Origin of the sequence: Actinoplanes sp. NPDC000266, from assembly GCF_042899005.1 — a bacterium.
Lineage (GTDB): Bacteria > Actinomycetota > Actinomycetes > Mycobacteriales > Micromonosporaceae > Actinoplanes.
Genome location: NZ_JBIAZI010000003.1, coordinates 404549 through 459785, shown reverse-complemented (window position 1 = coordinate 459785; position 55237 = coordinate 404549). Strand labels below are relative to the sequence as shown.

General features: G+C 72.1%; 55 protein-coding genes (2 of these 55 cut by a window edge). 33 read left to right on the top strand and 22 right to left on the bottom strand.

Annotated elements, in window-relative coordinates:
• Positions 1-583 carry the 3' portion of an SDR family oxidoreductase gene (locus ACFY36_RS13660; RefSeq protein WP_499746262.1) on the top strand. The gene continues 215 nt to the left of window position 1, outside the view, so 583 of the gene's 798 nt are visible here — the last part of the coding sequence; its start codon lies off the left edge, out of view; its stop codon occupies positions 581-583.
• Between the two features lie 27 nt (positions 584-610).
• Here ACFY36_RS13660 and ACFY36_RS13655 read toward each other — a convergent pair whose 3' ends face one another.
• Genes ACFY36_RS13655 through ACFY36_RS13645 form a run of 3 tightly spaced genes read right to left on the bottom strand, consistent with a single transcriptional unit; the run spans position 611 to position 4441 of the window.
• Positions 611-1063, bottom strand: coding sequence for a hypothetical protein (locus ACFY36_RS13655; protein WP_499746261.1), 453 nt, complete (start codon positions 1061-1063; stop codon positions 611-613).
• 33 nt (positions 1064-1096) lie between these two features.
• Positions 1097-3511 (bottom strand): glycogen/starch/alpha-glucan phosphorylase, encoded by a 2415-nt coding sequence (locus tag ACFY36_RS13650; RefSeq protein ID WP_499746260.1) that lies wholly within the window; start codon positions 3509-3511, stop codon positions 1097-1099.
• Between the two features lie 18 nt (positions 3512-3529).
• The gene (locus tag ACFY36_RS13645; protein WP_499746259.1) at positions 3530-4441 is read right to left on the bottom strand and encodes a LysR family transcriptional regulator; all 912 of its coding nucleotides are present in this window, start codon (positions 4439-4441) and stop codon (positions 3530-3532) included.
• 67 nt (positions 4442-4508) lie between these two features.
• Here ACFY36_RS13645 and ACFY36_RS13640 point away from each other — a divergent pair, with 67 nt between their 5' ends.
• Together ACFY36_RS13640 and ACFY36_RS13635 are read left to right on the top strand one after the other, a co-directional pair.
• Entirely contained in the window at positions 4509-5336 is an 828-nt protein-coding gene (locus tag ACFY36_RS13640) for an inositol monophosphatase family protein (RefSeq protein WP_499746258.1), read from the top strand.
• Entirely contained in the window at positions 5333-5977 is a 645-nt protein-coding gene (locus ACFY36_RS13635; RefSeq protein WP_499746257.1) for an NAD(P)-dependent oxidoreductase, read from the top strand. The genes ACFY36_RS13640 and ACFY36_RS13635 overlap by 4 nt, the downstream gene beginning before the upstream one ends.
• Before the next feature lie 4 nt (positions 5978-5981).
• Here the strand turns inward: ACFY36_RS13635 and ACFY36_RS13630 are convergent, their stop codons facing one another.
• From ACFY36_RS13630 to ACFY36_RS13620, 3 genes are all read right to left on the bottom strand, one after another.
• On the bottom strand, positions 5982-7454 hold the full coding sequence (locus ACFY36_RS13630) for a GGDEF domain-containing protein (RefSeq protein WP_499746256.1): 1473 nt from the start codon (positions 7452-7454) through the stop codon (positions 5982-5984).
• Positions 7455-7540: 86 nt separating this feature from the next.
• The gene (locus ACFY36_RS13625; protein ID WP_499746255.1) at positions 7541-9118 is read right to left on the bottom strand and encodes a DHA2 family efflux MFS transporter permease subunit; all 1578 of its coding nucleotides are present in this window, start codon (positions 9116-9118) and stop codon (positions 7541-7543) included.
• Complete coding sequence (locus ACFY36_RS13620) at positions 9119-9559, bottom strand: MarR family winged helix-turn-helix transcriptional regulator (RefSeq protein WP_499746254.1); 441 nt, start codon at positions 9557-9559, stop codon at positions 9119-9121.
• A 141-nt stretch (positions 9560-9700) separates the two neighbouring features.
• Here ACFY36_RS13620 and ACFY36_RS13615 point away from each other — a divergent pair, with 141 nt between their 5' ends.
• A complete protein-coding gene (locus tag ACFY36_RS13615) occupies positions 9701-10156 on the top strand; it encodes a hypothetical protein (protein ID WP_499746253.1) in 456 nt (151 codons plus the stop codon).
• On the opposite strand, the gene ACFY36_RS13610 is transcribed toward ACFY36_RS13615, so the two are convergent.
• Entirely contained in the window at positions 10135-10428 is a 294-nt protein-coding gene (locus tag ACFY36_RS13610; protein WP_499746252.1) for a hypothetical protein, read from the bottom strand. The two genes, ACFY36_RS13615 and ACFY36_RS13610, sit on opposite strands and share 22 nt — an antisense overlap.
• Before the next feature lie 126 nt (positions 10429-10554).
• Between ACFY36_RS13610 and ACFY36_RS13605 the strand changes: the two genes are divergently transcribed.
• From ACFY36_RS13605 to ACFY36_RS13595, 3 genes are all read left to right on the top strand, one after another.
• Complete coding sequence (locus tag ACFY36_RS13605; RefSeq protein WP_498686330.1) at positions 10555-11040, top strand: DUF6069 family protein; 486 nt, start codon at positions 10555-10557, stop codon at positions 11038-11040.
• A gap of 132 nt (positions 11041-11172) precedes the next feature.
• Positions 11173-12066 (top strand): hypothetical protein, encoded by an 894-nt coding sequence (locus ACFY36_RS13600; protein ID WP_499746251.1) that lies wholly within the window; start codon positions 11173-11175, stop codon positions 12064-12066.
• Positions 12067-12228: 162 nt separating this feature from the next.
• Positions 12229-12522, top strand: coding sequence for a hypothetical protein (locus tag ACFY36_RS13595; protein ID WP_499746250.1), 294 nt, complete (start codon positions 12229-12231; stop codon positions 12520-12522).
• A gap of 76 nt (positions 12523-12598) precedes the next feature.
• Here ACFY36_RS13595 and ACFY36_RS13590 read toward each other — a convergent pair whose 3' ends face one another.
• The 3 genes from ACFY36_RS13590 to ACFY36_RS13580 are packed head-to-tail and all read right to left on the bottom strand — an operon-like array spanning position 12599 to position 13791.
• Positions 12599-12925: an SHOCT domain-containing protein gene (locus ACFY36_RS13590; RefSeq protein ID WP_499746249.1), complete on the bottom strand. Its 327-nt coding sequence runs from the start codon at positions 12923-12925 to the stop codon at positions 12599-12601.
• 4 nt (positions 12926-12929) lie between these two features.
• Positions 12930-13376 carry a DUF6325 family protein gene (locus tag ACFY36_RS13585; protein WP_499746248.1) on the bottom strand — a complete coding sequence of 149 codons (447 nt, stop codon included), beginning with the start codon at positions 13374-13376 and terminating at the stop codon, positions 12930-12932.
• Between the two features lie 10 nt (positions 13377-13386).
• Complete coding sequence (locus tag ACFY36_RS13580) at positions 13387-13791, bottom strand: DUF6325 family protein (RefSeq protein ID WP_499746247.1); 405 nt, start codon at positions 13789-13791, stop codon at positions 13387-13389.
• Between the two features lie 87 nt (positions 13792-13878).
• Between ACFY36_RS13580 and ACFY36_RS13575 the strand changes: the two genes are divergently transcribed.
• Positions 13879-15369, top strand: a complete 1491-nt coding sequence (locus ACFY36_RS13575) for a hypothetical protein (RefSeq protein WP_499746246.1) — start codon at positions 13879-13881, stop codon at positions 15367-15369.
• On the opposite strand, the gene ACFY36_RS13570 is transcribed toward ACFY36_RS13575, so the two are convergent.
• Genes ACFY36_RS13570 through ACFY36_RS13555 form a run of 4 tightly spaced genes read right to left on the bottom strand, consistent with a single transcriptional unit; the run spans position 15342 to position 18469 of the window.
• The gene (locus ACFY36_RS13570) at positions 15342-16655 is read right to left on the bottom strand and encodes a DUF2252 domain-containing protein (protein ID WP_499746245.1); all 1314 of its coding nucleotides are present in this window, start codon (positions 16653-16655) and stop codon (positions 15342-15344) included. The two genes, ACFY36_RS13575 and ACFY36_RS13570, sit on opposite strands and share 28 nt — an antisense overlap.
• Before the next feature lies 1 nt (position 16656).
• Entirely contained in the window at positions 16657-17151 is a 495-nt protein-coding gene (locus tag ACFY36_RS13565; protein WP_499746244.1) for a DUF1269 domain-containing protein, read from the bottom strand.
• On the bottom strand, positions 17148-18296 hold the full coding sequence (locus tag ACFY36_RS13560; RefSeq protein ID WP_499746243.1) for an AI-2E family transporter: 1149 nt from the start codon (positions 18294-18296) through the stop codon (positions 17148-17150). The genes ACFY36_RS13565 and ACFY36_RS13560 overlap by 4 nt, the downstream gene beginning before the upstream one ends.
• Entirely contained in the window at positions 18272-18469 is a 198-nt protein-coding gene (locus tag ACFY36_RS13555) for a DUF8691 family protein (RefSeq protein WP_499746242.1), read from the bottom strand. Before ACFY36_RS13555 ends, ACFY36_RS13560 begins: the two co-directional genes overlap by 25 nt.
• 177 nt (positions 18470-18646) lie before the next feature.
• On the opposite strand from ACFY36_RS13555, the gene ACFY36_RS13550 reads away from it, so the two are divergent.
• From ACFY36_RS13550 to ACFY36_RS13530, 5 genes are all read left to right on the top strand, one after another.
• Positions 18647-19141, top strand: a complete 495-nt coding sequence (locus tag ACFY36_RS13550) for a DUF1269 domain-containing protein (RefSeq protein WP_498686315.1) — start codon at positions 18647-18649, stop codon at positions 19139-19141.
• A 66-nt stretch (positions 19142-19207) separates the two neighbouring features.
• Positions 19208-20923 carry a SulP family inorganic anion transporter gene (locus ACFY36_RS13545; RefSeq protein WP_499746241.1) on the top strand — a complete coding sequence of 572 codons (1716 nt, stop codon included), beginning with the start codon at positions 19208-19210 and terminating at the stop codon, positions 20921-20923.
• Positions 20924-20952: 29 nt separating this feature from the next.
• Positions 20953-23634 carry an MGH1-like glycoside hydrolase domain-containing protein gene (locus tag ACFY36_RS13540; RefSeq protein WP_499746240.1) on the top strand — a complete coding sequence of 894 codons (2682 nt, stop codon included), beginning with the start codon at positions 20953-20955 and terminating at the stop codon, positions 23632-23634.
• Entirely contained in the window at positions 23631-25079 is a 1449-nt protein-coding gene (locus ACFY36_RS13535) for an alpha-amylase (protein WP_499746239.1), read from the top strand. The genes ACFY36_RS13540 and ACFY36_RS13535 overlap by 4 nt, the downstream gene beginning before the upstream one ends.
• A gap of 76 nt (positions 25080-25155) precedes the next feature.
• Entirely contained in the window at positions 25156-27750 is a 2595-nt protein-coding gene (locus ACFY36_RS13530; protein ID WP_499746238.1) for a winged helix-turn-helix domain-containing protein, read from the top strand.
• Here the strand turns inward: ACFY36_RS13530 and ACFY36_RS13525 are convergent.
• Positions 27737-28171, bottom strand: a complete 435-nt coding sequence (locus tag ACFY36_RS13525) for a DUF7144 family membrane protein (protein WP_499746237.1) — start codon at positions 28169-28171, stop codon at positions 27737-27739. The genes ACFY36_RS13530 and ACFY36_RS13525 overlap by 14 nt on opposite strands.
• 172 nt (positions 28172-28343) lie before the next feature.
• Here ACFY36_RS13525 and ACFY36_RS13520 point away from each other — a divergent pair, with 172 nt between their 5' ends.
• From ACFY36_RS13520 to ACFY36_RS13500, 5 genes are all read left to right on the top strand, one after another.
• The gene (locus ACFY36_RS13520; protein WP_499746236.1) at positions 28344-30971 is read left to right on the top strand and encodes a winged helix-turn-helix domain-containing protein; all 2628 of its coding nucleotides are present in this window, start codon (positions 28344-28346) and stop codon (positions 30969-30971) included.
• Between the two features lie 73 nt (positions 30972-31044).
• Positions 31045-31626 (top strand): HdeD family acid-resistance protein, encoded by a 582-nt coding sequence (locus tag ACFY36_RS13515; protein ID WP_499746235.1) that lies wholly within the window; start codon positions 31045-31047, stop codon positions 31624-31626.
• Between the two features lie 15 nt (positions 31627-31641).
• Entirely contained in the window at positions 31642-33612 is a 1971-nt protein-coding gene (locus ACFY36_RS13510) for a phage holin family protein (RefSeq protein WP_499746234.1), read from the top strand.
• Positions 33537-34373, top strand: coding sequence for a class II glutamine amidotransferase (locus ACFY36_RS13505; protein ID WP_499746233.1), 837 nt, complete (start codon positions 33537-33539; stop codon positions 34371-34373). Before ACFY36_RS13510 ends, ACFY36_RS13505 begins: the two co-directional genes overlap by 76 nt.
• 37 nt (positions 34374-34410) lie before the next feature.
• Positions 34411-35154 carry a metallophosphoesterase family protein gene (locus ACFY36_RS13500; protein ID WP_499746232.1) on the top strand — a complete coding sequence of 248 codons (744 nt, stop codon included), beginning with the start codon at positions 34411-34413 and terminating at the stop codon, positions 35152-35154.
• Here ACFY36_RS13500 and ACFY36_RS13495 read toward each other — a convergent pair.
• A complete protein-coding gene (locus ACFY36_RS13495; protein WP_499746231.1) occupies positions 35135-35638 on the bottom strand; it encodes a hypothetical protein in 504 nt (167 codons plus the stop codon). The two genes, ACFY36_RS13500 and ACFY36_RS13495, sit on opposite strands and share 20 nt — an antisense overlap.
• A gap of 87 nt (positions 35639-35725) precedes the next feature.
• Here ACFY36_RS13495 and ACFY36_RS13490 point away from each other — a divergent pair, with 87 nt between their 5' ends.
• Together ACFY36_RS13490 and ACFY36_RS13485 are read left to right on the top strand one after the other, a co-directional pair.
• A complete protein-coding gene (locus ACFY36_RS13490) occupies positions 35726-36268 on the top strand; it encodes an Rv1733c family protein (protein WP_499746230.1) in 543 nt (180 codons plus the stop codon).
• A 53-nt stretch (positions 36269-36321) separates the two neighbouring features.
• Positions 36322-37704: an MFS transporter gene (locus ACFY36_RS13485; RefSeq protein ID WP_499746229.1), complete on the top strand. Its 1383-nt coding sequence runs from the start codon at positions 36322-36324 to the stop codon at positions 37702-37704.
• Here the strand turns inward: ACFY36_RS13485 and ACFY36_RS13480 are convergent.
• Positions 37652-38491, bottom strand: coding sequence for a YhjD/YihY/BrkB family envelope integrity protein (locus ACFY36_RS13480; protein WP_499746805.1), 840 nt, complete (start codon positions 38489-38491; stop codon positions 37652-37654). The genes ACFY36_RS13485 and ACFY36_RS13480 overlap by 53 nt on opposite strands.
• Positions 38492-38577: 86 nt before the next feature.
• Positions 38578-38967 carry a hypothetical protein gene (locus tag ACFY36_RS13475; protein WP_499746228.1) on the bottom strand — a complete coding sequence of 130 codons (390 nt, stop codon included), beginning with the start codon at positions 38965-38967 and terminating at the stop codon, positions 38578-38580.
• Between the two features lie 86 nt (positions 38968-39053).
• On the opposite strand from ACFY36_RS13475, the gene ACFY36_RS13470 reads away from it, so the two are divergent.
• Positions 39054-39614, top strand: coding sequence for a hypothetical protein (locus tag ACFY36_RS13470; protein ID WP_499746227.1), 561 nt, complete (start codon positions 39054-39056; stop codon positions 39612-39614).
• Here the strand turns inward: ACFY36_RS13470 and ACFY36_RS13465 are convergent.
• Entirely contained in the window at positions 39586-40866 is a 1281-nt protein-coding gene (locus ACFY36_RS13465) for a diacylglycerol/lipid kinase family protein (RefSeq protein WP_499746226.1), read from the bottom strand. The genes ACFY36_RS13470 and ACFY36_RS13465 overlap by 29 nt on opposite strands.
• Before the next feature lie 114 nt (positions 40867-40980).
• Between ACFY36_RS13465 and ACFY36_RS13460 the strand changes: the two genes are divergently transcribed.
• The 12 genes from ACFY36_RS13460 to ACFY36_RS13405 are packed head-to-tail and all read left to right on the top strand — an operon-like array spanning position 40981 to position 52549.
• Complete coding sequence (locus ACFY36_RS13460; RefSeq protein ID WP_499746225.1) at positions 40981-41829, top strand: M48 family metallopeptidase; 849 nt, start codon at positions 40981-40983, stop codon at positions 41827-41829.
• A 5-nt stretch (positions 41830-41834) separates the two neighbouring features.
• The gene (gene ppk2 / locus ACFY36_RS13455) at positions 41835-42617 is read left to right on the top strand and encodes a polyphosphate kinase 2 (RefSeq protein WP_499746224.1); all 783 of its coding nucleotides are present in this window, start codon (positions 41835-41837) and stop codon (positions 42615-42617) included.
• Entirely contained in the window at positions 42614-42832 is a 219-nt protein-coding gene (locus ACFY36_RS13450) for a DUF8691 family protein (RefSeq protein ID WP_499746223.1), read from the top strand. The genes ppk2 and ACFY36_RS13450 overlap by 4 nt, the downstream gene beginning before the upstream one ends.
• A gap of 12 nt (positions 42833-42844) precedes the next feature.
• Positions 42845-43297: a DUF7144 family membrane protein gene (locus tag ACFY36_RS13445; RefSeq protein ID WP_499746222.1), complete on the top strand. Its 453-nt coding sequence runs from the start codon at positions 42845-42847 to the stop codon at positions 43295-43297.
• Entirely contained in the window at positions 43294-43833 is a 540-nt protein-coding gene (locus tag ACFY36_RS13440; RefSeq protein WP_499746221.1) for an HdeD family acid-resistance protein, read from the top strand. The genes ACFY36_RS13445 and ACFY36_RS13440 overlap by 4 nt, the downstream gene beginning before the upstream one ends.
• 8 nt (positions 43834-43841) lie before the next feature.
• The gene (locus ACFY36_RS13435; RefSeq protein WP_499746220.1) at positions 43842-44999 is read left to right on the top strand and encodes an MFS transporter; all 1158 of its coding nucleotides are present in this window, start codon (positions 43842-43844) and stop codon (positions 44997-44999) included.
• Complete coding sequence (locus ACFY36_RS13430; RefSeq protein ID WP_499746219.1) at positions 44996-47614, top strand: winged helix-turn-helix domain-containing protein; 2619 nt, start codon at positions 44996-44998, stop codon at positions 47612-47614. Before ACFY36_RS13435 ends, ACFY36_RS13430 begins: the two co-directional genes overlap by 4 nt.
• 55 nt (positions 47615-47669) lie before the next feature.
• On the top strand, positions 47670-48206 hold the full coding sequence (locus ACFY36_RS13425) for a hypothetical protein (RefSeq protein ID WP_499746218.1): 537 nt from the start codon (positions 47670-47672) through the stop codon (positions 48204-48206).
• Positions 48207-48214: 8 nt separating this feature from the next.
• Complete coding sequence (locus tag ACFY36_RS13420) at positions 48215-49300, top strand: DUF4331 family protein (RefSeq protein ID WP_499746217.1); 1086 nt, start codon at positions 48215-48217, stop codon at positions 49298-49300.
• 7 nt (positions 49301-49307) lie between these two features.
• A complete protein-coding gene (locus ACFY36_RS13415; RefSeq protein WP_499746216.1) occupies positions 49308-50621 on the top strand; it encodes a Dyp-type peroxidase in 1314 nt (437 codons plus the stop codon).
• Positions 50618-51472 (top strand): enoyl-CoA hydratase/isomerase family protein, encoded by an 855-nt coding sequence (locus tag ACFY36_RS13410; protein ID WP_499746215.1) that lies wholly within the window; start codon positions 50618-50620, stop codon positions 51470-51472. Before ACFY36_RS13415 ends, ACFY36_RS13410 begins: the two co-directional genes overlap by 4 nt.
• A gap of 15 nt (positions 51473-51487) precedes the next feature.
• Positions 51488-52549 carry a sulfite oxidase gene (locus ACFY36_RS13405; protein ID WP_499746214.1) on the top strand — a complete coding sequence of 354 codons (1062 nt, stop codon included), beginning with the start codon at positions 51488-51490 and terminating at the stop codon, positions 52547-52549.
• A 9-nt stretch (positions 52550-52558) separates the two neighbouring features.
• On the opposite strand, the gene ACFY36_RS13400 is transcribed toward ACFY36_RS13405, so the two are convergent.
• The 3 genes from ACFY36_RS13400 to ACFY36_RS13390 form a co-directional block, all read right to left on the bottom strand.
• A complete protein-coding gene (locus ACFY36_RS13400) occupies positions 52559-53374 on the bottom strand; it encodes a DUF427 domain-containing protein (protein ID WP_499746213.1) in 816 nt (271 codons plus the stop codon).
• A 63-nt stretch (positions 53375-53437) separates the two neighbouring features.
• The gene (locus ACFY36_RS13395) at positions 53438-54568 is read right to left on the bottom strand and encodes a hypothetical protein (protein ID WP_499746212.1); all 1131 of its coding nucleotides are present in this window, start codon (positions 54566-54568) and stop codon (positions 53438-53440) included.
• A 17-nt stretch (positions 54569-54585) separates the two neighbouring features.
• A protein-coding gene (locus ACFY36_RS13390) for a M24 family metallopeptidase (RefSeq protein ID WP_499746211.1) crosses the window boundary here: on the bottom strand, positions 54586-55237 show its 3' portion. The gene runs 452 nt beyond the window's last position; only the last 652 of its 1104 coding nucleotides appear in the window; the start codon falls outside the window, past its right edge; it ends in the stop codon at positions 54586-54588.

Here is a 55237-nt window from a genome sequence, read left to right as displayed (position 1 = left end):
GGTGAACAACGCGGGCGAGAGCCAGTCGGGCCCGTTCGAGGAGCTGCCGGACGAGGCGCTGCGCCGGGTCTTCCAGATCAACGTCTTCGGCCCGGTACGCCTCGCGCAGCTCGCCCTGCCGGGCATGCGCTCGCGCGGTCACGGGCGGGTGGTGATGGTCGGCTCGATGCTGGCCTCCTTCCCGTTGGCCTATCGTTCGTCCTACGTCGCTTCCAAAGCCGCGATCAAAGGATTCAGCAACGGGGCCAGGCATGAGTTCTCCCCGTACGGCGTCTGGCTGACCACCGTCGAACCGGGCTCCATCGCCACCGGCATCAGCGAGCGCCGCACGGTCTACGTGCAGCCCGACTCGCCGCACCGCGGCCGTTTCGACACCATGCTGGCCGCCCTCGACCGCAACGAGCGCGCCGGCACCCCACCCGAGCGCGTCGCGGCCACCATCCTCAAGGCGATCGCGGCCGGCCGCCCACGCCCGCGGTACGCGGTGGGCAGCAACGCTCCACTGGTCTTCGCGCTGCGCCGCGCGGTGCCGGCGTCCCTGGCCGAGCGCCTGACGCACCGCAAGCACAACCTGCCGATCTAGGGCCTGTGGCCCGGACGGCGCGGCGGCTCACCGGCGGCCAGCTCCCACCGGTGTGGCGCGCGGCGCGCGGGGCCTGAGCACGGTCATCGCCCGCCGCAGCAGGGGATCGGCGACCGAGGCTCGCCAGGCCTGCGAGCCGGCGGGAGTGGCCAGGTAGCGCCGGACGGCAGGGGCGGGGCCGCTCCGGAACGGCGCGTGGCCCTCGTGGCCGCGGGTCAGATGGTGGTGGGGGTGCGTCACCGGCTCGTCGTCGGCGCACGTGACCAGCTCACCGGAGCGGACCAGGGCCCGTACATCCGACTCGAAGGTCTCCCACGCGCGGCCCGGCGCCGGCCAGCGCACGAGGTGGCTCGCCGAGGAGGTGACCGACGCGGCCCAGGCCGCGTAGACCTCCTCGACGAGCAGCGGGCGGGTCGCGCTGGACACCGCGCGCAGGATGAAAGGGGCATAGCCGATGCGCTCGAACTCCACTGTGAACATGCCCAGGATTCTTCCCGGGGGGTACGACATTTTTTACGGGCGGACGGGCGCCGCGTGCCAGATGCGGTCCAGATAGTCGGTGACCGTGCGGTCGGAGGAGAAGAAGCCGGCCCGGGCCGTGTTGAGGATCGATATGGTGGTCCAGCGTTCCCGGTCGAGCCACGCGGCACCGGCCTCGGCCTGGCAGTCGACGTACGACCGGTAGTCGGCCAGGGTCAGGTATTCGTCACGGTCGAGCAGGGAGGCGGCCACGTCGTGGCCCACGCCGCCGAACGCGCCGGACAGGACGGCGTCGAGGGCGGCCCGCAGCTCCTCGTCGGCGTCGTAGTGGTCGCGGGGGCGGTACGGGCCGGAGCGCAGCGCGAGCGCGGCCGGGGCGTCCAGGCCGAAGAGGAAGAAGTTGTCGGCGCCCACCCGGTCACGGATCTCGATGTTGGCGCCGTCGAGGGTGCCGATGGTGAGGGCGCCGTTCAGGGTGAGCTTCATGTTGCCCGTACCGGAAGCCTCCTTGCCGGCCATGGAGATCTGCTCGCTCAGGTCGGCGGCCGGGATGATGTGCTCGGCCAGCGTGATGTTGTAGTTGGCCGGGAAGACCACGCGGAGCAGGCCGGACGCGGCCGGGTCGGCGTTGACGACAGCGGCCACCGCGTTGATCAGGTGGATGATGTTCTTCGCCGCCTGGTAGGCGGGGGCCGCCTTGCCGCCGAACAGGACCGTGCGGGGGACGCCGTCGTGCGTGCCGGCCTTGATCCGCTGGTAGAGCGTGATCACGTGCAGCAGTTTGAGCTGCTGGCGCTTGTACTCGTGGAAACGCTTGATCATGACGTCCATCAGGGCGCCGGGGTCGCCGAGACCGAGGGCCGCCTTGGCCGACCGCTTCACCTCGCGCCATTGCGCGCGGAAAGAGGCGTCATCGGCCAGTTGCTCGAGTCCCGAGAGGAGCGACAGATCGGTGAGCCACCGGTCATCGCCCAGCCCGGAGGAGATCAGCGACGAAAGTCCGGGTGACGCCAGCCGGACGAATCGCCGCGGAGAAACGCCATTGGTCACGTTGGCGAAGCGCGACGGCCACAGCTCGTGGAAATCCTTCAGCACGGTCGAGGTCAGAAGCTCGGTGTGCAACTCGGCCACACCGTTGGTCATGGTCGTTCCGGTGACGGCGAGGTTGGCCATGCGAACCAGGCGGGTCGGCGATTCCTGAATGAGCGACATCCGGCGTACCCGGTCGATGTCGTCGGGAAAGCGCGACCGGACCTCCTCGAGAAGACCGGCGTTGATCAGATAGATGATCTCCAGATGGCGGGGGAGAAGGCGGCCGAGCATGTCCACCGGCCACGTTTCGAGCGCCTCCGGCAACAGCGTGTGGCAGGTGTAGTTGAACGTCTGCCGCACCAGCGACCAGGCCCGGTCCCAGTCGAGGCCCTCCTCGTCGACCAGCAGGCGCATCAGCTCCGGGATGGCCAGCACCGGATGGGTGTCGTTGAGCTGGATCGCCGTCTTCGACGGGAAGGTGTCCCAGTCGGAATTGCGCAGCCGGAACCGGCGCACGATGTCCCGCAGCGAGCACGAGACCAGGAAGTACTGTTGTTTGAGGCGCAGTTCGCGACCGGCCGCCGTGCTGTCGTCGGGATAGAGGACCTTGCTGATGTTCTCGGCACGGACCGCGTCCTGCACGGCCTCGGCGTACTGCCCGGCCGAGAAACGCGTCAGATCGAACGACGCCTGATGGGCGCGAGCGCGCCACAGCCGTACGATATTGACGGTCGTCGTGCCGTATCCGGGAACCAGCAAATGGCTGGGCTCGCCGAGAACGACCTCTCCGGGTTCCCAGACCTTACGGCCGTCCTTTTCGTAGACGTGACCGTAAAAGCCCACCGTCTGCGCGTCGTCGGGCGCCGGGAACTCCCACGGGTCGCCCTGGAACGCCCAGTCGTCCGGCCGCTCGACCTGACGCCCGTCCTGGAACTCCTGCCGGAAGATGCCCAGGTCGTAGCGGATGCCGTAGCCGACCGCGGGGATGTCCAGCGTGGCCAGCGAGTCGAGCAGGCAGGCCGCGAGCCGGCCCAGGCCGCCGTTGCCGAGACCCGGCTCGACGTCGAGCGCGGCGATCTCATCGGGCTGGAAACCACAGGCCAGCAGCGCTTTTTCGGCCGCCTCGCCGGTGCCCGAGTAGAGCAGGTTCTGCTCCAGCTGCGGACCGAGCAGATATTCCGCGCTCAGGTAATAGACCCATCGGGGATTACTCGCGTATTGCGCCGCCGCGGTCCGTGCCCGCCTTTCCGCCAGGCGGTCCCGGACGGTCAAGGCCAGGGTCTCGTACGCGTCCTGAGCGCTCGCCGATTCCACGGTCGTGCCGCGCCGGTAGTAGAGATTGCTCAGCATGTCCTGCCGGAACTCGTCGGGCGTATTTCCGAGCGTCCGCAGTTCCACCCCGTTGCGAAGGTCCATGCGTGCACAGTGCCCCAATCAGGTTTCCGGAAGTTGTCGCATTGCCGACGCCAGGGCGGCCCGGACCTGTGCCCGCAGCCACATGTGCCCGGGATCGGTGTCGTAGCGCTGATGCCACACGCCGACGATCGGCACGTCCGGCACGGCCACCGGCAACGGGGTCGTGACCAGCCCGAACGCTTCGATCAGAGCCCGGCTCAGGCGCAGCGGAAGGGTCATCAGGCAATCACTGCGGCTGATCACCTGGGCGGCCGCCGCGCCCGTGCCGACCGAGGCCAGCACGCGCCGGCGCAGGCCGTGCGTGGCCAGGATCTCATCGACCAGGTCGGCCAGGCGGCCCCGGCGCGAGACGAGCACATGCGGCTGCGCCGCGAAACGCTTGAGGTCAAAGCCTTGGGTGTACGGGTGTGAGCGCCGCATCGCCACGACGAGCTGGTCATGGCCGATGGTCTCGGAACGGAACTCGTTCACGGCGGGTACGTCGGCGCCGACCTCCAGGTCCACGCGCCCGTGCCGCAGGTCGTCGGTGTCGACCGCCGTCTCGGCGAGGAACCGCAGGCGTACACCCGGGGCCTGGTTCTCCACCACGTGCAGCAGGTGAGGGGCGAGGGCCGCGGTGAGGGTGTCGTGGCAGCGCAGCGTGAAGGTGCGCTCGAGGGTGGCCAGGTCGAGCTCGCGGCTCGGCACCAGCACCTGATGGGCCTGCTGAACGAGGTCGCGCACCTGGTCGCGGATGGCCAGCGCGTACGGCGTGGGGGTCATCGTGCGCCCGGTCCGCACCAGGATGTCGTCGCCGGTGTGCCGGCGGAGGCGGCCGAGGGTGCGGCTCAGCGCGGGCGGGGAGAGCCGCAGCCGGTCGGCGGCGCCGGTCACACTGCCCTCTTCGAGGAGGGCGTCCAGTGCCGTGAGCAGGTTCAGATCCAATTGCATGACGGTAAATCGTAGCCTAACAAGAGTGCACTGGACTTAACTCAGACGTCCGGCGAGGCTCATGGGCATGAACCTTCCCGTAGTCACCGAGGCGGTCCGGCAGGCCGGCGCCCGGCTGCTCACCCGCTATTCCGCCGACGCCCGCCCGGCCGATCTCGCGGAGCTCGTCGCCGCCGTCCGGGCCAACGACGCCGCCGTGGCCGATCTGCTCCGTCCCGTACTGACGGCGGCGCTGCCCGGCTCCCACTGGGAGGAGGACGAGCACGCCACCGGCCCGATGCCCGGCGGTGACTGGTGGGTGGCCGACCCGGTCGGCGGCAACGTCAACGCCGTGCACGGCATGACCGACTGGAACATCGGCGTGAGTCTGGTCCGCGATGGCCGCCCGGAGCTGGCCGTCCTCTACGTCCCGCTCACCGGAGAGATGTTCACGGCGGTGGCCGGCGAGGGCGCGCGGCTCAACGGCGTGCCCCTGACGGTCTCGGAGAAGAAGGACCTGGCGGCCGCGCTGGTGGGAACCGGCCAGGCGAAACCCGGCCGCGACGCCGGGGCGGCGGGCCGGGTCGGTGCCGGCATCGCGGCGATGATGAGGGAGGCGCTGTACGTCCGGATGTCCGTGCCCGTCACCCACGAGCTGGCCCAGCTCGCGGCGGGCCGGATGGACGCGGTGTGGCAGTTCGACAACGTCCGCTCCCACATCGGCCCGCTCCTGATCGTCCGCGAGGCCGGAGGGCTGGTGACCGACTTGCGAGGCGCCCCGTGGGACATCACGAGCGACGGCTACCTGGCCGCGGCGCCGGGCCTGCACGAAGCGGCCCTGGGCACTCTGCACAGCGCGGGCCTGGGCACTTCGCGCGGCGCGGGTCTCGGTGGTGCTGAAAGCGCGGTGGCGTGACGGTGCGGATCGTGGTGCTGGGAGCGACCGGGGCGGTGGGCTCGCTGCTGGTGGAAGCGGGGCTCGCGCGGGGTGCGCAGGTCACGGCGCTGGCGCGTGAGCCGGCCCGCGTCGCGGCCCGGCCTGGGCTGAGCGTGGTCGCGGCCGATGTGTACGACCCGGCGTCGATCGCTCGGGCGGTCGAGGGAGCTGATGTGCTGGTGTCCGGGCTCGGGCGGGCGAAAGGTGACCTGCCGGGGGTGTTGACGGCCGGGGCCAAGGCCGTGGTGGGGTCCGGCGTGGGGCGGGTGGTCTGGCTCGGCGCCTACGGCACAGGGCCGTCGGCCCCGGCGGCGGGCGCGCTGACGCGGGGGTTGCTCGGGCTCGTCATGCGGGACGAGATCCCGGACAAGGTCGCGGCGGACGCGGCCGTCCTGGCCTCCGGCGGCACGGTCTTCCACGTCGGCCCGATGGCCGACGGGCCGACGGCGCACCGCGCCCTGCTCCTGGAGGAGGTGCCGCACCTGACCCTGCCCCTGGAACGGGTGCCACGCCGCCTCTTCCCGGCCCGGGTGAGCCGGGCGGCGGTGGCGGCCGCCATGACGGACGAGGCCGTTCGGCCGCGGTACGCGGGCCGGGTTGTCGTCGCGGTCGACGGTTGAGAGGTCAGGCGGCTATGGGAGTGGGGGTGGGTTCGGCGATGGTGACGCGGTCGCGGCCGGCGTTCTTCGAGGCGTACAGGGCCCGGTCGGCGGACAGGACCATCTCCTCGGGGATCTGGGTGCCGGCCACGCCCACCGAGACTGTCACCCGGTGGTGGCGGTCGTCGGAGACGGCTATGGGGGTGGCGGCGATCGCCCGGCGCAGGCGGTCGGCGATGTCGGCGGCCTCGGCCGGGCCGGCGCCCGGGAGCAGGACCGCGAACTCCTCGCCGCCGTAGCGGGCCACCATGTCGCCGGGGCGGATGGCGGCCTGGAGGCGTTCGGCCACCTCGACCAGGACGCGGTCGCCGCCGGCGTGGCCGTAGGTGTCGTTGACGGTTTTGAAGTGGTCGATGTCCAGCAGCAGCATGCTCAGGTCGGTGTCGTGACGGGAGGCTCGGGAGGACTCCCAGCGCAAGGATTGCTCGAAGAAGCGGCGGCTGCGCAAGCCGGTCAGGGCGTCCGTGATGGCGGCGTGCCGCTGTGCGCGGACCAGGCCGGCCATGCGGCCGACCACCAGCAGGAAGAGGAGGTTGCAGACGAGACCCGCCACGATGATGTGCGGGGTGGCGCCGCGCAGGTACTGCACCATCATCACGGTCGGGGCCATGACCGCGGCCACGGCCAGGACGAGCAGGCGGCGCGCGGTGGCGTCGGCGGTCACCGTGGTGTTGCGGGCCAGCAGCTTCGGGGCGTCGGGATGGGCCACCCCGGCGGCCAGGATGAAGGCGGCGGCCATCCAGAAAGCGTCGAGGAAGTTCCCGGCACGGTACGAGCCGTCCAGGATCTGCACCATGTAGAACGTGTCGGAGAAGAGCACCAGGGCCAGGTAAGCGGCGATCATCAGCAGCGGGGCCGTGCGGACGCCGCCGATCAGCAGGCGGGCGCCGACCACGATGAGCATGAGGTCGCCGACCGGGTAGGCGACCGAGACCAGGGTGGCGATGTTCGCCGAGCTGATCGCCATGGTGGGGAGGATGGTGAACTCGAGGACCAGGTAGCCGGCGCTGACCGCGACGATCGCCGCGTCCACCGCGCTGGCGAAGTCGCGGCCCGGGGTCCGCCGCCGCACGAGCAGCAGCAGGCCGGAGGCCAGCAGCGGGTAGGCGGCCAGATAACCGAGATCGGCGATGCTGGGGTACGCCACCTCGCCGCCGACGAGCGCCAGGAAGTAGAAGACCACGTCGCCGAAGATGGAGGTGATCGCGGAGGCCGCGAACAGCAGCATGATCGGGCGCAGCTCACGGCGGCGGGCCGCGGTGACCAGGCAGCTCACGGCCAGGGCGCCGTTGGCGCTCGTGTAGAGGGCGACCTGAAGTCCGGCCCAGCCCGGCCCCAGGTGCAGGAACCAGTAGTACAGGACGATCACCGGGGCGCCGAGGGCAAGGACGAGCCGCCATCCCGCCCATCGGCGGAGCGGCACGTTCATCAAGGCCATCGGCACCACTGAAGCCTGCGCGGCCCGGGGCGTTTTCCGGGTGTGGCCCGGGTGCAAGCTGGTTGCACCCGGACCCGGATGCGCCTTTAGTGGGCGGCCACGCCCTCGGAGGGGGACGCGCCGCGCCGGACGCCGATGACGGCTGCCGCGGCGGCCACTATGCAGAGGACTGCTGTGGTCAGGGCGGCCACGTGCAAGCCGTTGATGAAGGACTGGCCGGCGCCTTCGACCACCGCGGTCCTGATCTCGGTGGTCATGTCGGGTGAGACCGGGGCCACGCCCATGGCCACGGCGTCCTTTGCCTCCTGCAATCCGGTTGCCACCGGGGCGGGCACGCCGGCGGCGGTCAGTGACGTGTACAGGGTGGCGCCCACCTTGCTGCTGATCAGGGAGACCAGCACCGAAGTGCCCAGCGCGCCGCCGATCTGCAGGGCGGTTGCCTGCAGGCCTCCGGCCACGCCCGCGTCCTTGACCGGTGCGTTGCCGACGATCGCCTCCGAGGAGGCGGCCATGATCATGCCGACGCCCAGGCCCAGCAGGATGAACGAGGGCCACATGACGGCGTACGAGGAATCGGTCTGCAAGAGCAACAGGCCGAACGAAGCCAGCGCCTGCAAGGCCATGCCGAGAGGCATGGTCAGGCGCGGGCCGAAACGGTCGGTCAGCGCCGCCCCCAGCGGTGACGCCACCACCGAGGCCAGGCTCAGCGGCAAAGTGAGCACGCCGGCCATGACCGGGGTGTAGCCGCGGACGTTCTGCAGGTAGAGCATCACGTAGAAGATCGAGCCGAGCAGCACGAAGAAGTTCACGGCGGTCAGCACCGTGCCGATGGTCAGCGCCGAATTGCGGAACAGGCGCATCGGCAGCAGCGGGTGCTCGACGCGGGTCTCGTACCAGCCGAAGACCAGCAGGATGGCCAGGCCGGCGGCGATGGTGCCGAGCGTCGCGGCCGAACCCCAGCCCCACGTCTCGCCCTTGACCACGCCGAAGACCATCACGACCAGGCCCGCGGCCAGCAGCACGATGCCGGGGATGTCGAACCTGTGGTGGCCGGTCGAGTTCCTGCTCTGCGGGAGCACCAGCGCGCTCACGATCAGGGCGATGACGCCGATCGGGGCGTTGACGTAGAAGACCGACTCCCAGTTGACGTGCTCGACCAGCAGGCCGCCGATGATCGGGCCGAGCGCGGTCGACACCGAGGACACCATGGCCCAGATGCCGACGGCCATGCCGAACTTCTTCGGTGGGAAGGCGGCGCGCAGGATGCCCAGCGTGTTCGGCATCAGCAGGCCGCCGAAGAAGCCCTGCGCGGCCCGGAAGACGATGACGCCCTCGATCGAGCCGGACAGGCCGATGGCGACCGACGCGACGGTGAAGCCGGCCACGCCGACCAGATAGTAGGTGCGGCGGCCGAAGCGGTCGCCGAGCTTGCCGCCCAGGATCAGCGAGGCGGCCAGGGCCAGCAGATAGGCGTTCGTCACCCACTGCAGGCCGGCCGTGCCGGCGTTCAGGTCGCGGCCGATCTCCGGGTTGGCGATCGACACGATGCTGCCGTCCAGGCCGACCATGAACAGGCCGAACGCGACGGCGATCAGGGACAGCCAGGGCCGGTTCCGCCTCGGTACGACGGCGGGCGGGGTGGGCGCCGTGGTTAGGGTGGTCACTTACTCTCCCTGCTTGATCTGTTCGGTGATGCGGTGGAGCACGGGCAGCGCCGCGGCGAGGTCACGCCGCTCCCCGTCGGTGAGGGTGGTCAGTGCCGCCTCGACATAGCCGGTGAACAGCCCCTGGACCGTGTCGTGCCGCTGCTGCGCCTGGTCGGTCAGGCGCAGGCGTACGACCCGGCGGTCGGTCTGGTCCGGCTCCTTGCGCAGCAAGCCGGTGGCCACCATCGCGGTCACCAGCGCGCTGGCGTTGTTCGGCTTGAGCTGGAGCTCGGCGGCGAGCTCCCGCACCGTCGTGCCGGGGCGGCGCCGGATCAGCCGCAGCGCCGAAAGCTGCATCTCCGGCGGCCGGGGATGTTCGAAGTCGGTGTCGGCGCGGCGTTCCAGCGCCCGGTGCAGGGCGGGCGCGAGCTCCACGACGGCGGCGGCGATCTCGTTCACGCGCCGAGTATTAGGTATGACGGCATACCCATATAAGCGAGTGAGTCCCAGGTCACCCGGGGGTGGCCCCAGGGCACGCCCGGGACTCACCAGGGTCTCCTACCGGCTCGGAGGAGGTGCTTCCGACGACAAGCTGTTCACATGTCGACCATCCGGATGCACGAGACCACCACCCTCACCCCCGAGCAGTTCGTCGCCGGGCTCACCGACTTCGGCCCGGGCCGCCAGAAGCTGTTCGCCAACAGCTCCGACGCCGGCCTCAAGGTGCACGAGCTGGGCGCCACCTACGCCGACGTCACCGAAGGCGCCGGCGGAATTTGGGAACGCCTGACGTACGACTGGTCCGATCCCACCCGCGTCACCATGAAGACCACCGACTCCAACATCTGGGGCGGCGACTCGGGCCACACCTACACACTGACCCGGCAGCCCGACGGCACCACCACCCTCGACGCGGTGGTGGTGCGCGACGGCAAGAACCTCAAGGGCAAATTCACCGGGCTGCTCCTCGGCAGCGTCGGCAAGGGCGTGCTGGTGAAGGCCCTGCACAACACCGTCAAGGCGATCGAGGCGCGTCAGGCCTCGATCAACAACTGACCTCTCACATGAGGACCACGCGGGAGCGGACCTGGCGGAAGCCGGTCCGCTCCAAGGCCGTCCGCTTTTGACTCCGGCCTCTGCCGCCAATGCGCGGGAGCGGCGGCGTAGTAGGGCAGGGGACCGCCGAGCGCCTCGTGGGCCTTCGTGAGCAGGGCGGCGCCGATCTCCGGACTGACCGCGTCGAAGCGCTCCAGCCAGGGCCGGCCGACGGCGCCGGGCGGCAGAACCCAGGCGGCGCGGGCGACGACGCGGCCGTCGCTCGTCGCCACCCAGGCCCGCGACCGATCGAAACCGCCGGAGGCGAGACCGTCGGCGAAGGACGCCTGGCGCAGCTATCAGGAACCATCCATGCCGGGTGAAGCGTGCGCCCGGCGCCGTCGGCGAGGCTTCGGCACATGACCGGTATCAACGAAACCCGCCCGGCCGTCAACGCCGGCAAGCTCTGGTCCGGCGGCGCGGCCACCGCCGTGGTCGCGGCGCTGATCGCGATCGCCGGGATTCTGTTCGGGCGCGGGCTGTTCGACATCGACGTGCTCGCCCCGAAGGGTCAGGGCACGTGGGGCGACGCGTCGACCGGCTGGTACGCCTTCGGCGCGGCGATGGCGGCGCTGGTCGCCACGGGCCTGGTCCACCTGCTCCTGCTGACCACGCCGCGGCCCATGCGCTTCTTCGGCTGGGTGATCGGCCTGGCCACGATCGTGGCGATGCTGGCCCCGTTCGTGACGGACGCGAGCCTGGGCGCCCGCATCTACACCGCGGGCCTGAACATGGTCCTGGGCATCGCCATCGGCTCCCTGGTGGCCGGCGTCGCCAAGTCCGCGGTCGTCCGCGTCCCTCAGCCGCCCCCGTCGCCGCGGCCGTATCCGCGCACCTACAGCTGACTCGGCTCTCGGGGCGACTCCACCTCACCATTCGGTCGCCGCCGGGCCGAGTTGACGGGTGGTGCTACCCAGGTCGTCATGGGAATGAGTCCCGGAGCGCGGCAGCGACTGGACCAAGGTTTCCGGCGCCGTATGGCGGAGCAACAATCGCGACACGCGCCCGACTGGCAGCGCGCCACCCATCTCGGCCAGGCGCTCGAACTGGGTGAACCACTCGGCATTTACCACACCGAGATAACCCCACCGCTGGGCGTACGACGTGTGCTGCGCCTGCTCGCTCCCGCCGCGATGTTCCTCCTCGCGCTGGTCCTGCTGATCGTGTGGGCCCCCGGCGCGGCGCTGCCCCTTTTGTCCATCACCCCCTTCGTGGCCGGTGGCTACTGCCTGACATTCTTCGTGATCTCCCGGCGGGGCCGCTTCACCCGATGGCTGTACGGATACCCCGGCGGCCTGGCCGAGGTCGACCCGGACGGCCATCCGCGCGTGGTGCGTACGCGCGAGGTCTCCGACGTGCTCGACGAGTGGAGCTCATCCAGCTCGGAGTCGCGGTCGTGGGACTACGAAGGGTTCCGCCTCACCACCGCCGACGGCCGCACCGTGTCGATCACCGCGAAGTACCGCAACGCGCTCGACCCGTACGGCCAGGCCGGCGCACTGATCGCCGCGCTCGCGCCGGCCGAGGTCGGCGCTGCCATTCCCCGCCTCCCCACGATCGCCGACCTGATCACCGGCTGGGCCGTGACCCCGCTCGTGACGCGGCTGACCGAGACGGTCCGCGGCGGTGCCACAGTCATACGCGGCGACTTCCGCGTGGCCCCCGACGGACTCGCGGGCCCCGAGGACACCACGATCACGCCGTGGAGCGCGATCGAGCGGATCGAGCTGCGGCCCGGCCACGTGAAGGTGCGCCTGATCGGCGGCAAGGCCCGCAAGTACGACAACTACCGTGACGGGTCCGGATTCGCGGTGCTCTGCCGCGTACTGGTCGCGCTCGGCGTCAACGCTTCCTTCGAGCCCCTCGGCTGAGTCGAGGAGGTGAAACGCGACGACCGCGCGAGTGTGCCTGCGTCTGTCCGGCCGCGTAACCGATGGTGTTGCTGGACCGCTACTTGGCCATCGATGCCGTCTCGATCGCCCTGTCCATCCCGGCGGACCTGCTCCCACCGGTGATGAAGGCAGCTGCCGCCGGTGGCGGTCAGGATTCTCACTCCTGAGCGTCCGCTGCCGAACGAGCTGGCCGAGCTGTTCCTCGGCGTGGTGAACCGCGATCGGGCGGCGATCAGCTGGGACGTCTGCTGGCCCGGTAACCACTCGGCTTGCGGTTTCCAGCTCGGCCTCGACGGCGACGAGCTCTGGCACGCCGAGACGCCGCCTGGACACAGCATTTACGTGCACGTCGACCCCTCGAGACCAGAGCAGGCGCACGAACTCGCCGCGGCGGTCGGCGGCACCGTCCTGGGCGAACGAGCCCTGGGCTGGTGAAGGTTTGCCCGGGCCGTGGGCAGGGAGGGCAACGCCGGCCACCCTCCCACGTTGGAGGGTGGCCGGCCGGCTGGGGTCACTGGCCCAGGATGCGGGCCTTCTGGGCCTCGAACTCGGCGTCGGTCAGGATGCCCTGGGACTTCAGGTCGGCCAGCTGCTTCAGCTGGTCGATCTTCGCGGTCATGTCGGGGGAGGCCGGCGCGGCGGCGGCGGGCGGGGCCGCGACGTACACCTGCTGGGGTGGGGGAGCGTAGGCCGGTTGTTGTTGCTGTTGCATCATCTGGTCCTCCGCCTCCTGGCGGGCCCAGCGGCCGTCCTGGCGGTGGCGTACCCGGCCGGAGACGGCTGAGGCCGTTCCGGCCACCACCGCGGTGCGGGCTATTCCACGGAGCAGTCCGGGCATCGGGTCACCTTCCCTTGGCCGCGTACTGCGGCTCCGAGTCGTCCAGGGCCTGGATCAGCTGTTGCACCGGGATGCGGCCGCTGGCCAGGAGTTGCGCGCCCACGTGGCGCAGCTGGCGGGCCAACGGGGCCGCCCAGGTGTTCTCGTAGATCAGGATCACCGCGGCCGCGCCCGGTTCCAGCAGCTCGCCGGCCTCCTGGAGGTCCTCGCCGCCGAGGACGCCGGAGGCGGCGCCGTGGAACGAGCCCAGGCCGTTCACGTCGAACTCGGCCTCCTCGAGAACTGTCACCTTGCCGTTCGGGTTCTTGCGGACCAGCGCTATGTCCAGGACCCGGATGATGTGCCGGTCGACCAGGTCTTCCAGCAGGGAGAACGCCTTGCCGTCCATGCTGCCCGGCGGCAGCTCGACGCACAGGTAGTCGATGGGGCCCAACTCGTCGACTTCGGGCATGTCGATCCTTTCAGTGCACGGGGCTCGGAGCTCCCGAGATGTGGGTGAGGGCGACGATCTGGCCGCGTGTCGCGGCGACCCGGCCGGCCAGGTCGCCGATCCAGCGGTGTTCCAGGAGCACGGCCAGCACCTCGGTCGCGTCGTCGTCGAGCAGTTCCGCCACGTCGGTGATGTCGGACTCGGTGATCAGTCCAGTGGCCAGGGCCGACAGCACATCGGGGTCACCGCGGATGCCCGGCAGGTCGCTCAGCTCGACCGCGCACGTGCCCCCGGCCTGGTCGCTGCGGACGACCAGCGCGTCCACGACGCACATCTGCTCGGCCCGCTCGAGCCGGTCCAATGTCGCCCATACGCCGTCGTTGAGATCTTCCGCGGGAAAGGACAAGACCATGAGTTCCAGCGGCCCCAATGCCATGCGTCCCAGCGTGCGCGCAGCGGTGGGGGCGGGATTCATCCGGCAGGGATGAATCGGCCCGCCGGGCCGATCGGCGACGGTCGGAGCATGACGAGCAGCATGCCCACGGCGGCCGAGGCTGCCGGCAACGGCGACCAGCCCAACCAGGCGGCGAGCGACGAGAAGCGCGAGACCGCAACGGCGGCGACTGTCGCGGCGAGCGACGGGACGAGCGTGGAAGGCGATCAGGAGCTCGAACGGCTCCGCGCCGAGGTGGCCGATCTGCGGCGCGAGCTGGCCGCGAAGAAGGCCGTGCCGGTCGCGGCGAAGCAGCGCGGGCCCACCGGGCGCAGGGTGCGCGGCGTCATCGCGGCGATCCTGGCCGCGGTGGCCGCGTTCGCGCTCGTTCTGAGCGTGGTCGGGCTCTGGGCGGCCCGCACCACCCTGAGCACCGACCGCTGGGTCAGCACGGTCGCCCCGCTGCCGCAGGATCCGCAGATCTCGGCCGCGGTCGCCGAGTACGCCACCGCGCAGACCTTCTCCGTCCTCGACGTCGAGCAGCGGCTGCGTGACGTCCTGCCGCAGCAGGCCGCCTTCGCCGCCGGCCCGATCGCCGGTCAGCTGCGCACCCAGGTCCGCAACGTCGTGACCAACGTGCTGCGCAGCGACGGCTTCCAGACCGTGTGGATCGAGCTCAACCGCCGCGTCCACGACCGCGTCATGGCCGTCGTCGAAGGCGACAGCGAGGTCATCACCGCGCAGGGCGACCACATCGACATCGACCTGCTGCCGCTGATCAACCAGGCGCTGCGGGAGCTCAGCGCGCAGCTGCCGACGCTGTTCGGCAAGACGGTCACGTTGCCCGACCTGAGCTCGGGGGCCATTCCGGACAATCTGCGGGTACGGGTGGAGGACGCGCTGGGCGTGAGTCTCCCGGCCAACTTCGCCCAGTTCACCGTGTACGACGGCGGCCAGCTCAAGGCGCTCCAGGACACCGTGGCCGCCTCGAAGCGCTATCTGGCCCTGTTCGTCGCCTCGACGATCGTGCTGGTGCTGGCGGCCTTCCTGGTGTCGCCGCGGCGGCGCCGCACAGCCGTACAACTGGGAATCTGGCTTGTCGTGGCCGCCGTGACCGTCACGGTGATCGTGCGGGCGGTGCGCCGCCAGGTGGTCGAGCAGGTGCCGGAGGGCGTCTACCGCGACGGCGTCAACGCGGCCGTCGACAGCATCTTCGCGGTGCTGCGGGAGAGGGGCACGCAGATCATCTGGATCGGCGCGCTGCTGGCCGTGATCGCCTATCTGGCCGGTCCGGGCCGCATCGCCCGGTGGCTGCGGCGACAGGTCGTCGTGGGCGCCCGCTGGGCGTGGCGGGGCGCCCGCGTGGCCGGCGATCACGCGCCCGGCTTCATCACGCGCTACCTCGACGCCGTGCGGATCGGCGGCCTGGTGGTCGCCGGGATCGCGGCTCTCATCTGGTCGTCCTGGATGAGCCTGCTCGTGATCGTGGTGCTGCTGGCGGCGTACGAGGTCGCGGTGACGTTGATCGCCCGGCGCGAGGAAGGGCAGAAGGGTCAGGACGTGGAGCTGAAAGCGGCGTGATCGCTCTCGGTCCGGTCGGCGTAGTCCTCGGCGAACCGGACCAGGGCGCGGTCCATGGCGTCACTCTCGCCCAGATAGGCGGCGATCGCGATGCGGTCGCCGCCGCGGGCGTGGGCCCGGGCCAGCGTCCACGCGCAGATCTCGCCGTAGAGGCGCAGCCCCTCGGGCTTGAACGACGCCGACTCCATCGTGCCCTTCCAGTCACGCAGCTGGCGGACGTAGAAGTCACGCCCGCCGTAGCTCTGCCAGCCCAGAAAGATGTCGCTGTGCGCCTGCATGAGGCGCTGACCGGCGACCACCCGGCGGCCGTGGTTGTCCCAGTCGTCGGCCTTGATGTGCTCGGCCAGCACCGACGGGCCGCTCTCCTTCACCTGCAGCAGCAGCGGGTCCTCGTCGTCGCGGCCGGTGAGCAGGATGATCCAGCACCGGGTGCCGACGCTGCCGACGCCGACCACCTTGCGGGCCATGTCGACGAAGGTGAAGCCGTCGAACAACCGGCGGCGGTCCTCGGGCAGCGTGTCGCGATATCCGGCGAGCAGCTCGCGGATCTGGCCCTCGAGGTCCTCGCCGCCGGCGACGATGTCGCGCACGGGCACCAGCAGCGGCGGGTCGGCGACGATACGCCGTTTGCCGTCGGCGACCTCGGTGAGCTTGCGGAACGCCTGAAGGCTCGTACGGGACCGGGCCTTGACCCCCGCCGCCGCGACCTTCTTGCTCCGGGTCTTGTCCAGCTGCGATCGCAGCGACTCGACGTCCGCGTGGGCGTACCAGAGATCGAGGTTGCCCATGGCGGCGAACGACGCCATCGCCTCGCGGTAGCCACGGGCCGCCCCGCCGGTGATGACCGCGCGTTCCTTGCGTTTGAGGCCGTTGGCCCGGCCGGCCAGGGCGAGGCTGGCGATCAGGCGCTTGAGGTCCCACTCGAACGGGCCGGGGTGGGTCTCGTCGAAGTCGTTGAGGTCGAAGACGAGACGCCGCTCGGGCGACGCGAACAGGCCGAAGTTGGCCAGGTGCGCGTCTCCGCAGAGCTGGGTCCGCAGCCCGGTGGACGGGCCGGCGGCCAGGTCGGCCGCCATCACGGCGGCGCTGGCCCGGTAGAAGGCGAACGGGTCGGCGCTCATCCGCTCGTGCCGGATGGGCAGCAGCTCCGGAAGCCGGGTCTGCTCCTGCTCGGCCAGCACGCCGTTGGCGTCCCGGCCGGGCGGGGTGGGCACCTCGGCGTGTGCCTCCAGGGGAATCTGCTTACGCGCGTCGCGGCCGGCCGCCGCCCGTTCGCCGGGTGTCATGTCAGGCCTTGGCGTCGGAGAAGGTCTCGAGCAGGATGTCCCGCTCGCCCTCGGTCAGGTTGGTGGCGATGAGCTGGCTGTGCTCGCCGCGGAAACGCTCGCCGAGCCGGTCCAGGTTGCCGCTGTCGGTGACCAGGAACAGCGCCGAGGTGCCCGGGGTGACCTCGGTCCGGATCCTCTCCAGCTGTTCCTTGGAGATGCCGGTGCCCTCGGTCGCCTTGGCCAGCGCGCCCACGCCGGCGCCGACCGCGCCGCCGATGATGGGCACCAGGAAGAGGCCGCCGACCACGATGCCCCAGAAGGCGCCCCAGCCGACCCCGTGCCGGGTGCTGTCGTGCGAGTGGTGGACGTCGGGCTTCTCGGCGCCCTCGGGCCAGGTGACGATCGCGTGGTCGACGATGTGGATCAGATGATCGCCGGCCGCGTCCTTGACGATGCCGAAGACGCTCTCCGCGCGCTTCGGGTCGTCGAACTTCCACACCGTGAAGGTGGTCATGGGGTGCTCCTAGCGGATCGGGGACGCCGCCATCGTCCGTTGGTGCGCGCCGGGGGCGCCTCATCCGGAGAGGGCGATTCGGGGGGTACGGCGTTCGAGAGCAGCGCGTTGACCCAGCGTGTGCTGGGGTCGATGTCGATCAGCAGGCCCTTGGCGAGAAGCGTGAGCGGGATGGCCAGCAGAGCGCCGAGACCGCCCAGCACCCACGCCCAGAAGATGAGCGACAGGAACGAGACGGTGGCCGACAGGCCGACCGCGTCGCCGACGATCTTCGGCTGGATCACCGACTGGATCACGAAGTTGACCGCGCAGTACATGACGATGACGGCCACCATCAGCCCTGGGCCGCCCTCGAGCAGGCCGAGCAGGGCCGGCGGGACGAGGCCGATGACGAAGCCGATGTTCGGGATGTAGTTGGTGATGAACGACAGCAGCCCCCACAGCAGCGGCAGCGGAACACCCAGGGCCCACAGGCCGATGATGTCGATGACCGCCACGATCAGGCCGAACACGGTGGAGACCAGCAGGTAGCGCCGGGTGCCCTGGGCGAAGGACCGCAGCGCGCCGACCACCTCCGGCCGCTCGCCGGCGGTCGACACCAGGCGCCGCGGGAAGTCGACGGTGTCCAGGCACATGAACAGCAGCACGGCGAGGAGGAAGACCGTGTTCGACAGCGCTCCGGCCAGGCCGCCCAGAATGTTCTCGGCCGCGCGCAGCACGGTGCCCGAGTCGATGCCGCCCAGCGCCGACTGCACCTGGTCGGTGCTGATCCCCAGGCCCGCGAGCTGCCCGGCCAGGTCGTCACGCAGTTGCGCGAACTGGTCCTGGTACGTCGGGATCAGTTCGAGCAGCCGGGCCGCCGACAGATAGAGGGCGCCGCCGAGGGCGAACAGCACCACGTTGACGACGAGGATCGTGGTGACGGCGGCCAGCCACACCGGGGTGCCGCGCCGTCGCATCCATTCGGTCAGCGGGCTGACCGTGACGGCGAGCATCAGCGCGAGCATGACCGGCGCGATCAGGCCGGCGATGCCCTTCATGCCGGCCACGACGACGACCAGGCAGGCCGTGCCGAGAAGGACGATGACGCCGCGGGGCAGGCCCGGGCTCATCGGCGGGCTCAGCGGGGAACTCGGCTCAGGCACAGCACCTCCACCCCGGACCGGTCGAGCCGCTCGATCAGCCGCTCCAGGTCCTCTTCGGAAAGCCGGCCCGAAATGACGCTCTGCCGTGGCACGGCGCGGCAGCGCAGGCTGCCCAGCGCTATGCGAAGCACGGGGCCGAGGAAGCCGCGGACCCGGAACTCGTACTGCTCCATACCGTCCGACCTTCGCCGAAAGCCCTGGCCGATCCTTCCTCCGACAGGGATGAACGCTCGCCGGTTTCATCCCCGAGAGGTGAGCCGCGAGGACGGCGGGCCATGGCTGACTGTGCGGGACGCCGCCGCCACGGCGGCGACGGCAGTTACCACGCGGTACGAAGGGGAAGGTCAATCATGGCAACTCTGGTCGCCATCGGGTACCCCGACGAGACCACGGCGACGGCGGCGTCGCTGGAGGCCGACCGTCTGGCCAAGGATCTCATCATCCAGCCGGACGCGATCGCCGTCATCATCCGGGACAAGGAAGGCAAGTACCACGTCACCACGAATCATCAGCCGGTCGGCGCCGGCGCGACGTGGGGCATGTTCTGGGGCCTGCTGTTCGGCGTCCTGTTCTTCATCCCGATCCTCGGCATGGCCATCGGCGCCGGCCTGGGCGCGCTCACCGGGAAGCTGACCAAGAACGCCATCAGCAAGGACTTCCAGGACCGCATCCGCGACGAGCTCCAGCCGGGCACGTCGGCGCTGTTCCTGGTCGTCGAGGCGGTCACGCCGGACAAGGCCGTCGAGGCGCTGAGCAAGTTCGGCGGTACGGTGATCAAGTCCTCGCTGTCCAAGGAGGCCGAGGCCGAGCTTCAGGACGCGCTGCACGGCAAGGGCGCCGCTTAGTCAGCTGACGCAGCATCGGACGCCGCCCGTGCGTACGGGCGGCGTCCGCCGTGAAAGAGGGTGGGGATGGCGCGCTCCGACTGGATACCGGGGCTGCGGGTCGCGGCCACCTACAAGTCCGGCTATCTGCCCCGCGACCTGGTCGCCGGCATCGTGCTGACCACGCTGCTGGTGCCGCAGGGCATGGCGTACGCCGAGCTGGCCGGCCTGCCCGCGATCACCGGCCTCTACACGTCGATCCTGTGCCTGGTGGCGTACGCGGTCTTCGGCCCCTCGAAGGTCCTGGTGCTGGGGCCGGACTCGTCGCTCGGCCCGATGATCGCCGCGGTGGTGATCCCGATGGTGGCCTCGGGCGGCGACCCGGAAAAGGCGGTGGCCCTGGCGTCGGTCATGGCGCTGCTGGTCGGCCTGTTCATGACGATCGCCGCGGTGGCCAAGCTCGGCTTCGTGGCCGACCTGCTGTCGCACCCCACCCAGCTCGGCTATATGAACGGCCTGGCCCTGACCATCCTGATCGGCCAGCTGCCGAAGCTGTTCGGCTTCTCGGTCGACGCCGACGGCCTGTTCGGTGAGGCCGCGGCCTTCGCCGAGGGCGTCGCGAACGGCGAGACCGTGCCGGCCGCGCTCGCGGTCGGCGTGGGCGGGCTGATCGTGATCGGCGTGCTGCGCCGCTGGCTGCCCAAGGTGCCGGGCATCCTGGTGGCGGTGGTGCTGGCCATCGTCGCGGTCGCCCTGTTCGGCCTCGAGGATCGTGGCGTCGACCTGGTCGGCCCGCTGCCGCAGGGCTTCCCGCCGTTCACCATTCCGTCGGTGACCTGGTCGGAGCTGGGCCTGCTGGCGGCCGGCGCGCTCGGCATCACCCTGGTCTCGGTCACCGACACCATCTCCACCGCCTCGGCCTTCGCCGCCCGCAGCGGCCAGGAGGTGCGCGGCAACCAGGAGATGGCCGGCATCGGCGCCGCCAACCTCGCGGCCGGCCTGTTCCAGGGCTTCCCGGTCAGCACGAGCGGATCCCGCACGGCGGTCGCCTTCCAGGCCGGCGCCCGTACGCAGGTGACCGGGCTGGTCGGCGCGGCCCTGATCACGCTGATGCTGGTGCTCGTGCCCGGGCTGCTGCGCGACCTGCCCCAGCCCATGCTGGCCGCGGTCGTCATCACGGCGTCGCTGTCGCTGGCCGACATCCCCGGCATGGTCCGGCTGTGGCGGCAGCGGCGGGTCGAGTTCGCGCTCGCGGTGGCGGCGTTCCTCGGCGTGGCGATCCTGGGAGTGCTGCCCGGCATCGCCTTCGCGGTCGCGCTGTCCGTGCTCAACGTCTTCCGGCGCACCTGGTGGCCCTACCGGGCGACGCTGGGGCGGGCCGAGGGGATCAACGGCTTCCATGACGTACGGGACCACCCGGAGGCCGAGACCCTGCCTGGTCTCGTGCTGTTCCGGTTCGACGCGCCGCTGATCTTCGCCAACGCCCGCAGCTTCCGTGAGGAGATTCGGCACATCGCGAACGCCGACCCCGCCCCGCAGTGGATCGTGGTCGCGGCCGAGCCGCTCACCGACGTCGACACCACGGCCGCCGACATGCTGACCGAGCTCGACGCCGAGCTCGACGCCGAGGGCATCGCGCTGGTCTTCGCCGAGATGAAGAGCCCGGTGCGGGCCAAGCTCGACCGCTACAAGCTGACCGGCAAGATCGAGGAGGAGCACTTCTTCCCGACCATCGAGGACGCGGTGGCGGCCTATCAGCGGCGCACCGGCCAGGCCTGGAGTCATCCGCCTCGGGTGTTGTGACTCTGTGTGATCAAGCCGACGCTGACCGCATGGCCAACTCTTCCGGCGCCGAGTCGCGGCGCCTGCACGACGCCGACATCGGAGCCACCGCCTGGCGGCGATGGGGACCCTATCTGAGTGACCGGCAGTGGGGCTCGGTCCGCGAGGACTACAGCCCCGGCGGGGACGCCTGGTCCTACTTCACCCACGATCACGCGCGGTCGCGCGCCTACCGGTGGGGCGAGGACGGCATCGCCGGCTTCAGCGACGACAAGCAACGTGTCTGCCTGGCCCTGGCGATGTGGAACGGCAACGACCCGATCCTCAAGGAGCGGTACTTCGGGCTGACCAACGGCGAGGGCAACCACGGCGAGGACGTCAAGGAGTACTGGTTCCACGTCGACGGGACGCCCACCCACTCGTACATGAGGATGGTCTACAAATATCCGCAGCGGGAGTTCCCGTACAACGACCTGGTCGCCACCAACGGGGCGCGGGACCGGCGGTCGTTCGAGTACGAGCTGCTGGACACGGGGATCTTCGCCGAGGATCGATACTTCGACGTCACCATCGAGTACGCCAAGGACGGCCCCGAGGACGTCCTGGCGCGGATCACGGTGGCCAACCGCGGGCCCGACCCGGCCATGCTGCGCCTGCTGCCGACAGTGTGGTTCCGCAACACGTGGTCGTGGGACGAGCACGCGCCCCGGCCGGTCCTGCGGGAACAGGACGGCGCGGTGCGGCTGGAGCATCCCGAGCTGGGGGAGCGGTGGTGGACGGTCCTGGGCGACCATCCGCTGATCTTCACCGAGAACGAGACGAACAACGAGCGCGTCTTCGGCGGGCAGAACCGCAGCCCGTACGTCAAGGACGCCTTTGATCGCTATGTCGTGCAGGGCGAAAAAGAGGCCATCAATCCCGAAAAATCAGGCACCAAGGCGGCGGCCGACATCGTGTTGGAGATTGCCCCCGGAGCGGAGGCGACGGTCCGGGTGAGGCTGAGCGAGTCCCCCGAGGGTGGTGACTTCGACGCGGTCTTCGAAGCCCGGCGGCAAGAGGCGGATCAGTTCTACGCCGACCTGCTGCACCCGGACCTCGGCGAGGCTGAGAAGAAGGTCACCCGGCAGGCGGTCGCCGGTCTGCTCTGGAGCAAGCAGTACTACGAGTACGACGTGGAGCGCTGGCTGGCCGAGCACGGCCAGGACACCCTGGGCGAGTCCGGCCTCCGCAACGGCGACTGGTACCACCTGTCCGCCTCCGACGTCTTCTCCATGCCCGACACCTGGGAATATCCGTGGTTCGCGGCCTGGGACCTGGGCTTCCAGGCGGTCGCGCTGGCCACCGTCGACCTCGGCTTCGCCAAGAACCAGATCGACCTGCTGCTCAGCCGCCGCTATCTCCACCCCAACGGGCAGATCCCGGCCTACGAGTGGAACTTCTCCGACGTCAACCCGCCGGTGCACGCCTGGGCCGCCTATCTGGTCTACGAGCTCGACAAGGCCCGCAACGGCCGCCCCGACCACGACTGGCTGGAGAGCACCTTCCACAAGCTGGCCAAGAACTTCATGTGGTGGGTCAACCGCAAGGACGTCGACGGCCGCAACATCTTCCAGGGCGGCTTCCTCGGCCTGGACAACATCGGCGTGTTCGACCGCAGCGCCCCGCTGCCCACCGGCGGGCACCTCGACCAGGCCGACGGCACCGCGTGGATGGCCCTCTACGCGCAGACCATGCTGTCGATCGCGCTGGAGCTGGCCGACACCGACCCGGTCTATCTGGAGCAGGCGCAGACGTACTTCGAGCACTTCGCCTGGATCTCGGTCGCGGTCAACCACGCCGCGGCCGGCGAGGGCATGTGGGACGAGGAGGACGGCTTCTTCTACGACCTTCTGCGCCTGCCCGACGGCTCGGCCCGCCGGCTCAAGGTGCGCTCGATGGTCGGCCTGCTGCCGCTGGCCGCGGCCACCGTCTTCGATCCGCGCCGCATCGAGCGCCGGCCCGAACTGATCAAGGGCGTGCTCGAGTTCGCCGAACGGCACCCGATCGTGCGGCAACTGCTCGAGCCCGGCCTGGCGCCCGGTCCGAACGGGGAACGGCTGCTCGCGCTGTTCGAGAAGAGCCGGCTGCGCCGGATCCTGGCCCGCCTGCTCGACGAGAAGGAGTTCCTCGGCCCGTACGGCCTCCGCTCGCTCTCCAAGCATCACGACGGGCACCCGTTCGAGTTCCCGGTCGGCGACCGGGTCTTCGGGGTGAGCTACCAGCCGGCCGAGTCGGACAGCGGCATGTTCGGCGGCAACTCCAACTGGCGCGGCCCGGTCTGGTTCCCGGTCAACGCGCTGATGATCCGGGCCCTGCTCAACCTGTACGTCGCCTACGGCAACGACTTCACCGTGGAATGCCCGACCGGCTCCGGTGTACAGATGAACCTGTTCGAGGTGGCCCGGGAGATCTCCGGCCGGCTCACCCGCACCTTCGTGCCCGACGCGGCCGGCAACCGGCCCTGCCACGGGGGCCAGGCGATCTTCTCCAGCGAGCACTGGAAGGATCTGATCCTGTTCGCCGAGTACTTCCACGGCGACAACGGCGCGGGGCTCGGCGCCGCCCACCAGACCGGGTGGACCGGCCTGGTCGCGGTCTTTCCCAACCTGTTCGCCGGCCTGAGCGGGCAGGAGCTGCTGGACAACGGCATGGTCGGCGTGCTGCGCCGCGAGCCCGGGAGGGGAGAGTCATGAAGGCGATCTACGAGATCTTCACCTGGCCCTGGCTGACCGGGCTGTCGCGGCGGTTCGGCCGGCCGGTCACCCTCGGTGACGTGCCGGGGGAGGTGTGGGACGAGGTGGCCGCCTCCGGGCTGGACGCGGTCTGGCTGATGGGCGTGTGGGAGCGCAGCCCGGCCGGGCTGGCCGTGGCCACCGCCAACGACGGGCTCCAGCGCTCCTTCCAGGAGGCCCTGCCCGGTTACAGCTCCGCTGATCTGGTCGGTTCGCCCTATTGTGTACGCCGTTATCGCGCCGACGACCGCATCGGCGGACCGGACGGTCTCGCGGCCGCGCGGGCCGAGCTGTGGGCGCGCGGGCTCAAGCTCGTCCTCGACTACGTGCCCAACCACGTCGCCCCGGACCACCCGGCCGTCACCGAGCACCCGGACTGGTTCGTCCAGGGCACGCGGGACGACCTGGCCCGCGACCCGGCCGGCTTCTTCGCCGCCGGCGACCGGGTGATCGCCCACGGCAAGGACCCGTACTTCGCCCCGTGGCCCGACGTCGCCCAGCTCAACGCGTTCGCGCCGGGCCTGCGCGACGCGGCGGCCGAGGCGCTGATCAGCATCGGCGACCAGTGCGACGGCATCCGCTGCGACATGGCCATGCTGCTGACCAACGAGATCTTCGCCCGCACCTGGGGTGAGCGGGTGGGCGCCGCCCCGGCCGGGGAGTTCTGGCCCGAGGTGCTCGGGCGGGTGCGTGAACGGCATCCGGATCTCACGCTGATCGCCGAGGTCTACTGGGACATGGAGTGGACGCTGCAGCAGCAGGGCTTCGATCTCTGCTACGACAAGCGGCTCTACGACCGGCTGGCCCACGAGGACGCCGGCTCGGTCCGCAAGCACCTCACGGCCGGGCTCGACTATCAGCAGCGGCTGCTGCGCTTCATCGAGAACCACGACGAGCCGCGGGCCGCGGCCGCCCTGCCCGGCGGCCGGGGGCGGGCCGCCGCGGTGGCGATCGCGACGCTGCCCGGCACGGCCCTGTGGCACGACGGGCAGTTCGAGGGCCGCCGGGTGCGCCTGCCGGTCTTCCTCGGCCGCTTCCCGGACGAGCCGGCCGACGCGGAGCTGCGGGCGTTCTACCGCACGGTGGTCGGGGCGGCCGCGATCGTGCGCCGTGGGCAGTGGACGCTGCTGGAGCCGGCCGGCTGGCCGGACAATCCCACCCACCAGGACGTCCTGGCCTGGTCGTGGCACGACGAGGGCACCCGGCACGTCGTGGCGGTCAACCTGGGCGACCACGACTCGCAGGCCCGGATCGTCCTGCCCTGGCGTGACCTGGGCGGAAGGTCGTGGCGGCTGACCGAGCTGACCGATGGCCGGGTCTTCGACCGTGACGGCGACGACCTGTCCGGCAACGGGCTGTATGTCGGCCTGCCGTCGTGGGGATACCACGTGTTCAGCATGACGTAGTCATCTCGGCACCAAGGGTCACGTCTATCCGAATCGGACGATGTGCATGGGTCCAGGCCCCACGAAGGTGAGAGTCGTGCTCGATACTTTCGCCGACAGCGCGATCCTGGCCAGCAAGTTCGCTGTGCCGGCGGCCCCGCCTTTCATGGTGGAGCGGCCGGCCCTGCGTGACCGTGTGACCGAGGGAGTGCACGGATCGGTCACGCTCGTCACCGCCGTCGCCGGCGGCGGCAAGACCCAGCTGCTCGCCTCGTGGGTGCGCAGCCACCCGGTGGACTGGCCGATCGCCTGGATCACCGTGGAGAGCGACGACGCCTTCTGGGTCTATCTGGAGGAAGGGCTGCGCCGGGCCGGCGTGCCGGTGCCCCCGCTGGTGCCGGCCGCGCCCGGCGCCGGCGCCAGCCGGTCCCTGCTGACCCGGCTCGCCGGCGTCATCGCGGCCCAGCCCACCCCGGTCGTCCTGATCCTGGACGGCGCCTCCCAGCTGCCCGGCGAGCGCTGGGCCGGTGGCCTGGAGTTCCTGCTCGAGCACACCGGCAACCTGCGGGTGGTGCTGGCCGGCCGCTGGGACCCGCCGCTGCCGCTGCACCGCTACCGCCTGGCCGGCCAGCTGCGCGAGATCCGTACGGCCGACCTGGCCTTCACCGACGGCGAGACCGCCCATTTGCTCGACCTGCACGGCGTGCCCCTGGCCGAGCCGCACCGGCGCGTCCTGCTGGCACACACCGAGGGATGGGCCGCCGGCATCCGCCTGTGCGCCTGCGCTCTGCAGTCCAGCGAGCACGCCGAGACCCTGGTCGCGACGATCTCCGGCGACGAGTCGACCATCGCCGAGTACTTCATGGCCGAGGTGCTGCGGATCCAGACGCCCGAGGTGCGGCGCTTCCTGCTCGAGACGAGCGTGCTCGACACCTTCACCCCCGCCCTGGCCACCGCGGTGACCAGCCGCTTCGACGCCCCGCACCTGCTGGCCGAGCTCACCCGGGAGAACGCGTTCATCCAGCCGGTCGGCGAGGGCGCGCACGTCTACCGCTACCACCGCCTGTTCGCCGAGCTGCTCCAGGCGCAACTGGCCTGGGACGAACCGGACCTGGTGGCCCAGCTGCACCAGCGGGCGGCGATCTGGCTGGCCGATCACGGGCGCCTGGAGGAGGCCGTCGACCACGCCACCCGCGCCGGTGACTGGACCACCGCGGCCACCATGGTCATCGAGGACTACGCGGTGGGCCGGCTCGTCATCGACGGCGGCGCGGGCCGGCTCGGGAGGCTCTTCGCCCGGCTTCCCGAGCACCTCGCGCACGCCGAGACCGTCGTCATCCGGGCCGCCATCGCCTACGGCGACGGCGACCACTTCCGCGCGGCCGAGCAGCTCCGCTACGCCGGGCAGCTGCTCAGCCTGCACGGCAGCGGCTGCGGCGACGGGCTCACCCTGGCCTGCTTCCTGCTGCGGATCCTGCTCGCGCGCGGGGCCGACCCGCAACGGGTGGACGAGCTGGTGCCGGTCGCGCAGACCTTCCTCTCGGTGGCGCCGGCCGACCGGCTGGCCCGCCACCCCGAGCTGCCCGCGCTGCTGCGGGCGGCCGAGGGCATGGCACACGGCGACGCCGGCTCGGTCGACAAGGCGGCCGAGGCGCTGGCCGAGGCGGCGGCACTGACCCCGGTCGGCAGCGAGTCGCTCAAGGTGGACTGCCTGCGGCAGCTCGCGCTGCTCGAGGCGCACCGCGGCCGGCTGGGCCGGGCCGAGACCAGCGCCCAGCAGGCCCTCGACCTGGCCGCCCAGTGTGGCCTGACCGGCCGCCGGTGGCCCGGCGCGGCCGAGGTCGCGCTGGCCTGGGTGGCGCTGGAGCGCTACGACGTCGAGGCGGCCGACCGGCACCTGCGCGCGGCCCAGCCGCTGTGCGGGCCGGGCGCCGACCCGCTCTCGGCCGCCGCGTACACGCTGGTCAAGGCACGCCGCCTGCAGACGCGGGGCGAGCAGCGCAGCGCGCTGGCCGTGCTGGCCGCCGGCGCCGCGCCGGCGGCGCCGGCCTGGCTGCGCTCGGCGATCGTGCTCGGGCACTGCCGCCTGCTGATCGGCTCGGGCCACCTGACCGAGGCCGCCGCGATCCTCGGCCCCCACCCGGTTCCGCGGCCGCCCGAGGTGGCGATCGTGGACGCCACCCTGCTGCACGCGCGGGGTGACGCGGTGCGGGCGCACGAGCTGGCCCGGACCGTGGCCGACGGGGTGCGCGTGCCGGTGCCGGTGGCCATCGAGGCCTGGCTGCTGCTGGCCGTGCTGGCCGCCGACGCCGACGACGCCCCGGCCGCGCGCGAGGCGCTGCGCCGGGCCATGCGGGTGGCGGCCGCCGACGGGCACCGCCGGCCGATGCATCAGGTCCGCTCCCAGCTGCGCCGGGTGCTGCGGGCCGAGGACCAGTATCGCTGGCTCGGCGCCGAGCCGCCGGCCGAGGGACCGGCCGCGGCGCCGCCGGCCATGGTCGAGCCGCTGAGCCGTCGCGAGCTGGACGTGCTGCGGGGCATGGCCGAGATGCTGCCGACCGAGGAGATCGCGGCCCGGATGTACGTCTCGGTCAACACCGTGAAGACCCACGTGCGCAGCATTCTGCGCAAGCTGTCGGCGGCCCGGCGCAACGAGGCCGTGCGCCGGGCCCGTCAGCTCAACCTGATCTGACGTCGCGGCCGTGCGCGCAGAGCGCGTAGATGATCAGGATGTCCATCACGATCAGGATCGTGCACCAGACCGGCGCCGCCGGCAGGAACGTCGCGTGCACCAGGGTGGCGACGAAGACGATGGCGACGCCGGCGATCCGTGCCCACATCCAGCCGGCGAAGACCCCGCCGCCGGCGGCGATCGCGAGCACGCCGAAGACCAGGTGGATCCAGCCCCAGGTCGTGTAGCTGAACTCGATGAGCAGGTCCTCCGAGGTGACCAGGAGGACCTCGTCGCGAAACAGCGCGGTCAGGCCCTCGATCACCTGGAAGGCGCCGGCGACCATCAGCATGATGCCGCCGAAGACGATGATGCCGATCCATCCGGTGGTCGGCGGTGCGGCGCCGGCGTCCGCCGGTCGTTCCGTGGCGTAGCTGGACATGCCGGCCAGCATGGCCGCCGCAGCGCCGGCGCCGCCTCATGCCGGCGGGGTGAACGGGGCGATTTCTTCGCGTCCTGCGAATACCGGGGGCTTGTTGCCGATCGGCCTCGTGTGTTTCGGTGGCGGTGATGCTTGGCCGTGGAAACGGCGTCTCCAGCCGGAGGGGGCCGATATGGGCGATTCCGTGGTGCGCGGCCGTGCCGTGCCCTCGCTCGGCGCCCGGCCGTCCGGCCCGCGCCTGCCGCCGACGCTGCTCTGGCGCGGGCGGCTGGCCGAACGGCTCGACCAGGGTGTCCGGCAGCCGGTGACGCTGATCTGCGCCGGGCCGGGCTGGGGCAAGACCGCGCTCGCCGGCTCGTGGGCGTCGGCCCGGTCGGCGTCCGGCCCGATCGCCTGGCTGACCTGCGAGCCGAGGCACAACCACCCGTACGCGCTCTGGTCCGACCTGGTCCTCGCCCTGCGCACCGCCGGAGCCGTCCCGCCCGGGCACACCCTGCCCGCGAGCGGCCCGATACCGTCCGAGGACGACGTCGAATACGCGGGCCGGGTCGCGGCCGCCGTCGCGACGTTGCCCGCGGCGGTCGTCCTCGTCCTCGACGACCTGCACCACGTGACCGACGAGCGGACCCTCGCCGGCCTGGCCGCCCTGGTCGCCCGGCCCGGCCACCGGCTGCGGTTCCTGCTGATCTCGCGAGATGAGCCCAAGCTGCCGTTGCACCGCGAGCGGGCGGCCGGTGAGCTGACCGAGATGCGGGCGGCCGACCTGGCGTTCCGGCCGGCCGAGACGGCCGAGCTGTCGGCACAGTCCGGCCGGCGGCTGCCGGGGGAGCGGCTGGCCGAGCTCCTGCGCCGCACCGAGGGCTGGCCGGCCGGCCTGCGCCTGGCCATGGAGGCGCCCGAGGGGGTCAGCCCGGCCGCCGCGGCCGAGGACTACCTGCTGCGCGAGGTGCTGGCCACCCAGCCCGCCCACCGGCAGCTGTTCCTGCTGCGCACCAGCGTCTCCGACCGGGTCTGCCCCGGCCTGGCCGACGCGCTCACCGGCCAGCAGCACAGCCAGCAGGTCCTGGAGGAGCTGGCGGCGGCCAACCTGTTCGTGGAGCGGATCGGCTCCGGGCGCTGGTTCCGCTACCACCCGCTGTTCCGGGCCGCGCTGCGCCACCGCGTCACCCTGAACAAGCCCGGTGAGGTGCCGCGCCTGCATCTGCTGGCCGCGCAGTGGCACAACGGGCAGGGCGACGGCCTGACCGCCCTCACGCACGCGGCGGCGGCCGGCGACTGGGGCCTGGTCGGGCGGCTCGTCGTCGACCACGGACTGCGGCTGATCGCCTCGGCCGACCACGCCGACCTGGTCGAGGTGCTGCGCCGCGTCCCGCCCGGCCGCCTGAGCGACAGCCCCGAGCTGGTGCTCTGCTCGGCGCTGCTGCGGTACGCGGATGGCGACCTGGCCGCGGTTCCGGAGCGGATCGGCCGGGCCCGGTCCGCGCTGCAGGTGTACGCCCCCGGTTATCGAGGGCGGGTCGAGCTGGCCTTGGCCGTGCTGGAGTCGGGCACGGTCACCCGCCGCCGGGGCGACATGCCGGGCGTCATCGAGAGCGCCACGGCGCTGCTGGCCGAGCTGACCCGGCTCGACGCCGAGCAGCTGCCGTCGCTGCTGCCCTACCGGGCCATGGTGCTGAACAACAAGGGCTCGGCGCTGTTCTGGACCGGCCGGCTCGACCACGCCGACCGCTACCTGTGGGCCGCGGCCTCGGCGGCCCGGGTCACCGGCACCCCGCTCATCGAGATCAACGCGCTGAGCCACGTCGCCCTGCTGGCGCAGCGGCAGGGCTCGCCGGGCGAGGCCGCCGGTCACGCCACCGCGGCCGTCGAGGCGGCCCGGCGCATCGACGCCCTCACCCATCCGGCGGTGGCGCCGGCCCATCTCGCCCAGGCCTTCATCGAGCTCGACCGGGCGGCCGACGCCGAGGCCGAGGCGGCGCTGCGCCGCGCGCTCAAGTCCCTCGGCGAACACCCGGAGACCGTCATGGCCGGGCTGGCCGCGGTGGTGCGGGCCCGGCTGCTGCTCGACCGGGGCGAGCCCTCGGGCGCCCGGGCCGTGCTGGCCAAGGCGGCCGCCGAGGCCGGGCCGTGGCAGGACGCGCCGGTCCTCGACCAGATCGCCGGCCTGGCCGCGGCCGAGATCGATCTCGCCCTGGGCGAGCCGGCGGCGGTGGTCAAGCGCTACACGAGCGGCCCGCTCGCCCCGGCCGACCAGGTCGCCCTGGCCCGGGCCCACCTGGCCCTGGGCGACCACCACGCGGCCGAACAGCTGCTCGCCCTGGCCCGGGAGGGTTCCGACCGCGTGTCGATGGTCTCGGCGTGGGTGCTCACCGCGCTCGCGGCCGACGCGCACAGCCGCAGCGGCCGCGCCGCCGACGCGCTCGGCCACGCCCTCGCCGCCGCCGAACCCGACCGGATCCGCCGCCCGTTCCGCCGCCTCGACCCCGAGCGGGTACTCGTGCTGGCCGGCCGCCAGCAGTGGCTGAGCGAGCCGCGCGGCCCGGCCGGCGACGGGGTGCTGGCCGAGATCACCGGCGAGATCCCGATCCTGAGCGGACTGCCGTCGGCCGACCCGCTCAGCGAGCGCGAGGTCGACGTCCTGCAATATCTGCCGACCGTGCTGACCGCGGGCGAGATCGCCGAGAGCCTCGGCATCTCGGTGAACACGGTCAAGGCGCACATGCGCTCGATCTACCGCAAGCTCGGGGCCGGCCGCCGCCGCGAGGCCGTCGTCCAGGCCCGCCAGGCCGGGCTGCTCTGACCGTGCTCGCTTCGGGGCCTGCTCACTCGCTCCGGATGAGGCCCGCCGCCGGGGGAGCGCCGACGCTGGGCACATGACCGAGGCAACCATCCGGACGCAGCCCCCCGACCTGCTCGCCGAGGTACGTTCCCAGCCGTTCCCCTGGTGGGCCATGCTCGTCACCGGCGTGCTCGGCACGGCGTTCGGCGCCGCCGTGCTCGTCTGGCCCGACATCAGCCTGCGCATCATGGCGCTCCTCGTCGGCATCTGGCTGTTCATGAGCGGCGCCGCCTGGACCGTCGGCGCCTTCATCCCCGGCCGCGGCAAGAGCGCCGGCGAACACGTGCTCACCGGCATCGTCGGCATCGTGGTGCTGGTCGGCGGGCTCCTCTGCCTGCGCGACCTGGTCACCCGCCTCACCGTGCTGGCGCTGATCTTCGCGGTCACCTGGATCCTCAGCGGCATCGCCGAGGTCATCGCCGCCTATCGCACGACCGGCGTGCGCCGGGCCGGGCTGCTCGGCGTCGGCCTGCTGTCGATCGTGGCCGGGCTGATCCTGCTGTTCGCGCCCGGCCTGTCGCTGACCGCGCTGATCCTGCTCACCGGCATCAGCAGCATCGTGGTCGGTCTCGGCGAGATCGTCCTCGCGTTCTACCTGCGCCGCACGGCGTCCTGAGCGATGGGTGCCGCCGTGCGGGCGGCGGTCCTGGTCGCTCTCGGCTGGGTGGCCGCGTCCATCACCATCGCCGTCCTGCCCGGGATCAGCGCCCGGAGTGGCTGGGACGTGCTCGCGGTTGCGATCGTGGTCGGCCTGCTCGGCCTGGTCCTGCGCCCGGCCCTGGCCGGGCTGCTGACGTGGATCGGCTGGGCCGGGGTCGTGGTGGGCTGGCTCTTCGGCCAGGGGCTGCTGGTCTACCTGGCGCTGATCCTGTCGCCGGGCATCCACGTGGACGGGTACTGGCCGGCGTTCTGGGCCGCCTGGATCGCCGCCGCCCTGATGAGCCTCGGGCTGTGGCTGGTGACCGCGGGCCAGCCCGGCGTCGTCACCCGGCACCTGATCCGCGTCAACCGCCGGTTCCGGCGTGAGGTCACCCACGGCGACGTCCCGGGCGTCGTGATCATCCAGATCGACGGGCTTTCGGCGCCGCTCGCCCGCTGGGCGTCCGAGGCCGGCCATCTGCCCACGCTCAGCCGCTGGCTGCGCACCGGGCACACGCTGACCGAGTGGCACGCCCGGCTGCCGGCGACGACGCCGGCCAGCCAGGCCGGATTGCTGCACGGCGCCAGCGATCAGGTTCCGGCCTTCCGGTGGTACGAGAAGGAGCCCGGCCGCCTCATCGTGACCAACCGGCCCGCGGACGCCGCCCTGGTCGAGCAACGCTGCGCGGAGGGCCTGCTCACCGACGGCGGCGTGAGCATCAGCAACGTCTTCTCCGGCGGCGCGCCCACCTCGCTGCTGACGATGAGCACGATCCGTTCCGGGCGGGGCCCCGACCGCTACGTCACCGCCTATCTGCTCGACCCGTTCGGGCTGACCCGCTCGCTCGTGCTGACCGCCGGCGAGATGGTCAAGGAGCTCTACCAGGCCCGCCGCCGCCGGCTGCGCGGCGTGGAGCCGCGGATCGGCCGCGACTGGGGCTACGTGCTGCTGCGCGGCGCCACCAACGTGCTGCTGCGCCATCTCAACCTGGCCCTGATCGCCGAGCACGTCATGCGCGGGGCCCCCGCGATCTACTGCGACTTCGTCGACTACGACGAGATCGCCCACCACGCCGGGCCGTTCCGGCCCGAGGCCCTCGCGTCGCTCGAGGGCATCGACGCGGCGCTGGCCATCCTGGAGGAGGTGGCGGCGGCGGCGCCCCGGCCGTACGAGTTCGTGGTCCTCTCCGATCACGGCCAGAGCCAGGGGGCCACCTTCCTCCAGCGTTACGGCCTGCGCTTCGAGGACCTGGTCGGCCAGCTGACCACCCCGGGCGGGGTGGTCGCCCCCGAGGAGGACGAGCAGGAGGGCCGGGCCCGGGTGCTGCGGGCCGGGCTCACGCCTGCCGCCCGGCCCCGCGAGGAGGCGCTGATCGGCCGCCCGGAGATCGTCGTCGCCGCCTCGGGCAACCTCGCGCTCGTCTATCTGGCCCGGCTGCCCGGCCGGGTGAGCCTGGAGGAGATCGAGGAACGGCACCCGAAGCTCATCGACGGCCTGATCGCGCACCCCGGCGTCGGCTGGGTCATGGCCCGCTCGCGCCGCGACGGCCCGGTCGTGATCGGCCGCGGCGGCCGGCGGCTGCTCGACGGCGACCGCGTCGAGGGCGACGACCCGCTCGACGGCTTCGGCCCGTACGCCGCGGACGACCTGCGCCGCCACGACGGCCTCGCGCACACCGGCGACCTGCTGGTCAACAGCCTCTTCGACGCCGGGACCCAGGAGGTCGCGGCGTTCGAGGAGCTGATCGGCTGCCACGGCGGCCTCGGCGGCTGGCAGGACCGGCCGCTGCTGATCCACCCGCGGGACTGGCCCGCGCCCACCGAGCTGATCGGGGCGGACGCCGTGCACCGGCTGCTGCACCACCGGATCGACGAAAGGGAACCACCATGTGCCGCTGGCTCGCCTACTCCGGAACGCCCATCCGCCTCGACGAGGTCCTCGTCAAACCGCAGTACTCCCTGATCGACCAGAGCATGCACTCCAAGCTGGGAGTGGAGACGACGAACGGCGACGGGTTCGGCGTCGGCTGGTACCCGGTGGACGGACCGGCCGAGCCGGCCCTGTTCCGCGGCGTCGGCCCGGCCTGGAGCGACGCCAACCTGCGGGAGCTGGCCCACGCGACGTCCTCGCCGCTGTTCCTGGCCCACATCCGGGCCAGCACCGGCACGGCCGTGCAGCAGACCAACTGCCACCCGTTCCGGCACGAGAACTGGCTGTGGGTCCACAACGGCTCGATCCGCGACTTCGCGAAGCTCAAGCGCGACCTGGTGCTGGCCGTCGACCCCGACCTGTACCCGTCGCTGGCCGGCTCGACCGACTCCGAGGTCATGTTCCACCTGGCGCTGACCTACGGGCTGCGGGACCGGCCGATCGCGGCCGTCGAGCGGATGGCCGGCCTGATCGAGTCGGTGGCCCGGTCGCACGGCGTGCCGGATCCGCTGCAGATGACCGTGGCCACCACGGACGGCGACCGGATCTGGGGGTTCCGCTACTCGAGCGAGGGGCACAGCCGGTCGCTGTTCTACAGCACCGACATCTCGGCCCTGCACCAGCTCTACCCTGAGGACAAGCGGCTGCGCGGGCTCTCCGACGAGACCCGCCTGGTCGTCTCCGAACCGCTGGGCGACCTGGAGGGGGCCTGGCAGCCGGTGCCGGAGTCGAGCTGGGGCGTGATCCAGAAGGGCGAGGACGAGATGGGCCGATTCGAGCCGGCTCTACCGTGATTTGGCATGGGTTTTCCGCCGCGGAGAAAGCACTGCCTTGACGGTTCTCGTCGCGCACGTCTCCGATCTGCACCTGGGTGCGCACGATCCGCGGGCGGCGGCGGGGCTGGCCGCGGATGTGGTGGCGGCCCGGCCCGACCTGACCGTGGTCACGGGGGACCACACCATGCGGGCCCGCGACCGCGAGTTCCGGATGGCCCGGGAGCTGCTCGACCGGCTGCCCCAGCCGCAGCTGGTGGTGCTCGGCAACCATGATGTGCCGCTGCTGAGCCGGCGGCGCGTGCTCGATCCGTACGGCGCCTATCGAAGCTGGATCACCGGCGAGCTGGACCCGGTCCGCCGGGTACCGGGGCTGACCGCGCTGGGTCTCGGATCGATGCCGTGGTGGCGGTGGAAGAACGGCCGGCTGACCGGCCGCCAGGCCGCCCTGGCAGCCAAGGTGCTGGGCGGGGCCCCGGCTGGTGACGTGCGGCTGGTCGCCCTGCACCACCCACCGGGCGCCGGATGGCTGCCGGGCTGGGAGAGGCTGCGCCGCGCGGCCCGGCCCGACCTGGTGCTGGCCGGGCACACCCACGTGCCGCGGGTGCTGCCGATGGACGACTGCGTGGTCGTCGTGGCGGGGACGGCGACCAGCCACCGCATGCGCGGAGTTCCGCATTCGTGGAGCCTGATCTCGGTCTCACCCGGCGCCTTCGCGATCAGCGAGCGCTACCTCGACGACGGCGGCTGGTACACGGCCCGGGTGGTCGACGTGCCCCGGTTCAGTGCAGCAGTGTCTTGAGCACGACCAGGCCGGCGCCGAACATGCCGGCCACCAGCGTGGACACCACGCGCTCGTGCACCGTGAGCCGGCCGCCGGCGCCGATCCGCCAGCCCGCCATGCACAGCAGCACGGTCGTGGTGGCCAGCGACGCCAGCTCGGCGCTGATCAGCGACGCGCCGGTGATTTTCACGGCGAGCAGCACCAGCAGCGGCAGGACGGAGGCCGTCACCAGTTCCCAGCCGCTGGTCAGCTGCTTGCGCAGCGTGTGCCAGGTCGGGCGGTGGCCCTGGTGGATGCGTTCGGCCACGATCCGGGCGTACCGTTCGGCCGCCCAGTAGATGACCAGCGTGACGATCACCGCCGCGACGACCGCCCGCGCGGTCGCGGCGTGCCCGGCGACCAGCACACCCGCTCCGACGATGAGGCCGTAGATGCCGGAGGCGGTCGCTTCCTCGTTCTCGACCCGGAGCCGTCGGCTCAGCGGTATCCACGTGCGCGCCATGCCCCGAGCCTCGCCGCGACGCACCGATGGGGACTCATCCGGCGAGGGTGAACCCACGAACGGCCCCGCACAGGGATGCTGGATCACGTGCCGAACGAGTTGCGCCGCGTCACCGACCGCCTGGAGGGCCTGATGCTCTTCACCCTGGTCATGACCTTCCTGGCCGGCGCCCCGCTGCTGGGCTGGTGGGCGGGGCAGAGCGCCTATCGGACCGACCTGCGCGCGCAGCGCTGGGAGCAGGAGCACATCTTCCGGGCCGAGGCGGTGCTGCGCGGCGACCCGGTGCCGTCGGTCGGCGGGCGCACCGGCGCCACGCTGACCGCCCGGGCCACCTGGACCGCCCCGGACGGGACCCCGCGCGAGGGCGCGGTGCCGGTCACGCCGAACGACGCGGCCGGCGGCCGCGTCCCGATCTGGGTGGACGACCGGGGGACACCGCGGCAGCCGCCGCCGCAGCGGCAGCCCGCCTCGCAGGGCTTCATGGTCGGCGCCGCCGTCGTCCTGTGCGCGGCCGTGGCCACGGCCGGGCTGCACCGGATCGGGCGGGCCCTGCTCGACCGCCACCGCTACCGCAACTGGGAGCGGGAGTGGCTCGAGGTCGGCCCACGATGGAGCCGCGAGAGCCGCTGAGTCATGCGTCCCGGAGGATGCCGGGCACGCGCCGGAGCGGAACGCTCGGGACCATGGCTGTCCGCTTCTCCGCCTCGCTGAGGCGAGCACTCATCCCGTTCGCGCTGGCCCAGTTCATCTGCAGCTACGCCGGCTCCAACATGAACGTCATGATCAACGACATCAGCGAGGACCTGAACACCACGGTCTCCGGTGTCCAGGTCACCATCACGATCTTCCTGCTGGTGATGGCCGCGCTGATGATCCCGGGAGGCAAGCTGACCGACCGGTACGGGCGCAAACGCTGCCTGACCGTTGGCCTGCTCATCTACGCCGTGGGCGCCCTGCTGAGCGCGGCCGCGCCCGGCATCTGGGTGCTGGTGCTCGGCAACTCGATCCTGGAGGGCGTCGGCACCGCGCTGCTGATCCCGCCCGTCTACATCCTGACCACGCTGCTGTTCACCGACATGGCGTCGCGGGCCAAGGCGTTCGGCGCGATCAGCGCGATGGGCGGCATCGGCGCCGCCACCGGCCCGCTGATCGGCGGCTTCATCACCTCGTTCTTCAGCTGGCGGGTCGCCTTCCTGTTCCAGGCGGCCATCGTCATCCTGATCGCCGTGCTGTCGCGCCGGTGGGTCACCGACCCGCTGCCGGCCGACCCGAACATGCCGTTCGACGTCCGCGGGTCGATCACCTCGGCCCTCGGCCTGGTCCTGATCGTCAGCGGCATCCTGGCCGCCGACAAGAATCTGGCGCTCTGCGCCGGCATGGTGGTCGCCGGCATCCTCGTGCTCGCCTGGTTCTTCGTCTCGGTCCGGGCCCGTGAGCGCGCGGGCAAACCGGTGCTGCTCGAGATGGTGCTGTTCAAGAACCGCACGGCCAACCTCGGCATGATCACCCAGAACCTCCAGTGGCTCATGCTGATGGGCACGTCCTTCGTGGTCTCGGCGTACCTCCAGGTCGTCCGCGGCTACAACGCGATCGAGACCGGCGCCATCTTCACGGCGACCACGGCCGGGCTGCTGCTGTCCTCGCTCGGCGCCGAGCGGTTCGCCCGCCGGCGCACCCAGCGGACGCTGATCGTGGCCGGCTTCGCCATCGCGGTGCTGGGCATCGCCATCCTGGTGCCGATGGTCAGCACCATCGGCGGCCCGTGGGCGTTCGTGCCCGGCCTGTTCGTCAGCGGCTTCGGGCTGGGCCTCATGCTCACCCCGTCGGTGAACGTGGTGCAGTCCGCGTTCGGCGAGGACCTCCAGGGCGAGATCTCCGGCCTGTCGCGCAGCGTGTCCAACCTCGGCTCGTCGCTGGGCGGCGCGATCGCCGGCACCATCCTGGTGGCCGGGCTGGCGGCCACACCGGGCCGGAACTACGCCCTGGCGATGATCGCGGTGGCGGTGGCCGGGGTCATCGGCCTGGCGGCGGCGCTGGCGCTGCCCCGGGGACGTGTTGCCGTGTGACGACGCGGTCGTACGGGCCGCGCTCCTGCTCGCGGGCCAGCAGCTCCAGAGCTCGGGCGTCGGCCTGCGTGGGGCGCGCGGGGTCGAGGGCCCGTGGCCACAGGCGCGCGTAGCGGACGGCGGCCGCCTCCGCCGCGTACACCAGGATGTTGCTCAGCAGATAGAGCAGGGTGAACGCGGCGGCGACGGTGGCGAAGGCGCCGTAGACCGGGCCGGCCCGGCGGACCATGCCGGGCAGCACGTTCGCGCTCAGGCCGAGCACGAGCGCGATCGCCACGCCGCCGCACGCCGCCGCCGGCCACAGCGCCCGCAGCGGGGCCGGGCGGGCCAGCAGCAGTTTGGTCACCGCGATCAGGGTGAGACCGGCGACGATCGCGCTGCCGGCCAGCGCCACGGTGGCCGTCGCGGCCGAGGCGGCGGTGCCGACCAGCACCACCAGCAGGGCGGCGAAGACCCGCAGCAGCCAGGAGACGACGCCGTGCCGCTCGCGGAACGGCACCGCGGCCAGGTGGTTCAGCGTCCGGTAGGCCGAGAAGACCACGCCCGCGCCGGTGAACACCAAAGTGCAGACGCCGACGACCAGGGCGGCGTACGACGAGGGAAGCTCTCGTTGAATGTCGTCGCTCAGCGCCGGCGGCACGATGGCCTCGATCAGCTCCTCCAGCAGATCGGGGCGCCCGGCCAGCAGCTGGGTCAGCACCGCAACGCCGAGCAGCAGCAGCGGGAACAGGCTGAGGAAGCCGTAGTAGGTGATCAGGGCGGCCTCCCGCCCGCCGCCGTCGTCCAGATATTTGCGGACGACGGCGTGCGGGAAACCCAGGACGGAGTGCCGCCGCTGGAGGTCGTCGAGGCGGCGGAACAGATCACCGGGGGTCAGCAGGTCCCCTTCAGCGCGTCGACCAGGTTCTGCCCGGCCGTGCGGACCTCGTTGACCGCGGCCCGTACGGCGCCGAGGTCGGCCGGCCGGCCCTGCAGGGCCGTGCCGAGCTGATCGGCCGCCGTCCGCAGCGCGTCGGCCTGCGGCTTGAACTGCGCCTGCGCGTCCGTGACGACCTGGCCCAGCTCGTCGCGCAGCTGGGTCAGCAGGGTCCGCATCTGGGTGACGCCGGTCTGTGACACATTGGTCTCGCGGATGTGGTTCACCGTGTTCTGCGCGGCGGCGACGCTCTCGCACACGGCCGGGGTCCCGCCCGCGGACGCGGAAGTGTCGGAGCAACCGGCCAGGACGCCGAGGAACAGCAGCAAAATCACGAGTCGCTTCATTACTGGAACGATCCGCCACCGGGGCCGCGCCCTCCTCGCCCGCGCGGGATGAGGCGACCCGTGGGACACCCGCCCGACGATGGGGCATGGCGATCGGACCGGTTCAGCTCATCGTGCTGGGGTTCAGGCGACCCGACTTCCACGGCGAGATCATCGAGGAGCTCGAGCGGGTGCGGCGGTCCGGGGCGGTACGGCTGATCGACGCGCTCGCCGTCTACAAGAGCGCCGGCGGCGAGATCGGGGTCGAGCACCTGAGCGATCTCACCACCGCGGAGGCGATCGAGCTCGGCAGCCGGATCGGCGCCCTGGTCGGACTGGACATCGAGGGGGAGCCGGGCATGGTGGCCGGCGGCGCCGGCCCCGCCGCCGGTGACGACGCCTGGGACGTGATCGGGGAGATCCCGGACGACAGCGCGGCCGCCCTGATCCTGCTCGAGCACCACTGGGCCGCGCCGCTGGGCGACGCCGTCGCCCGGGCCGGCGGTTTCCGGCTCTCGGACGGCTTCATCAGCCCGGCCGACCTGGTCGAGGTCGGCCTGCTCAGCGCCGAGGAGGCGCTCCCCGTGCTCGGATCGCGCCGGATGGCCGGGCGGACCGGCCGGCGGACGGCCCGCCGGGTCAGCCGACGGGTGGCTCGCCGCCGGTGAACGCCATCCGGCGCAGGCGCGCCCAGTCCAGGTCCGGCCGGGCCGGGGGTACGCCCGGCCGGTGCCTGGGCACCCGCACGCGCAACGCGCCCGGGCGGATCGTGCAGCGCACCGGTGTGGCCAGCACCAGCGCCTCACCGTCGACGCCGACCGGCAGCTCGGCCGCGTCGGCGTCGACCACGGCCTCGGTCACCTCGCTGACCGCCACCGACCGGGCCCGGCCGCCCGCGCTGATCAGGTTGACCGCGCCGAGCGCGCCCTGCACGGTCACCGCCAGCACGCCGAGCACGCCCCGGTCGAGGCGGGCCCGCCGGCCCGAGCCGCTCGCGTACGGGTTGTTGCTGACCAGCACCGCCTGCGGGCCGCTGCGCGTGCTCCCGTCGGTGATCAGGCGCAGCGGGCGCTCCTCGGTCAGCACCGCCGGCAGCAGGTCCAGGGCGGTGCCGATCTTGTTGTCGCGGTAGGCCGGGCTCTGCACGATCTCGGCGTACGCCCCGAACGAGGCGTTGTTGACGAAGATCCGGTCGCCGATCACGCCGAGGTCGATGCGCACCTCGACGCCGTCGGTCAGCGCGTCCAGGCAGGTGGCCGGGTCCTCGCGGTCCAGGCCCAGATCGAGGGCGAAGTGGTTGCGGGTGCCGGCCGAGATGACCAGGAACGGCAGGCCGTGCTCGGCGGCGATCCCGGCCACCAGGGCCTGGGTGCCGTCGCCGCCGGCCACGCCGAGCAGGTCGGCGCCGTCGCGGACCGCCTGCCGGGCGACGTCGGCCACGTTCACGTTCGCGCCGTCCAGCAGATAGACCTCGGCGCCGAGGGCGCGGGCCCGTTCGGCCAGGTGGAAGCGGTCGACCTTGCCGCCGCCGGAGCGCGGATTCATGATCAGGTACGGCTTGCGGGGCGGCGCCGACTCGTACTCCTCGGGCTCCTGATGTGCCGCCGTCAGCGCCCGCCGCCCGGCCGCGACCGCGCCCGCCCAGAGCAGTCCGAACAGGACGACCACCCAGACCAGGCTGGCCCGCGCGAACAGCACGGCCACGGTCAGCGGCGCCAGCACCACGACGGCGCCGGCCAGCCAGCGCAGCACCCCGTGATGGGTGAGGAACCACCAGGCGGCGGCCAGGCCGATCGCCACCCCGATGACCCCGGTGATCAGCAGCGCGAGGCTGCCACGGATCCCCGCCGCGGCGAGGACGAGTATTCCGGCGGCCGCGATCAGGACGAAGGCGAGCCGCGCCAGCCAGCGTTCCGTCATGCTCCCAGCCTGTTCGGCGACCGGGCGCCACACCTCATACCAGCGGGATGAGGTGTGGCGGGACGTGCCGGGGGAGCGTCTTGCTCAGCCTCACTGAGAGAAGGGACCCCCGCCGTGCCGACCAAACCCTTACGGCACCCCGCCGAGATCCCCATGTTCGTGTTCATGGTGATCCTCAACGTGATCATCATCTGGGCCATCGTGCAGGCCGCGATCACGTTGCCGTTCCTGCCCGACCGGATCCGCGAGTCGGGCTGGGGCACGACGGTGCGCTCCGCCTTCATCGCGCTGCTGTTGTTCGTACCGGCCCTCGTGGTGATCCGCGAGACGCAGCGGGCCTCCATCCGCGGCGGCGCCGTCGAGCTCAACCCGCGGCAGTACCCGGACCTCTACGCGATCGTGGACGAGTTCGCCCACAAGCTCGCCCTGCCCCGCCGGCCCAGCATCTACCTGGCCAACGGCAACGGCACCCTCAACGCCTTCGCCGCGCAGGCCACCGGCCACGACTACGTGGTCATCGCCAACGAGCTGTTCGTCAATCTGCACAACGGGAACCGGGCCGGGCTGCGGTTCATCCTCGGGCACGAGGTCGGGCACATCAAACTGCACCACGTCTCGCTGTGGTACCAGCTGGCCGTCGCCTACTCCGAGCGCATCCCCATCCTCGGGCCGACCCTGTCGCGGCTGCGGGAGTACTCGTGCGACCGGCACGGCGCCCACCTGTGCCCGGACGGGGCGACCGGGCTCGTGCTGCTGGCCGGCGGCCGCTACACCGAGAACACCGTGGACATCCCCGAGCTGGTCCGCCAGGGCAAGCGGCTGCACGGATTCTGGGTCGGGCTGGCCCAGCTGCCGATGTCGCACCCGTTCACGGTCCGGCGCCTGGAACGGCTCGTCGCGCTCGGCCTGCTGCGGTCATCCGCAACGGATGACGTGCGGGTGGGCCACCCGGTAACAGGCTGATCGTCATGGATCTCGACAAGGTTTTCGAGAAGCAGGCGCAGGAGAAGGCTCTGCGCCTCTGGCAGGTCGAGCTGCTCAAGCTCCAGAAGCACCTCGAGATCCAGGACCTGCGGATGATCGTGCTCTTCGAGGGCCGCGACGCCGCCGGCAAGGGCGGGGCGATCCGCCGGGTGACCCGCTTCATGAACGAGAAGCGCTATCGGGTGGTCGCGCTCGGCCGGCCCACCGAGGAGCAGCGCTCGCAGTGGTACTACCAGCGCTACGTGGCCCAGTTCCCGGCCGGCGGGGAGATGGTCCTGTTCGACCGCAGCTGGTACAACCGCGCGATGGTCGAGCAGGTCTTCGGATTCTGCACGCCCAAGGAGTACATGGACTTCCTCGACGGCGTCACCGGTTTCGAGAAGGACCTCGTCCGCACCGGGACCATCCTGGTCAAGCTCTACTACAGCGTGACCCGCGAGGAGCAGGCCCGCCGCTTCGAACGCCGCCGCACCGATCCGCTTCGGCAGTGGAAGCTCAGCGAGATCGACCTGCAGGCGCAGGACCGCTGGGACGACTTCACCAACCGCAAGTACGACATGTTGCGGCGCACCGGGACGGCGGCGGCGCCCTGGACCATCGTGCGCTCGAACGACAAGCAGAAGGCGCGCCTGAACACCATGAAAGTGATCCTCAACGCCGTCGACTACAAGCACCGCGCTCCCGACCTCGACTTCACGCCGGATCCGCGGATCGTCGTGCCGGGCGACGAGGAGGTCGCCCTCATGGAGGGAGGCACATGGTCATGACCGACGCGACATATCAGGTCAGGGTCTCCGGGGTGATCCCCGAGGAGCTCCTGGAGGAGCTGCGCGACCTCACGGTCAGCGTGGAGCCGCCGGAGACGATCCTGCACGGCTCCCTGCCCGACCAGTCGGCGGTGGTGGGGCTGATCTCCCGCATTCACGGCCTCGGGCTCCGCCTCATCGAAGTCCGGCGCATTCCACCTTCGCAAGATTCCTGATTGGGGACGGGCATGTCCGAGACACAGGCAAGGTCCAACTACGTGGCCGACGAGGCGTACACCGCACCCCGCCGCCGCACCGCCGAGCCGACCGCCTGGGTCGGTGTGGTCATCTTCGCCGCCGTGATGCTCATGCTCATGGGCGGTTTCCAGATCATGGAGGGCATCGTCGCGATCGTCCGTGACGACTACTTCCTGACCACCAGCAGCGGCCTCGTGCTCACCCTCGACTACACCGCGTGGGGCTGGACGCACCTGATCATCGGCCTCATCGCGGTCGGCACCGGCATCGGCATCTTCGCCGGCCAGATGTGGGCCCGCGTGGTCGGCATCGTGATCGCCTGCCTGAGCGCCCTGGCCAACGCGGCGTTCCTGCCGGCCTACCCGATCTGGTGCGCCATCCTCATCGCGATCGACGTCCTGATCATCTACGCGCTCGCGGTGCACGGCCGCGAGGTCAAGTGAGCGTTGCCGTGTCGCGCTCGCTCAACTGGCTGAGGCTGGCCGGCGGCGTCCTGGCCATCGTGCTCGGTATCGTCGCGTTCTCCTGGCCCGAGGCCACCCTCAAGGTCGTGGCGTTCCTGTTCGGCCTCAACCTGCTGATCGCGGGCGTCGTCCGCACGGTGGCGCTGCTGATGAGCCCCGGGTACCCGGTCCTGAACCGGGTGCTCGGGATCATCCTGGGTGTGCTGACCGCCCTGCTCGGCATCCTGTGCATGCGCAACGTCATCGCCTCGCTGGGCATCCTGCTGCTGATCGTCGCCCTGGGCTGGATGCTCGACGGCCTGGCCGAGATCTTCTCCGCCGTCGGCAGCGGGGAGCCGGGCGGAAGCTGGCGCATCGGCCTGGGCATCGCCGTCGTGCTGGCCTCGGTGGCGCTCCTGGTCTGGCCGGGCATCGGACTGTCGGCTTTCCTGTTCTTCGGCGCCACGGTACTGATCTTCGTCGGGATCTGCCTTATCTTCGTAGCCATCGCACGGATGCGGGTCCGGCCGGCATAGGGGAGACGGTGGTTGATGTCGATGTCCGGGAACGGCGTGTCCCGGCGATGCTCGCTCTCGTCTCGGCCGGCTATTTCCTGAGCGTCTGGGCCTGGGGTCTGCTGGGCCCGCTGGCGCCCCGGCTGCGCCACGAGGCCGGGCTGACCGGCGTCGAGCAGGCGCTGATCGTGGCGGTGCCGGTGCTGGTCGGCTGCCTGGGCCGGGCGCCGGTGGGCGCGCTGGCCGACCGGTTCGGCGGCCGGATCGTGGTGCTGGCCGTGACCGGCCTGGCCGCGGCCGCCCTGACCGGGCTCGCCGCCGGCGGCTACCGGTCGCTGCCCGGCCTGCTCATCGGCGGCGCGTTGCTGGGCTGCGCGGGCACCATGTTCGCGGCGGGGGTGCAACTGGTCAGCCGATGGTTCCCCGGCGCGGGCCGGGGCGTGGCCATGGGTGTGCTCGGGATGGGCGTGTGCGGCAGCGCGGCCGGCGGGCTGACCGCGGTGCGCTGGGCCGACGCCCACGGCATCGCCTTTCCCTTCCTGATCAGCGCCGCCCTGCTCGTGGCCGGTGCCGTCGTCATCGGGGCCGGGGTCCGCGACGCGCCGGGCGGCCCGGCCCGCCCGGCGCCGGGCCGGCTCGCGGCGGCGCTGCGCCTGCCGATCACCTGGCGGGCCGGCGCCTGGTATTCGGTGCAGTTCGGGCTGTTCGTCGCGTTCTCCGTCTACCTGCCGGTCTACCTGGGCGACGCCTACGGTCTGGACGCGGCCCGGGCCGGGCTGTGGATGGCCGGGGTCGTGGTCCTCGCGATGCTCGCCCGCCCGCTTGGCGGGTGGCTGGCCGACCGCGTCGGCGCCGCCCGGCCGCTCGCCGCCGGGCTGGCGGCGCTGGCCGCCGCGGCCACCGTGCAGGCTTTCACCCCGCCCCTGGCGATCGTGGGCGGGCTGACCCTGCCGGTGATGGCGATCGCGCTCGGCGTGGCCAGCTCGGCCACGCTCGTGCGGGTCGCCGGCGCGGCCGGCGCGGCCATGGTCGGCCTGGTGACCGGTCTGGTGACCGCCGCGGCCGGCTTGGCCGGGTTCGCCACGCCACTGATCATGGCGTTCTCGTATTCCGCGACCGGCGGGCACGGGCCGGCGGTCGCGGTGCTGGCGGCCGCCGCCGGCGTGGCCGCGTGGAGCGCGCGATGACGGAGCCGGGCCGCGGGCTTCTGGTCGAGGCCAAGACGGCCCGTCCGCGGATGGTGCGCGCGGCCGTGCCCCGCCCGCAGCTGAGCGGCCTGCTCGAGGCCGCCACCGGCAAGCCGGTGACGCTGGTCTGCGCGGGCGCCGGATGGGGCAAGACGACGGCGGTGTCGTCCTGGGCGCAGGACCGGCGCGCGCCGGTGGCCTGGCTCAGCGTCGACGCGCACGACAACGATCCGCAGCTGTTCTGGGCCTACGTGCTCGCGGCGCTGCGGGTGGCCGGGGCCGTGACCGCCTCGAATCCCCTGGCCGACCTCGGTTCCGTGCCGTCCGACGAGCTCGAGCGCGCGGCCCGGCTCGTCGCCGGTTTCGCCCGGCTGCCGGCCGGCACGGTGCTGGTGATCGACGACGTGAACGAGATCGACGACGCCGACGTGCTGCGGGAGCTGGCGGCGGTGCTCGGGCGCCTGCCGCCGGCGCTGCGGGTCGTGCTGGTCGGCCGTTCCGAGCCGCCGCTGCGGCTGCACCGGCTGCGCGCCGCCGGTCACCTGGCCGAGATCCGCACCGAACATCTGGCCTTCTCCCACGACGAGGCGTCGGAGCTGGTCGCCGGGCACGGGCTCGACCTGTCCGGCGAGGACGTGCACCTGCTCGTCGGCCGGACCGAGGGCTGGCCGGCCGGCCTGCAACTGGGCGCCGCCTTCCTGTACAGCGGGCACGGCGACGGCACCGTGGCCGAGTTCGCGGGCGACGTGCGAGCCGTCGACGACTATCTGGGCGAGGAGGTGCTGGCCGACCGGAGCCGGCGCGAGCGGCGCTTCCTGCTGCGCACCAGCATCTGCGACCACCTCTGCGGCGGGCTGGCCGACGCGATCACCCTCGGCGCCGACGGCCAGCGCATTTTGGAGGAGCTGGAGCACGGCAACGACTTCGTCGTACGCCTGGGCGCGAAACCGCTGTGGTTCCGCTATCACCATCTGATGCGCGACATGCTGCGCCATCGTCTCCAGCTGGAGACGCCGTCGGCGATCCCCGAACTGCACCGCCGCGCCGCGCGCTGGCACGCCGCCAACAACTCGGTCCTGGAGGCGCTGGCCCACGCCGTGTCGGCCCACGACTGGGCGCACGTCGGGCTGCTGGCCACCACCGAGGCCGGCCCGCTGATGGTCTCGGCCCACCGCCCGGCCCTGGTCCGGATCCTGCGTGAGGTCCCGCCGGACCGGCTCGGCTCCACACCGGAGCTGATGATCTGCGCCGCCCTGCTGCTGTTCCACACCGGCGACTACGACGCCATCCCGGCCCGGCTCGAAGCCGCCCGGGCCCAGCTCGGCGCCCGGCCGGGCGCGGACCGGGAACCGATCGAGATCATGTCCCGCACGCTGCAACTGGCGGCGGACCGGGTGACCGGCGACATGCCGGCCCTCATCGAGGGCGCCGGCCGTCTGCTCGAGATCCTCGGCGCCGCCCGCTCGGCCGCCGCGCCCGCCCTCGCCCAGAACAGGGCCATCGCCCTGAACAACCGGGGCCTGGCGCTGCTCTGGAGCGGCGACCTCGACGAGGCCGAACGCGACCTGTGGGCCGCCTCGAACGCGGCCCGCGCCGCCGGCGTCGAGCTCGCCGAGATCAACGCGGTCGGGCACCTCGCCCTGCTGCAGGCGATGGCCGGATCGGTCCACGAGGCCGACGGGCTGTCCGGCAGCGCCGTGGCGCTGGCCGATCGCCGTGGCTGGCGGTACGCGCTGCAGACCGTGGCCGCCCACCTCGCGCAGGCCCTGGTCCGGCTGGCCGGAAACGACCTCGAAGGCGCCGGCCGTGCCGTCCGGGACGGCCTGCGGGCCCACCTCAGCGACCCCGAGGCGGCCCAGCGGCTGGTTCTGCTCGGCGTGCGGGCGCGCCTGGCCACCGCCCGCGGCGCGTTCGCCGAGGCCCGGGACCACCTCGGCGAGGCGCGCCGCGACCGGCCGGCCCGGCTGCGGGCGCCGGCCATCGACCGGTGGCTGGCCCTCGCCGAGTGGCAACTGGACCTGGCGGCCGGCCGGCCCGGACCGGCCGAGGGCCGGCCCGGCGACGCCGAACAGGTCTGTACGGCCCGCGCCCACTATCTCCAGGGCCGGCACCGCGCCGCCGAGGAGATCCTCGCGGCCACCACCGTGGACAACCGGTCCACGCTCACCCGCGTCGAGGCGGGCATCGTGGGCGCCCAGGTGGCCGCCGCGCGCGGCCACGGCGTCCGCGCGGCCGACCTGCTCGCGGCGACGGTGACCCTGGCCGCCCGCGAGGGCATCCGGCGGCCGTTCCACGCCATGGCCGACGCCCGGCTCGACGGCCTGCTGCAACGGCTCCAGCTGTTCCATCCGGACGAGTTCCCGGCCGAGCTCGTCGCCGAGCTGCGCGTACCGGGCGGCGACCCGGCCGGGAAACCGCCCGCCGAGACCCTCAGCGAGCGCGAGACCGAGGTCCTGCGCTATCTGACCACCATGCTCACGGCGGCCGAGATCGCCCAGGATCTCGGCGTTTCGGTCAGCACGGTGAAGGCGCACATGCGCTCGGTCTACCGCAAGCTCGGCGCCGCCCGGCGCACCGAGGCAGTCCTCATCGCCCGCCGCACCGGCGTGCTGTGACGGTCATCCACGCCGGGTGAGGCGCGGCGCTCCGGGCCGCCCGACCATGGCGTTCATGACAGATGAGGCTTCGTCGCGACCCGGTCTCCAGGTCGGGCCGACCAGCGAGTTCACCCTGTTCTTCGACGTACGCCCGGGGCACGGCCCGGCCCTGCGGCAGGCCCTGCGCGAGCTGCAGGAGGCACCCGGATATCGCCCCGGCGACTACGGCCTGCCGATCGCGACCATCCACGAGGCGCGGTTCGTGCCGTTCGACGACGACACGCGGCTGTTGTTCGCGACGAGCTTCGACGGGCCCTGGGACTCCTACATGGACGACTTCGCCGCCAAGCCGTTGCGGCTGTTCGACGCGATCTTCCGGCACGTCGTGGGCTACGAGGGGCTGCCCGACCTCGAGTCGGTCAAGAAGTTCGTGCTCAGCGCCCAGGTCTCGGCCGGCGGTTATGCCCGCAACTACGGCGGCACGGTCAAGGAGATCCGCAAGGCCGAGCGGGTGAACACCGCGTTCCAGCAGGTGCTCGACGACCCGGCGGCGGCCGATGCCCTCGGCGCGCCCGCGCTGGCGCCGCTGCTGGCCGAAGCCGCCGACTGAGCCGGCGCATGTCCGACCACATCTCAGGCCCGCGCGCGCTCGCCGAGCCCATCGCCGACATCACCGACGTCTACGCGTTCCCCAGCCCGGAGACGCCGGGGCATCTCGTCCTGGTGGTCAACACGCTGCCGTTCGCGCCGTTCGGCGCCCGCCACTCCGACGGGATCGTCTACCGGTTCCGGCTCCGGCCGCTCGCCTCGGACGGCGCGGTGCTGGATCCGGAGTACGTGTTCGACACCGTCTTCCCCTCCGAGGGGGAGGGCGTCTGCCGGACGCCCGCGGGGGAGGAGGTGACCTTTCCGGTCGACGACCCCAAAGGCGGGACCGGCGGCGGCGTACGGGTGTTCGCCGGCCCTCGCTGGGATCCGTTCATCCTCGACGCCCCGGCCGCCCTGCGCACGGTCGCCACCGGCCGGCTCGCCTTCACCGACCCCGCCTCGATCTATCTGGACGGCAAGAACGTCCTCAGCATCGTGATCGAGGCCGACTGCGCCCGCCTGCTCGGCGACCACGCCCTGGTCGGCGTCGTCGCCGAGACCCTGACCCGTGGCCGGCTCACCGTGCGCATCGAGCGCACCGGCCGGCCCGAGGTCAAGAACCTGCTGCTCGGCCCGAAACAGTTCGACCAGGTCAACCGCGATCTGGAGATCCGCGACCTGTACAACATGGAGGACGCGTATCACCTGGCCGACGGCTACCTCGGCGCCTACCGGGCCCGCCTCGACGCCAACCTCGCGTTCTGGGACGGGCTCGACGGCAAGGTGGACTGGCCGCCCGGCCCCGGCGGGCGCCACCCGCTGACCGGCCTCGTGCTGGCCGATCGCCTCGTCGTCGACGTCCGGAAGCCGTACCGGGAGACCGGGACCTTCCTCGAGATCGAGCGGGCGATGCTGGCCGGGCGCCCGCACAGCACCTGTGGTGGGCGGGCGCTCAACGACGACGTGATGGACACCCTGTTCACCTTCCTGATCAATGCCGGGTCGGGCCCGGTGATCCGTGACGGCGTCGACCGGTCGTCCCGGCCGGCCGGGCGCGTCTTCCCCTATCTGTCCGAGCCGAACCCCGACCCGCCCCCGCCGCCGGCCCACCACTAGGACGGTCATGGACCTCGACCTCGACGACATCCAAGCCGGCGCGCTGCACGAACGGCCGTCCCCGTACGTCGGGACGTACGTGCTGCTGCGCGTCGACGACCGGCGTGACGGGCGGAACCTGATCCGGCGGCTCCTCCCGCTGCTGTCACCGGCCCGCGCCGTCCCGCACCGCACCCCGGCGGCCTGGCTCACCGTCGCTTTCACCTATCGCGGCCTGGAAGCGCTCGGCGTGCCCCCGGAGTCGCTGGACAGCTTCGCCCCCGAGTTCCGCCAGGGCATGGCCGCCCGCGCCGCGATCCTGGGCGACGTCGGCGACAGCGCGCCGGAGAACTGGGAGCCGCCGCTCGGCGGCCCGGACGTGCACATCGCCCTGGCCACCCTCGCCCCCGACCAGGCCGGTCTCGACGAGCTGGTCGCCGGGGCGCGCCGGGCCCAGGAGGAGTTCCCCGGCGTCCGGGTGGTCTGGCGGCAGGACTGCTACCAGCTGCCGAGCGGGCGCACGTCGTTCGGCTTCAAGGACGGCATCGGGCAGCCGGCCGTCGAGGGCGCCGGCGAGCGTCCCGGCGAGACACCGTTGAAGGCCGGCGAGATCCTGTTGGGCTACCCGGACGAGACGGGCGGGACGCCGCCCGCGCCCGTGCCGGACGTCCTCGGGCGCAACGGCACCTACGTCGTCTTCCGCAAGCTGCACACCCGGGTCGCCGCCTATCGCCGCTATCTGCGTGATCGCGCCGCCGACCGGAGCGAGGAGGCGCTGCTCGGGGCCAAGATGGTGGGCCGATGGCCGAGCGGGGCCCCGCTCGCCCTCGCGCCGGACGCGGACGACCCCGGGCTCGGCGCGGATCCCGGGCGCAACAACGATTTCCGGTACGGCGACGACCGGCGAGGCCTCAAGTGCCCGGCCGGGGCGCACGCGCGCCGGGCCAACCCCCGCGACGCCCTCGACCACGAGGGCGTGGTCGACGTCCGGCTGCACCGGATGATCCGGCGGGGCACCAGCTACGGGCCGCCGCTGCCGGACGGGGTGCTCGAGGACGACGGGGCCGACCGGGGGATCATCTTCGTCTTCGCCGGCGCCCACCCGCACCGGCAGTTCGAGTTCGTCAAGACGCAGTGGCTCAACGACGGCATCTTCATCGGCGCCCCGGCCGAGAGCGATCCGCTCGTGGGCCGGGGCGGCGACTTCACCGTCCCGCGGCAGCCGATCCGCCGCCGGCTGCGCGAGGTGCCCCCGTTCGTCGTGACCCGCGGCGGCGAGTACTGCTTCGCGCCCGGCCTGAGCGGCCTGCGATGGATCGCCGACCTTGAGGAGAGGCCATGACCCCCACCGACCGCTGGAAGACCCTCGACTTCGGCCCGCCCGCCCCGGACGGCGGCGATCCGGCCGACTCCGTCCGGCTCGACTACGTCTCCGGCGGCGCCATCGCTGTCATCACCCTGAACCGGCCCGGCGCCGACAACGCGATCAGCACCGAGATGGGCGCCCGGCTCACCGAGGTCCTCGAGACGATCGCGGTCGAGCCGGCGGTCCGCGTCGCGATCCTCACCGGCGCCGGTCAGCGCGCCTTCTCGGTCGGCAGCGACCTGCGGCAGCGCCGGAGCATGACCAAGCAGCAGTGGCTGCGCCAGCGCCAGGACTTCGACCGCACCCTCTACACGCTGCGGCAGCTCCGCAAGCCGATCTTCGCGGCGGTCAACGGGATCGCCTACGGTGGCGGCTCCGAGATCGCGCAGAGCACCGACTTCATCATCGCCGCCGAGAACGCCACCTTCGGCCAGCCCGAGGCGATGATCGGCCTGTCGGCCGGCGGCGGCTCGCCGGCTCTGCTGCCCCGGCTGCTCCCGCCCGGCCGGGCCCTGCAGATGCTGATGACCGGCGAACCGATCACCGCCGGCGAGGCGTACCGGCTGGGCCTGGTCACCGAGGTCCATCCGCCGGGCGACCTGATGCCGGCCGCGATGCGCATCGCCGAGCGGATCGCGAGCAACTCACCGACCGCGGTGCAGGCGGTCAAGCGGGCCGTACGCCTGGGCGAGGGCCAGCCGATCGAACAGGCCATCGCGATCATGATGGAGGCCCACTGGCGCTCGGCCGTGCACCCCGACCGGGCCGAGGGCATCGGCGCGTTCAACGACAACCGTGACCCGCACTTCCAGGACGCCGACTACTGAGCCCGGAGGGCCACCATGACGATCACCGACGCCATCGCCCGCAACCGCGCCTCCCTCACCATGATCAAAGAGGAGCCGTTCAACGCCGAGGCCCCGCACGCGGGCCTGACCGGCGACATCACCCCGACGGCCGATCATTACGTACGCAGCAACTTCACCCTCCCGGACCACGACGGAACCCTCCACGTGGGCGGGGCGGTGGCGCACCAGCAGACCCTCACGGCCGACGATCTGAGGGCTCTGCCCGCCGTGGAACAGGCGGTCACCCTGGAATGCGCGGGCAACGGCCGCCTCGACATGCGGCCCCTGCCGACCGGCGAGCCGTGGGGCGGATACGCGGTCTCCACCGCCCGCTGGAAGGGCGCCCGCCTGGCCGACGTGCTGGCGCGCGTGAACCCCGCGGCGGCCGGTGTGGAACTGCGCTGCGAGGGAGCCGACCACGGCAAGTACCACCTGGCGTCGGTGCTCGAGCCGGCCGACGCCGAGCTGACCTTCGTCCGCTCGCTTCCCCTGTCGCACACCGCCGAGGCCTTCATCGCGTACGAGATGAACGGCGAGCCCCTCGAGCCCGACCACGGCGCGCCGTTCCGGCTGATCGTCCCGCACTGGTACGCGGTCGCCTCGGTCAAGTGGCTGCACCGCCTCGACGTGGTCACCGAGCCGTTCCACGGCGAGTTCCAGACCGGCCACTACATCTACGAGTGGGCCGACCGCCCGCACGAGCCGGTCACGGTGATGCGCGTCCGGGCCCGGATCACCGACCCGGCCCCCGCCACGACGATCCCGGCCGGCACCTACACGATCCGCGGCAAGGCGTGGTCCGGCGCCGGCCCGATCACGGAGGTCGGCCTGAGCTTCACGGGCGCCAGCGCCTGGGAGCCGGCCACGGTCGAGCCGGCGAAGGGCCCGTACCAGTGGCAGGACTGGAGTTTCCGCTGGGAGGCCACCCCTGGCCGGCACAGCCTGCGGGCGCGGGCCCGCGACGTTGCCGGCAACGTGCAGCCCGAGGTCCCACCGTGGAACCGCCTCGGCTACGGCAACAACGCGGTCGAGCTCTCCTGGGTGGACGTGCGCTGACCCAAGCGTTCAGGAGACGCCGAACTCGTCCCTCATGAGCTTGGCCACGGGTGAGTCGGGGCGCCGGCGGGGGACGCCGTCGACGGTCACGTCGACCACCTCGTCGAAGAAGGCGACCAGGCCGGCCAGGGGTGCGGCGTCGGGCAGCGGGTCCGGGTAGGTCCAGGCCAGGTTCTCGCCGACCGTGAAGGACAGGTAGGTGGCTCGGCCCTTGTACGGGCAGGCCGTCACCATGTCGCTGGGGGCGGGCTCCGCCTTGAGGTCCTCGCGGGGCAGGTAGAAGCGCGGGTGCACCTTCGTCTCGAACACGAGGGTGGGGGTGTGTGACTCGGCCAGCAGCACGCCGTCGCGTTCGACGCGGACGTGGCGGGTGCTGCGCCGGGCGTCGACGCGGGAGAACGGGTCCCGTGGATGTGAGAAGACCGGCTCGTCCTCCTCCGTCCACTCGAACGCGCCGAAGTCGAGCACGAGGTGACCGGTGAGGTCGGGGTCGGCGGGGCGGAACGCGGCCTGCTCGCGGACGTCGTCGCCCACGCGGACGTCGTACGCCTGGCCGGGCGTGGAGTGCGCCGCGAAAGGGATGCCGGGATGCAGAACCGGTAGGTCGCTCGCCGGCGCCGGCTCGGCGGGTATGAGCTCGGCTCGGAAGTCGCGGTCCGGGATGGCGTACGTCGGTGTGATGCGGCGCGGTTCCCACAGCAGCAGGGCGGAGCGGCTGTCGGCGACGAGCCGGCCGCCGAGGCGGGCGCGGACCCATTTCTCCGTCGGCTCGTGCCGCAGCACGCCGAGCAGCCTCATCATTTCGTCGCCGACGTTCAGGCTCATACCGGCAGTCTCACCGTTGACGCCGGGCTCGGGCGCGTTTCATCGGATTCGCGACTGGACGGGTCAGGTCGATGACGGCTCCGGACCGGGGCGGCCGGTCGAGGGCGGCCCGTCCCAGGGCCCGGGATCGCGCCCGGCCGGCGGCGACGGGGGAGGCTGCGAGGGGGACGACGGGGGAGGGGACGACGGGGGAGGGGACGACGGGGGAGGCGGCGCGGTCGATGGCGGGCCCGGGTCGGGGCCGGCCGGTGGGGTGCCTGGGCCAGGACCATAAGTCGTCGGTGGTGGGGGTGCGCCGGGGGCGGCGTTCGGGTCGGCGGGCGGGGCCGGGGCCAGCTCGGCGTTCAGGGCGTCGAGCACCGCGTAGACCTGCGGGCGCAGCAGGCGCCAGTCACGGGCGGCGGCCTGGGCGTCGCTCTCGTCGTCGATGGTGGCGATCAGGTCGCGCAGTAGGACGGCGATCTGGCCCGAGGCGGCCTGGCGGCTGCCGTCGGAGGCCCGGGCGGCCAGGCCCTCCCAGCGGGTGATCAGGGCGATCAGGTCGTCGCGGACCGGTGGCCAGGCCAGGCGGCGCTCGGCGAAGGTGGTCGTCTCCAGCACCCGGGGGATGGCCCGGTCGAGCAACGCGCGGGTCCCGGCGGTCAGGCCGTCCAGTTCGGTGTCCCAGGAGTCCTTCTTGCGGGTGCGGGCGATCAGCACCGCGGCGATCACGCCTCCCACGACCAGGAAGAGCAGGAACCAGGCGAGCAGGCTGCCGGAGTCGCTGTCGTCCGAGGCCGGCGCGGCCGCGACCGCCGACGACGAGGTGGCGGCGGTAGTCGCGCGCGTCGGCTCGGGCTCGGTGGTCGGGGTCGGGTCGGGTTCCTGCGTGCGAGTTGCTTCGGTCGTCCGAGTCGGCTCGGTCGTCCGGGTGGCCTCCGTTGTCCGGGTGGCTTCGGTGGTGCGGGTGGCCTCCGTGGTCCGGGTAGCTTCGGTGGTCCGAGTCGCTTCGGCCGTCCGGGTCCGTGTCGGCTCGGCGTCCCCGGTGGGGTCGCCGGTGGGGTCGCTGGTGGGATCGCCGGTCGAGCCCGGCCGGTCGAGGGAGACCTGCACCGACGGCCGGGTGGAGGGCAGCGACACCCCGTCCCCGTCGGCCCCGCAGGCGGCCATGAGCAGCAGAGCGGCGGCCGCCAGGGCACGCGTCAGCGCTCTCATCGTCAGCACTTTCATCGTCAGGCGACGATGTGCAGGTCGTGGCTGGTGTTGTTCAGGCGGCGGCCCGCGTTCTCGGTGACCGTGACGATGTCCTCGATGCGGACGCCGAAACGGTCCGGCAGATAGATGCCGGGCTCGATCGAGAAGCACATGCCGGGCACCATCGGGCGGGTCTCGCCCTCCACCATGTACGGCGGCTCGTGCGTCGTCAGGCCGATCCCATGACCCACGCGGTGGATGAAGTTCTCGCCGTAGCCCGCGTCCGTGATCACCTTGCGGGCCACCCGGTCGATCTCCTGGCAGGGCACGCCCGGCTGGACCGCCTCGAACGCCGCCTGCTGCGCCTCACGGACGATCTCGAAGATGTCCCGTTCGAGCGGGGTCGGCGGGCCGACGTGGACCGTACGGGTCGTGTCGGAGCCGTATCCGTCCTTCAGGCCGCCGAAGTCGAGGACCACCATGTCGCCCTCTTCGATGACCCGGTCGCCCATCTCATGGTGCGGGTTGGCCCCGTTCGGCCCCGAACCGACCACCGTGAAGTCGACCTGGGAATGGCCGTGAGCGAGCAGGAAGCCCGCCAGATCCTGGCCTACTTGACGTTCCGTGCGGCCGGCGAAGCGTACCTCCTTGATCTGCTCGTAGGCGGCGTCCGCCGCCGCTCCCGCCGCC

Excerpts from the sequence above, each read along its gene's own strand:
- ACFY36_RS13655 (WP_499746261.1), bottom strand. The coding sequence starts at position 1,063 with ATGTTCACAGTGGAGTTCGAGCGCATCGGCTATGCCCCTTTCATCCTG.
- ACFY36_RS13650 (WP_499746260.1), bottom strand. The coding sequence starts at position 3,511 with ATGGACCTTCGCAACGGGGTGGAACTGCGGACGCTCGGAAATACGCCC.
- ACFY36_RS13645 (WP_499746259.1), bottom strand. The coding sequence starts at position 4,441 with ATGCAATTGGATCTGAACCTGCTCACGGCACTGGACGCCCTCCTCGAA.
- ACFY36_RS13640 (WP_499746258.1), top strand. The coding sequence starts at position 4,509 with ATGAACCTTCCCGTAGTCACCGAGGCGGTCCGGCAGGCCGGCGCCCGG.
- ACFY36_RS13630 (WP_499746256.1), bottom strand. The coding sequence starts at position 7,454 with ATGGCCTTGATGAACGTGCCGCTCCGCCGATGGGCGGGATGGCGGCTC.
- ACFY36_RS13615 (WP_499746253.1), top strand. The coding sequence starts at position 9,701 with ATGTCGACCATCCGGATGCACGAGACCACCACCCTCACCCCCGAGCAG.
- ACFY36_RS13605 (WP_498686330.1), top strand. The coding sequence starts at position 10,555 with ATGACCGGTATCAACGAAACCCGCCCGGCCGTCAACGCCGGCAAGCTC.
- ACFY36_RS13600 (WP_499746251.1), top strand. The coding sequence starts at position 11,173 with ATGGCGGAGCAACAATCGCGACACGCGCCCGACTGGCAGCGCGCCACC.
- ACFY36_RS13590 (WP_499746249.1), bottom strand. The coding sequence starts at position 12,925 with ATGCCCGGACTGCTCCGTGGAATAGCCCGCACCGCGGTGGTGGCCGGA.
- ACFY36_RS13585 (WP_499746248.1), bottom strand. The coding sequence starts at position 13,376 with ATGCCCGAAGTCGACGAGTTGGGCCCCATCGACTACCTGTGCGTCGAG.
- ACFY36_RS13580 (WP_499746247.1), bottom strand. The coding sequence starts at position 13,791 with ATGGCATTGGGGCCGCTGGAACTCATGGTCTTGTCCTTTCCCGCGGAA.
- ACFY36_RS13575 (WP_499746246.1), top strand. The coding sequence starts at position 13,879 with ATGACGAGCAGCATGCCCACGGCGGCCGAGGCTGCCGGCAACGGCGAC.
- ACFY36_RS13570 (WP_499746245.1), bottom strand. The coding sequence starts at position 16,655 with ATGACACCCGGCGAACGGGCGGCGGCCGGCCGCGACGCGCGTAAGCAG.
- ACFY36_RS13565 (WP_499746244.1), bottom strand. The coding sequence starts at position 17,151 with ATGACCACCTTCACGGTGTGGAAGTTCGACGACCCGAAGCGCGCGGAG.
- ACFY36_RS13555 (WP_499746242.1), bottom strand. The coding sequence starts at position 18,469 with ATGGAGCAGTACGAGTTCCGGGTCCGCGGCTTCCTCGGCCCCGTGCTT.
- ACFY36_RS13550 (WP_498686315.1), top strand. The coding sequence starts at position 18,647 with ATGGCAACTCTGGTCGCCATCGGGTACCCCGACGAGACCACGGCGACG.
- ACFY36_RS13545 (WP_499746241.1), top strand. The coding sequence starts at position 19,208 with ATGGCGCGCTCCGACTGGATACCGGGGCTGCGGGTCGCGGCCACCTAC.
- ACFY36_RS13540 (WP_499746240.1), top strand. The coding sequence starts at position 20,953 with ATGGCCAACTCTTCCGGCGCCGAGTCGCGGCGCCTGCACGACGCCGAC.
- ACFY36_RS13535 (WP_499746239.1), top strand. The coding sequence starts at position 23,631 with ATGAAGGCGATCTACGAGATCTTCACCTGGCCCTGGCTGACCGGGCTG.
- ACFY36_RS13525 (WP_499746237.1), bottom strand. The coding sequence starts at position 28,171 with ATGTCCAGCTACGCCACGGAACGACCGGCGGACGCCGGCGCCGCACCG.
- ACFY36_RS13520 (WP_499746236.1), top strand. The coding sequence starts at position 28,344 with ATGGGCGATTCCGTGGTGCGCGGCCGTGCCGTGCCCTCGCTCGGCGCC.
- ACFY36_RS13515 (WP_499746235.1), top strand. The coding sequence starts at position 31,045 with ATGACCGAGGCAACCATCCGGACGCAGCCCCCCGACCTGCTCGCCGAG.
- ACFY36_RS13505 (WP_499746233.1), top strand. The coding sequence starts at position 33,537 with ATGTGCCGCTGGCTCGCCTACTCCGGAACGCCCATCCGCCTCGACGAG.
- ACFY36_RS13495 (WP_499746231.1), bottom strand. The coding sequence starts at position 35,638 with ATGGCGCGCACGTGGATACCGCTGAGCCGACGGCTCCGGGTCGAGAAC.
- ACFY36_RS13485 (WP_499746229.1), top strand. The coding sequence starts at position 36,322 with ATGGCTGTCCGCTTCTCCGCCTCGCTGAGGCGAGCACTCATCCCGTTC.
- ACFY36_RS13475 (WP_499746228.1), bottom strand. The coding sequence starts at position 38,967 with ATGAAGCGACTCGTGATTTTGCTGCTGTTCCTCGGCGTCCTGGCCGGT.
- ACFY36_RS13470 (WP_499746227.1), top strand. The coding sequence starts at position 39,054 with ATGGCGATCGGACCGGTTCAGCTCATCGTGCTGGGGTTCAGGCGACCC.
- ACFY36_RS13465 (WP_499746226.1), bottom strand. The coding sequence starts at position 40,866 with ATGACGGAACGCTGGCTGGCGCGGCTCGCCTTCGTCCTGATCGCGGCC.
- ppk2 (WP_499746224.1), top strand. The coding sequence starts at position 41,835 with ATGGATCTCGACAAGGTTTTCGAGAAGCAGGCGCAGGAGAAGGCTCTG.
- ACFY36_RS13450 (WP_499746223.1), top strand. The coding sequence starts at position 42,614 with ATGACCGACGCGACATATCAGGTCAGGGTCTCCGGGGTGATCCCCGAG.
- ACFY36_RS13445 (WP_499746222.1), top strand. The coding sequence starts at position 42,845 with ATGTCCGAGACACAGGCAAGGTCCAACTACGTGGCCGACGAGGCGTAC.
- ACFY36_RS13430 (WP_499746219.1), top strand. The coding sequence starts at position 44,996 with ATGACGGAGCCGGGCCGCGGGCTTCTGGTCGAGGCCAAGACGGCCCGT.
- ACFY36_RS13425 (WP_499746218.1), top strand. The coding sequence starts at position 47,670 with ATGACAGATGAGGCTTCGTCGCGACCCGGTCTCCAGGTCGGGCCGACC.
- ACFY36_RS13420 (WP_499746217.1), top strand. The coding sequence starts at position 48,215 with ATGTCCGACCACATCTCAGGCCCGCGCGCGCTCGCCGAGCCCATCGCC.
- ACFY36_RS13415 (WP_499746216.1), top strand. The coding sequence starts at position 49,308 with ATGGACCTCGACCTCGACGACATCCAAGCCGGCGCGCTGCACGAACGG.
- ACFY36_RS13410 (WP_499746215.1), top strand. The coding sequence starts at position 50,618 with ATGACCCCCACCGACCGCTGGAAGACCCTCGACTTCGGCCCGCCCGCC.
- ACFY36_RS13405 (WP_499746214.1), top strand. The coding sequence starts at position 51,488 with ATGACGATCACCGACGCCATCGCCCGCAACCGCGCCTCCCTCACCATG.
- ACFY36_RS13400 (WP_499746213.1), bottom strand. The coding sequence starts at position 53,374 with ATGAGCCTGAACGTCGGCGACGAAATGATGAGGCTGCTCGGCGTGCTG.
- ACFY36_RS13395 (WP_499746212.1), bottom strand. The coding sequence starts at position 54,568 with ATGAGAGCGCTGACGCGTGCCCTGGCGGCCGCCGCTCTGCTGCTCATG.